The sequence below is a fragment of the Cryobacterium sp. N21 genome (genome assembly GCF_002929575.1).
GTDB lineage: Bacteria > Actinomycetota > Actinomycetes > Actinomycetales > Microbacteriaceae > Cryobacterium > Cryobacterium flavum.
This window is the reverse complement of the sequence record NZ_PJJQ01000029.1, coordinates 112,344-166,585: the sequence shown is the minus strand read 5'-3', so window position 1 is coordinate 166,585 and position 54,242 is coordinate 112,344. Positions and strand designations below refer to the sequence as shown.

Annotated in this window: 58 protein-coding genes, 3 tRNA genes, 1 pseudogene and 1 riboswitch (1 of these 63 only partly in view); of the genes and pseudogenes, 22 read left to right on the top strand and 40 right to left on the bottom strand. The window is 66.9% G+C overall.

The features are described from left to right. The first annotated feature begins 81 nt into the window (after positions 1-81). From CXY77_RS05875 to CXY77_RS05855, 5 genes are all read left to right on the top strand, one after another. On the top strand, positions 82-1,284 hold the full coding sequence (locus CXY77_RS05875) for a pyridoxal phosphate-dependent aminotransferase (RefSeq protein ID WP_092340433.1): 1,203 nt from the start codon (positions 82-84) through the stop codon (positions 1,282-1,284). A 114-nt stretch (positions 1,285-1,398) separates the two neighbouring features. After that, positions 1,399-2,322: an ABC transporter ATP-binding protein gene (locus CXY77_RS05870; RefSeq protein WP_104129801.1), complete on the top strand. Its 924-nt coding sequence runs from the start codon at positions 1,399-1,401 to the stop codon at positions 2,320-2,322. Beyond that, entirely contained in the window at positions 2,319-3,173 is an 855-nt protein-coding gene (locus tag CXY77_RS05865) for an ABC transporter permease (protein WP_104129800.1), read from the top strand. Before CXY77_RS05870 ends, CXY77_RS05865 begins: the two co-directional genes overlap by 4 nt. 37 nt (positions 3,174-3,210) lie before the next feature. Further along, the gene (locus CXY77_RS05860; RefSeq protein WP_104129799.1) at positions 3,211-4,434 is read left to right on the top strand and encodes a sensor histidine kinase; all 1,224 of its coding nucleotides are present in this window, start codon (positions 3,211-3,213) and stop codon (positions 4,432-4,434) included. Then, on the top strand, positions 4,431-5,048 hold the full coding sequence (locus tag CXY77_RS05855) for a response regulator transcription factor (RefSeq protein WP_104129798.1): 618 nt from the start codon (positions 4,431-4,433) through the stop codon (positions 5,046-5,048). Before CXY77_RS05860 ends, CXY77_RS05855 begins: the two co-directional genes overlap by 4 nt. A 19-nt stretch (positions 5,049-5,067) precedes the next feature. On the opposite strand, the gene CXY77_RS05850 is transcribed toward CXY77_RS05855, so the two are convergent. Further along, positions 5,068-5,772: a response regulator transcription factor gene (locus CXY77_RS05850; protein ID WP_104088934.1), complete on the bottom strand. Its 705-nt coding sequence runs from the start codon at positions 5,770-5,772 to the stop codon at positions 5,068-5,070. Continuing rightward, positions 5,769-7,136: an ATP-binding protein gene (locus tag CXY77_RS05845; RefSeq protein WP_104129797.1), complete on the bottom strand. Its 1,368-nt coding sequence runs from the start codon at positions 7,134-7,136 to the stop codon at positions 5,769-5,771. Before CXY77_RS05845 ends, CXY77_RS05850 begins: the two co-directional genes overlap by 4 nt. A gap of 113 nt (positions 7,137-7,249) precedes the next feature. Between CXY77_RS05845 and CXY77_RS05840 the strand changes: the two genes are divergently transcribed. Further along, a complete protein-coding gene (locus CXY77_RS05840) occupies positions 7,250-8,761 on the top strand; it encodes a PspC domain-containing protein (RefSeq protein WP_158252790.1) in 1,512 nt (503 codons plus the stop codon). Positions 8,762-8,770: 9 nt separating this feature from the next. After that, on the top strand, positions 8,771-9,217 hold the full coding sequence (locus CXY77_RS05835) for a hypothetical protein (protein WP_092340439.1): 447 nt from the start codon (positions 8,771-8,773) through the stop codon (positions 9,215-9,217). A gap of 16 nt (positions 9,218-9,233) precedes the next feature. Here the strand turns inward: CXY77_RS05835 and CXY77_RS05830 are convergent, their stop codons facing one another. The 3 genes from CXY77_RS05830 to CXY77_RS05820 are packed head-to-tail and all read right to left on the bottom strand — an operon-like array spanning position 9,234 to position 11,311. Further along, positions 9,234-10,427: a UDP-N-acetylmuramate dehydrogenase gene (locus CXY77_RS05830; RefSeq protein ID WP_104129796.1), complete on the bottom strand. Its 1,194-nt coding sequence runs from the start codon at positions 10,425-10,427 to the stop codon at positions 9,234-9,236. Positions 10,428-10,430: 3 nt separating this feature from the next. Continuing rightward, positions 10,431-10,868, bottom strand: coding sequence for a MaoC family dehydratase (locus CXY77_RS05825; RefSeq protein WP_104129795.1), 438 nt, complete (start codon positions 10,866-10,868; stop codon positions 10,431-10,433). Further along, positions 10,865-11,311 carry a MaoC family dehydratase N-terminal domain-containing protein gene (locus CXY77_RS05820; RefSeq protein WP_092340442.1) on the bottom strand — a complete coding sequence of 149 codons (447 nt, stop codon included), beginning with the start codon at positions 11,309-11,311 and terminating at the stop codon, positions 10,865-10,867. The genes CXY77_RS05825 and CXY77_RS05820 overlap by 4 nt, the downstream gene beginning before the upstream one ends. Before the next feature lie 59 nt (positions 11,312-11,370). Here CXY77_RS05820 and CXY77_RS05815 point away from each other — a divergent pair, with 59 nt between their 5' ends. Beyond that, positions 11,371-11,817, top strand: a complete 447-nt coding sequence (locus CXY77_RS05815) for a GNAT family N-acetyltransferase (protein ID WP_158252789.1) — start codon at positions 11,371-11,373, stop codon at positions 11,815-11,817. Positions 11,818-11,984: 167 nt separating this feature from the next. Continuing rightward, positions 11,985-12,608 (top strand): HEAT repeat domain-containing protein, encoded by a 624-nt coding sequence (locus CXY77_RS05810; protein WP_092340443.1) that lies wholly within the window; start codon positions 11,985-11,987, stop codon positions 12,606-12,608. Between the two features lie 18 nt (positions 12,609-12,626). On the opposite strand, the gene CXY77_RS05805 is transcribed toward CXY77_RS05810, so the two are convergent. After that, entirely contained in the window at positions 12,627-13,523 is an 897-nt protein-coding gene (locus CXY77_RS05805; RefSeq protein ID WP_104129794.1) for a PfkB family carbohydrate kinase, read from the bottom strand. A gap of 179 nt (positions 13,524-13,702) precedes the next feature. Continuing rightward, positions 13,703-13,867, bottom strand: coding sequence for a DUF2207 domain-containing protein (locus CXY77_RS20330; RefSeq protein ID WP_139165815.1), 165 nt, complete (start codon positions 13,865-13,867; stop codon positions 13,703-13,705). A gap of 220 nt (positions 13,868-14,087) precedes the next feature. Here CXY77_RS20330 and CXY77_RS05800 point away from each other — a divergent pair, with 220 nt between their 5' ends. The 4 genes from CXY77_RS05800 to CXY77_RS05785 all read left to right on the top strand — a co-directional run bounded on the left by CXY77_RS05800 (position 14,088) and on the right by CXY77_RS05785 (position 19,450). Continuing rightward, the gene (locus CXY77_RS05800) at positions 14,088-15,002 is read left to right on the top strand and encodes a LysR family transcriptional regulator (protein WP_092340445.1); all 915 of its coding nucleotides are present in this window, start codon (positions 14,088-14,090) and stop codon (positions 15,000-15,002) included. Between the two features lie 292 nt (positions 15,003-15,294). Beyond that, entirely contained in the window at positions 15,295-16,626 is a 1,332-nt protein-coding gene (locus tag CXY77_RS05795; RefSeq protein WP_233197259.1) for an MFS transporter, read from the top strand. 50 nt (positions 16,627-16,676) lie between these two features. Next, entirely contained in the window at positions 16,677-17,966 is a 1,290-nt protein-coding gene (locus CXY77_RS05790) for a M20 family metallo-hydrolase (RefSeq protein WP_104129793.1), read from the top strand. An 11-nt stretch (positions 17,967-17,977) separates the two neighbouring features. Then, on the top strand, positions 17,978-19,450 hold the full coding sequence (locus CXY77_RS05785) for an amidase (protein ID WP_233197258.1): 1,473 nt from the start codon (positions 17,978-17,980) through the stop codon (positions 19,448-19,450). Between the two features lie 83 nt (positions 19,451-19,533). On the opposite strand, the gene moeB is transcribed toward CXY77_RS05785, so the two are convergent. Genes moeB through thiO form a run of 4 tightly spaced genes read right to left on the bottom strand, consistent with a single transcriptional unit; the run spans position 19,534 to position 22,914 of the window. Beyond that, complete coding sequence (gene moeB / locus CXY77_RS05780; protein WP_104088924.1) at positions 19,534-20,673, bottom strand: molybdopterin-synthase adenylyltransferase MoeB; 1,140 nt, start codon at positions 20,671-20,673, stop codon at positions 19,534-19,536. 5 nt (positions 20,674-20,678) lie between these two features. Next, positions 20,679-21,464 carry a thiazole synthase gene (locus CXY77_RS05775; protein WP_092340448.1) on the bottom strand — a complete coding sequence of 262 codons (786 nt, stop codon included), beginning with the start codon at positions 21,462-21,464 and terminating at the stop codon, positions 20,679-20,681. Next, entirely contained in the window at positions 21,461-21,703 is a 243-nt protein-coding gene (gene thiS / locus CXY77_RS05770) for a sulfur carrier protein ThiS (protein WP_104088922.1), read from the bottom strand. Before thiS ends, CXY77_RS05775 begins: the two co-directional genes overlap by 4 nt. Continuing rightward, positions 21,700-22,914, bottom strand: a complete 1,215-nt coding sequence (gene thiO, locus CXY77_RS05765; RefSeq protein WP_104129792.1) for a glycine oxidase ThiO — start codon at positions 22,912-22,914, stop codon at positions 21,700-21,702. The genes thiS and thiO overlap by 4 nt, the downstream gene beginning before the upstream one ends. 43 nt (positions 22,915-22,957) lie before the next feature. Between thiO and thiE the strand changes: the two genes are divergently transcribed. Next, complete coding sequence (thiE, locus tag CXY77_RS05760; protein ID WP_233197257.1) at positions 22,958-23,602, top strand: thiamine phosphate synthase; 645 nt, start codon at positions 22,958-22,960, stop codon at positions 23,600-23,602. Between the two features lie 23 nt (positions 23,603-23,625). Here thiE and thiD read toward each other — a convergent pair whose 3' ends face one another. The 7 genes and pseudogenes from thiD to CXY77_RS05725 all read right to left on the bottom strand — a co-directional run bounded on the left by thiD (position 23,626) and on the right by CXY77_RS05725 (position 27,619). Further along, positions 23,626-24,501: a bifunctional hydroxymethylpyrimidine kinase/phosphomethylpyrimidine kinase gene (gene thiD, locus CXY77_RS05755; protein ID WP_092340452.1), complete on the bottom strand. Its 876-nt coding sequence runs from the start codon at positions 24,499-24,501 to the stop codon at positions 23,626-23,628. After that, a riboswitch (TPP riboswitch) is annotated at positions 24,493-24,592 on the bottom strand. (Overlaps the previous gene by 9 nt.) 75 nt (positions 24,593-24,667) lie before the next feature. Continuing rightward, complete coding sequence (locus tag CXY77_RS05750) at positions 24,668-25,057, bottom strand: ABC transporter permease (protein ID WP_233197256.1); 390 nt, start codon at positions 25,055-25,057, stop codon at positions 24,668-24,670. Positions 25,058-25,139: 82 nt separating this feature from the next. Next, positions 25,140-25,802, bottom strand: a pseudogene (locus CXY77_RS20585) (ATP-binding cassette domain-containing protein); the annotation flags it as partial. A gap of 78 nt (positions 25,803-25,880) precedes the next feature. Next, entirely contained in the window at positions 25,881-26,369 is a 489-nt protein-coding gene (locus tag CXY77_RS05740) for a histidine kinase (protein ID WP_092340454.1), read from the bottom strand. A 28-nt stretch (positions 26,370-26,397) separates the two neighbouring features. Then, positions 26,398-26,724: a transcriptional regulator gene (locus CXY77_RS05735; RefSeq protein ID WP_092340455.1), complete on the bottom strand. Its 327-nt coding sequence runs from the start codon at positions 26,722-26,724 to the stop codon at positions 26,398-26,400. Next, complete coding sequence (locus CXY77_RS05730) at positions 26,714-27,187, bottom strand: hypothetical protein (RefSeq protein WP_104088918.1); 474 nt, start codon at positions 27,185-27,187, stop codon at positions 26,714-26,716. Before CXY77_RS05730 ends, CXY77_RS05735 begins: the two co-directional genes overlap by 11 nt. Positions 27,188-27,262: 75 nt before the next feature. Continuing rightward, the gene (locus tag CXY77_RS05725; RefSeq protein ID WP_104089178.1) at positions 27,263-27,619 is read right to left on the bottom strand and encodes a DUF2834 domain-containing protein; all 357 of its coding nucleotides are present in this window, start codon (positions 27,617-27,619) and stop codon (positions 27,263-27,265) included. Between the two features lie 213 nt (positions 27,620-27,832). Between CXY77_RS05725 and CXY77_RS05720 the strand changes: the two genes are divergently transcribed. Beyond that, positions 27,833-28,471: a DUF4395 domain-containing protein gene (locus CXY77_RS05720; protein WP_104129789.1), complete on the top strand. Its 639-nt coding sequence runs from the start codon at positions 27,833-27,835 to the stop codon at positions 28,469-28,471. Here CXY77_RS05720 and CXY77_RS05715 read toward each other — a convergent pair. From CXY77_RS05715 to CXY77_RS05705, 3 genes are all read right to left on the bottom strand, one after another. Continuing rightward, positions 28,425-29,375: an alpha/beta hydrolase gene (locus CXY77_RS05715; RefSeq protein ID WP_158252787.1), complete on the bottom strand. Its 951-nt coding sequence runs from the start codon at positions 29,373-29,375 to the stop codon at positions 28,425-28,427. The two genes, CXY77_RS05720 and CXY77_RS05715, sit on opposite strands and share 47 nt — an antisense overlap. Positions 29,376-29,529: 154 nt before the next feature. Further along, positions 29,530-29,603 (bottom strand) — tRNA-Met (locus tag CXY77_RS05710). A 31-nt stretch (positions 29,604-29,634) separates the two neighbouring features. After that, positions 29,635-29,706 (bottom strand) — tRNA-Thr (locus CXY77_RS05705). 128 nt (positions 29,707-29,834) lie between these two features. Between CXY77_RS05705 and CXY77_RS05700 the strand changes: the two genes are divergently transcribed. After that, positions 29,835-31,535, top strand: a complete 1,701-nt coding sequence (locus CXY77_RS05700) for a glycoside hydrolase family 13 protein (protein WP_104129788.1) — start codon at positions 29,835-29,837, stop codon at positions 31,533-31,535. After that, positions 31,532-32,314, top strand: a complete 783-nt coding sequence (locus tag CXY77_RS05695; protein WP_167552430.1) for a GTP pyrophosphokinase family protein — start codon at positions 31,532-31,534, stop codon at positions 32,312-32,314. Before CXY77_RS05700 ends, CXY77_RS05695 begins: the two co-directional genes overlap by 4 nt. Before the next feature lie 179 nt (positions 32,315-32,493). On the opposite strand, the gene CXY77_RS20910 is transcribed toward CXY77_RS05695, so the two are convergent. The 8 genes from CXY77_RS20910 to CXY77_RS05655 all read right to left on the bottom strand — a co-directional run bounded on the left by CXY77_RS20910 (position 32,494) and on the right by CXY77_RS05655 (position 38,531). Further along, positions 32,494-33,684 (bottom strand): M23 family metallopeptidase, encoded by a 1,191-nt coding sequence (locus tag CXY77_RS20910; protein ID WP_158252786.1) that lies wholly within the window; start codon positions 33,682-33,684, stop codon positions 32,494-32,496. Positions 33,685-33,866: 182 nt separating this feature from the next. After that, positions 33,867-34,703: an inositol monophosphatase family protein gene (locus CXY77_RS05685; RefSeq protein WP_104129787.1), complete on the bottom strand. Its 837-nt coding sequence runs from the start codon at positions 34,701-34,703 to the stop codon at positions 33,867-33,869. 83 nt (positions 34,704-34,786) lie between these two features. Continuing rightward, positions 34,787-34,871 (bottom strand) — tRNA-Tyr (locus CXY77_RS05680). A gap of 114 nt (positions 34,872-34,985) precedes the next feature. Beyond that, positions 34,986-35,612, bottom strand: coding sequence for a hypothetical protein (locus CXY77_RS05675; RefSeq protein ID WP_104088906.1), 627 nt, complete (start codon positions 35,610-35,612; stop codon positions 34,986-34,988). After that, a complete protein-coding gene (locus tag CXY77_RS05670; RefSeq protein ID WP_104129786.1) occupies positions 35,605-36,429 on the bottom strand; it encodes a hypothetical protein in 825 nt (274 codons plus the stop codon). The genes CXY77_RS05675 and CXY77_RS05670 overlap by 8 nt, the downstream gene beginning before the upstream one ends. 34 nt (positions 36,430-36,463) lie before the next feature. Next, positions 36,464-36,979 (bottom strand): ABC transporter permease, encoded by a 516-nt coding sequence (locus CXY77_RS05665; protein WP_104088173.1) that lies wholly within the window; start codon positions 36,977-36,979, stop codon positions 36,464-36,466. A 6-nt stretch (positions 36,980-36,985) separates the two neighbouring features. Continuing rightward, positions 36,986-37,321: an ATP-binding cassette domain-containing protein gene (locus tag CXY77_RS05660; protein WP_104129785.1), complete on the bottom strand. Its 336-nt coding sequence runs from the start codon at positions 37,319-37,321 to the stop codon at positions 36,986-36,988. Beyond that, the gene (locus tag CXY77_RS05655) at positions 37,314-38,531 is read right to left on the bottom strand and encodes an efflux RND transporter periplasmic adaptor subunit (RefSeq protein ID WP_104129784.1); all 1,218 of its coding nucleotides are present in this window, start codon (positions 38,529-38,531) and stop codon (positions 37,314-37,316) included. The genes CXY77_RS05660 and CXY77_RS05655 overlap by 8 nt, the downstream gene beginning before the upstream one ends. Positions 38,532-38,733: 202 nt before the next feature. On the opposite strand from CXY77_RS05655, the gene CXY77_RS05650 reads away from it, so the two are divergent. Continuing rightward, positions 38,734-39,222 (top strand): YajQ family cyclic di-GMP-binding protein, encoded by a 489-nt coding sequence (locus CXY77_RS05650; protein WP_092340465.1) that lies wholly within the window; start codon positions 38,734-38,736, stop codon positions 39,220-39,222. A gap of 207 nt (positions 39,223-39,429) precedes the next feature. Here the strand turns inward: CXY77_RS05650 and CXY77_RS05645 are convergent, their stop codons facing one another. From CXY77_RS05645 to ubiE, 3 genes are read right to left on the bottom strand one after another with little or no spacing between them, the layout of a single operon-like run. Then, positions 39,430-40,812 carry an FAD-dependent oxidoreductase gene (locus tag CXY77_RS05645; RefSeq protein WP_092340466.1) on the bottom strand — a complete coding sequence of 461 codons (1,383 nt, stop codon included), beginning with the start codon at positions 40,810-40,812 and terminating at the stop codon, positions 39,430-39,432. A gap of 47 nt (positions 40,813-40,859) precedes the next feature. Further along, positions 40,860-41,930 (bottom strand): polyprenyl synthetase family protein, encoded by a 1,071-nt coding sequence (locus CXY77_RS05640; RefSeq protein WP_233197255.1) that lies wholly within the window; start codon positions 41,928-41,930, stop codon positions 40,860-40,862. Between the two features lie 29 nt (positions 41,931-41,959). Next, positions 41,960-42,670: a bifunctional demethylmenaquinone methyltransferase/2-methoxy-6-polyprenyl-1,4-benzoquinol methylase UbiE gene (gene ubiE, locus CXY77_RS05635; protein ID WP_092340468.1), complete on the bottom strand. Its 711-nt coding sequence runs from the start codon at positions 42,668-42,670 to the stop codon at positions 41,960-41,962. Positions 42,671-42,764: 94 nt separating this feature from the next. On the opposite strand from ubiE, the gene CXY77_RS05630 reads away from it, so the two are divergent. Continuing rightward, positions 42,765-43,997 carry an isochorismate synthase MenF gene (locus CXY77_RS05630; protein WP_233197254.1) on the top strand — a complete coding sequence of 411 codons (1,233 nt, stop codon included), beginning with the start codon at positions 42,765-42,767 and terminating at the stop codon, positions 43,995-43,997. Positions 43,998-44,074: 77 nt separating this feature from the next. Here the strand turns inward: CXY77_RS05630 and CXY77_RS05625 are convergent, their stop codons facing one another. The 4 genes from CXY77_RS05625 to CXY77_RS05610 form a co-directional block, all read right to left on the bottom strand. Beyond that, complete coding sequence (locus CXY77_RS05625; protein WP_104129783.1) at positions 44,075-45,592, bottom strand: 2Fe-2S iron-sulfur cluster-binding protein; 1,518 nt, start codon at positions 45,590-45,592, stop codon at positions 44,075-44,077. After that, positions 45,589-46,614, bottom strand: a complete 1,026-nt coding sequence (locus CXY77_RS05620) for an FAD:protein FMN transferase (RefSeq protein WP_140425486.1) — start codon at positions 46,612-46,614, stop codon at positions 45,589-45,591. The genes CXY77_RS05625 and CXY77_RS05620 overlap by 4 nt, the downstream gene beginning before the upstream one ends. Before the next feature lies 1 nt (position 46,615). Further along, the gene (locus CXY77_RS20320) at positions 46,616-47,020 is read right to left on the bottom strand and encodes a hypothetical protein (RefSeq protein WP_199181890.1); all 405 of its coding nucleotides are present in this window, start codon (positions 47,018-47,020) and stop codon (positions 46,616-46,618) included. Beyond that, positions 47,007-47,453, bottom strand: a complete 447-nt coding sequence (locus tag CXY77_RS05610; RefSeq protein WP_140425485.1) for a hypothetical protein — start codon at positions 47,451-47,453, stop codon at positions 47,007-47,009. Before CXY77_RS05610 ends, CXY77_RS20320 begins: the two co-directional genes overlap by 14 nt. Before the next feature lie 121 nt (positions 47,454-47,574). On the opposite strand from CXY77_RS05610, the gene CXY77_RS05605 reads away from it, so the two are divergent. Beyond that, entirely contained in the window at positions 47,575-48,270 is a 696-nt protein-coding gene (locus CXY77_RS05605) for a response regulator transcription factor (protein ID WP_104088163.1), read from the top strand. A gap of 11 nt (positions 48,271-48,281) precedes the next feature. Next, a complete protein-coding gene (locus CXY77_RS05600; RefSeq protein WP_233197253.1) occupies positions 48,282-49,724 on the top strand; it encodes a HAMP domain-containing sensor histidine kinase in 1,443 nt (480 codons plus the stop codon). Positions 49,725-49,771: 47 nt separating this feature from the next. Here CXY77_RS05600 and CXY77_RS05595 read toward each other — a convergent pair whose 3' ends face one another. The 3 genes from CXY77_RS05595 to CXY77_RS05585 form a co-directional block, all read right to left on the bottom strand. Beyond that, entirely contained in the window at positions 49,772-50,635 is an 864-nt protein-coding gene (locus tag CXY77_RS05595; RefSeq protein ID WP_104088160.1) for a DUF4190 domain-containing protein, read from the bottom strand. Positions 50,636-50,753: 118 nt separating this feature from the next. Then, positions 50,754-52,478 (bottom strand): 2-succinyl-5-enolpyruvyl-6-hydroxy-3-cyclohexene-1-carboxylic-acid synthase, encoded by a 1,725-nt coding sequence (menD, locus tag CXY77_RS05590; RefSeq protein ID WP_104088159.1) that lies wholly within the window; start codon positions 52,476-52,478, stop codon positions 50,754-50,756. Further along, on the bottom strand, positions 52,471-52,944 hold the full coding sequence (locus CXY77_RS05585; protein ID WP_092340477.1) for a PLD nuclease N-terminal domain-containing protein: 474 nt from the start codon (positions 52,942-52,944) through the stop codon (positions 52,471-52,473). Before CXY77_RS05585 ends, menD begins: the two co-directional genes overlap by 8 nt. A gap of 72 nt (positions 52,945-53,016) precedes the next feature. Here CXY77_RS05585 and CXY77_RS05580 point away from each other — a divergent pair, with 72 nt between their 5' ends. Then, positions 53,017-53,334: a DUF4229 domain-containing protein gene (locus CXY77_RS05580; protein WP_092340478.1), complete on the top strand. Its 318-nt coding sequence runs from the start codon at positions 53,017-53,019 to the stop codon at positions 53,332-53,334. Here the strand turns inward: CXY77_RS05580 and CXY77_RS05575 are convergent. Next, a protein-coding gene (locus CXY77_RS05575; RefSeq protein ID WP_369827242.1) for a 1,4-dihydroxy-2-naphthoate polyprenyltransferase crosses the window boundary here: on the bottom strand, positions 53,308-54,242 show its 3' portion. It continues 58 nt past the right edge of the window; the window shows 935 of its 993 coding nt (coding positions 59-993); its start codon lies beyond the right edge, outside the window — the gene reads right to left on this strand; the stop codon is at positions 53,308-53,310. The two genes, CXY77_RS05580 and CXY77_RS05575, sit on opposite strands and share 27 nt — an antisense overlap.

The following is a 54,242-nucleotide window of genomic DNA, read 5'->3' as shown; positions in this document are numbered from 1 at the left end:
AGACCCTCTAAACCGGCCCGCGCGCCGGCCCGACGAGTGCAGCGCTGGTTCACTCGCGGGTGCACTGGCTAAGCTCAAGCTGTGGCTCATGAACTCAAGCGAATTTCTACTCGGATCGGCTCTATCGCGGAGTCGGCGACCCTCAAGGTCGACGGAAAAGCCAAGGCCCTGCAGGCGGCCGGGCGTCCGGTGATCAGCTTCGCCGCCGGGGAACCCGACTTCCAGACACCAGAACACATCGTGGAAGCGGCCTCGGCCGCCGTGCGCGATCCGAAGAACTACCGCTATACCCCGGCAGCGGGTCTTCCCGAGCTGCGCGATGCGATTGCCGCCAAGACACTGCGCGACAGTGGACTCGTGGTTTCCCCCAGCCAGGTCGTCGTCACGAACGGCGGCAAGCAGGCCGTCTACCAGGCGTTCGCCACCCTGCTCGATCCGGGCGACGAGGTCATCGTGCCGACCCCGTACTGGACCACCTACCCCGAGGCGATCCGGCTGGCCGGTGGCGTGCAGGTCGATGTCTTCGCCGGCAGCGACCAGGGCTACCTCGTGACGGTCGAGCAGCTCGAAGCCGCGCGCACCCCGCGCAGCAAGGTGCTGCTCTTCGTCTCACCCTCGAACCCCACCGGGGCGGTCTACTCGCCTGAGCAGACGCGGGCCATCGGCCAGTGGGCCGAAGACAATGGCCTCTGGGTCATCTCCGACGAGATCTACCAGAACCTCACCTACGACGGCGTGCGAGCAGTCTCCATCGTCGAGGCCGTTCCAGCGCTGGCCGACCGCACGATCCTGGTGAACGGTGTCGCCAAGACCTACGCCATGACCGGCTGGCGCCTCGGCTGGATGGTCGGCCCCGCCGACGCCATCAAGGCGGCGGCGAACCTGCAGTCGCACCTTTCCTCGAACGTGTCAAACATCTCGCAGCGCGCCGGAATCGCCGCGCTCAACGGCCCGCAGGACGCCGCCGAGGCCATGCGGGTGGCCTTCGATCGCCGCCGCAAGCTCATCGTCGCCGAGTTGAACAAGATCCCCGGCGTCGTGACCCCCACCCCGCAGGGAGCCTTCTACGTCTACCCCGATGTGACCGGGCTGCTGGGTCGTTCGTGGGGCGGCGTCACCCCGACGACCTCACTCGAACTGGCCGACCTCATTCTCGACCAGGCCGAGGTGGCCGCCGTTCCCGGCGAGGCCTTTGGTCCTAGCGGATTCCTGCGCCTGTCGTATGCCCTCGGCGACGATTCCCTGCTCGAGGGTGTGCAGCGCCTGCAGCGCCTGTTCGCTTAGCGCCCGCGGCATTCTGGCGCCCGGGCGCTCCCCCGAGGGATCCGTCGACCGGTGGATGCCGGAATAGGTCCACTGGCGGTGGTGCCCGTGGCGCGGGAGTGGGATTCTGGTCACATGACATCCACTCCCCCGGTCGTGCAGGTACGCGACCTGCAGAAATCGTATGGCAGCGTCGAGGCGGTGCGCGGCGTGAGCTTCTCCATTGCCGCCGGTGAGACCTTCGCGCTGCTCGGTCCCAACGGTGCCGGCAAGAGCACGACCATCGAGATTCTCGAGGGGTACCGCGACCGAACCGGCGGTGAGGTGAGCGTGCTCGGCATCGACCCCCGCCGCGGCAGCCTCGACTGGAAGGCTCGCCTCGGCATCGTGCTGCAGACCAGTGCGGAAAGCGGCAATGTCACCGTCACGGAACAGCTTCGCCACTTCGCCGGGCTCTACCCGAATCCCCGCGATGTGGACGAAGTCATCGACGCGACCGGGCTGCGCGAGAAGGCGAAGACGCGCATCGGCAAGCTGTCGGGAGGTCAGCGCCGCCGAGTGGATGTCGCGCTCGGCATCATCGGCCGCCCCGAATTGCTGTTCCTCGACGAACCGACCACCGGCTTCGATCCCGAGGCACGGCACCAGTTCTGGAGCCTCATCCGTGGGCTTAAGGTGGAAGGCACCACCATCCTGCTGACGACGCACTATCTCGAAGAAGCCGCCCAACTCGGCGACCGCGCCGGCATCATTGCCGGCGGTCGACTCATCGATATCGGATCCATCGACGACCTTGGCGGAGCGGATGCCCGCATTCCACTCGTGCGCTGGCGTGACGAAAACGGGCGGGTACTCGAGGAACGCACGAACCGTCCGGCACGGGTCGTGGCCGAGCTCACCGCGCGGTTGAACGGTGCCGAGCCCGACGGCCTCGAGATCATCCGGCCCAGCCTCGAAGACGTCTATCTCGCCCTTGTAAGGGAAGACGAGGCCAAGGCTGCCGGTCGGGCCGCCATCCCTTCCGGCAGCCAACTGATCGACCAGGATGTGCGAGCATGAGCGCCACGATCATCGCTACCCGCCCGCAGACGAAGGCTCCGGGCGTGCTCGCCCTCGGCCTGGCCCGCATCGGCTACGAGACGAGGCTCTACTTTCGCTCCCCCGACACACTGCTCTTCACCTTCTTCTTTCCGTTCATCATGCTCGGCATCTTCACCGCCGCGTTCAGCTCCTCCGGCAACATCGGTACGAACCCGGACGGAACCGGCGGGGTCAGCGTGGGCGCGTATTACCTGCCCGGCATGCTCGCCGCGGGCATGCTGCTCTCCGGCGTGCAGAACCTGGCGGTCGACATTGCCGGTGAGCGAAGCGACGGCACCCTGAAACGGCTCGGCGGCACGCCGCTGTCCCCGTTGAGCTACTTCGTGGGCAAAATCGGGCAGGTCTTCGTGACCGCGATCCTGCAGGCCGCGCTGCTGATGCTGGTAGCGCGGTTCGCCTTCAACATCTCGCTGCCCAGTGAGCCCGAGAAGTGGGGCACGTTCGCCTGGGTATTCCTGTTCGGCGTGATCACGAGCGCCTTCCTCGGCATAGCGCTCTCGGCGCTTCCGCGTTCGGGACGCAGCGCTACTGCTGTGGTGACTCCGGTCGTGCTCGTGCTGCAGTTCATCTCGGGTGTCTACCTGCAGTTCAACGCGCTGCCCGACTGGATGCAGAATCTCGCGAGCATCTTTCCGCTCAAATGGATGGCCCAGGGTATGCGTTCGGTGTTCCTGCCTGACAGCTTCGCGGCCGCCGAGCAGACCGGATCCTGGGACCTGGTCTGGGTCGCAGCCGCCCTCGGGGTCTGGCTCGTGGTGGGGCTCGTGCTCAGCCGGGTGACTTTTCGGTGGATTCGCCGCGACGCGTGAGCGCCCGGCCATGCCGAACGGATGGGATGCTTGAGCCATGACGACTGCGCGCTGGTGGGACGTGGCTTTCGGCGGGGCCCTCGCCGTTATGGCGATTACGGTAACCCTGTATCCCGCCGATGGGAGCCTGGGCGGAGCGTTGGCCACCCTCGCCGCGCTCGGCTTGGCCTATCTGGGGTTCGGGCGGCGCGGCATCCGTCTTGCTGGCACCGGCCGGACGGCGTCCAGTCTGGCCTTTCTGGCGACGGTGGTCCTCGGCTGCGGGGTGGGCGCTGCGTTCACGCCGAACCTCTCAACCTTGCAAGCCATTGGGTTTCCGGTGGTCTGGGTTCTCGCCGGCTCTTACCTTCGTGCGGTCTTGGTGAGCGGCATCCTCGCTGTGTCGGTCGGTCTCGGCCTCACCGTGAGCCTTGGCGGCACCGTGGCAGCCATGGCCGAAGCCGGTGGAATCGAAGCGATCTCATTCATCTTCGCTCTCGCCCTCGGAACCTGGATGACCCGCATCATCTGCGCCAGTGACCGGCATCGCCGTCTGCTCGACGAGCTCACCCGCACGCAGGGCGAGCTCAACGCCCTGCACCGTGCGGCGGGAAGTTCCGCCGAACGGGAACGGCTGGCCCGCGAGATTCACGACACCATCGCCCAGACCCTGACCGGGCTGGTCATGCTCGCCCAACGCACCCGCGGTGAGCTCACAACAACACCGGCCCGGGTGATGGCCGCGCAGACCAGCATCGATCTGATCGAAACCAACGCCCGTGAAGCCCTCACCGAGACTCGCGCCCTGGTCGCCACCCTCTCGCCGGTGCGTGAACCCGGGATGGGTCTGGCCGACACGATTCTGCGGTTGGCCGATCGCTTCACCCAGGAAACAGGCATCCAGACGGATGCCACGGTGCAGGTCGGCGACATAGACCGCGAGGTCGAGGTGGTTCTGCTCCGCTGTGTACAGGAGGGGCTCGCAAACGTGCGGCAGCATTCGGGGGCGGAGGCGGCATCCGTTTTCATCGAACGTGTAGGGGCCGCGGTGGTGCTCACGGTCAGCGACGACGGGCGCGGTCTGGGAGTTCCGCGCGTCGATCCCAACACCGGCTTCGGCCTGGCCGGGATGCGCGACCGGGTACTGCTCGTGCACGGTGAATTGGAGCTGGGCACCCGGCCAACCGGCGGAACGCTGCTGCGGGTGACCGTGCCGTTGCCCGCTCCCCTCGCTCTGGCGGCCCCGGCAGCCCCACTCTCCCGCATCAAGGCCGACGCATGATTCGCGTGCTGGTTGCCGATGACCATCCCATCGTGCGCGGCGGTATCGTGAGTCTGCTGGCCCAGGCCGACGATATCTCCGTTGTCGGGGAGGCCGCTGACGGCACCGAGGCGGTGCGACTGGCCTTGGAACTGCGGCCCGATCTGGTGCTCATGGACCTGCGCATGCCCGGTCAGAGCGGCGCGGCGGCGACCGCGCAGATTGTGGCAGCGACTGCGGGTATCCGGGTGCTGATTCTGACGACCTATGAGAGCGACGACCAGATTCTGGGTGCCATCGAAGCCGGCGCGAGCGGCTATTTGCTCAAAGCTGCGCCCCAGGAGGAGATCATCGCCGGTGTGCGGTCGGTCGCAGCCGGCCAGACCGTGCTCGCTCCATCTATTGCGGCGACGCTCGTGCAGCGGGTTCGTGGGCAATCGGCGGCACGACTGTCGCCGCGCGAACTCGACGTGCTGAGGCTCGTCGGTGCGGGCGAGAGCAACCCTGAGATCGCACGATCGTTGTTCATCGGCGAGGCGACCGTTAAAACCCATCTGCTGCACGTTTTTGAGAAACTGGCGGTGAAGGATCGAACCCGCGCGGTGACCCGCGCCATGGAACTCGGCCTGCTGTGAGGACCTGCTGTAACGAGGGCTAGAGCAGCTTGCGCTCGAGCGCCCAGGCGGTCAGCTCGTGCCGACTCGACAGCTGAAGTTTACGCAGCACGGCCGAGACGTGCGTTTCGACGGTCTTGGCCGCGATGAACAGGGTACTGGCGACCTCCTTGTAGCTATAGCCGCGAGCAATGAGGCGCATCACCTCGGTCTCGCGGGCGGAGAGCCGGTCGAGTTCCTCGGTCGTCTCGGCCGTCTCCCCGGCGACGGCGCCGAATGCGTCGAGCACGAATCCGGCCAGGCGGGGCGAGAACACGGCGTCCCCCTCGGAGACCCGACGTGCCGCCTCGGAGACTTCAGCCCCGGAGGCGCTCTTGGTGATGTAGCCGCGGGCGCCGGCCCGAATGACGCTCACGACGTCGTCGGCGGCGTCGGAGACGCTGAGCGCCAGGAACAGTGTGTTCGGTGCGCGCGGCGCCGCCTCCCGAATGACCTCGGCGCCGCCCCCACCGTGACCACCGGGCAGATGCACATCGAGCAGCACGACCCGCGGCTGCAGGTCGATCACCCGCGCGATCGCCTCGTCAACTGTCGCCGCCTCACCCAGCACGGTGATGTCGGCCTCGAGTTCGGCGCGCAGTCCCGACCGAAAAATAGAGTGGTCGTCGACGATGAGAACCCGCAGGCCAGCGGATGCCGCGCTCGGTTCGGTGGCCGCCCGGTCGCTCGGATTCTGGTCGGTCATCGCACGCTCGTTTCGGTGTGGTGTTCATCGGTGACGGGCGCGGTCGCCGCCGGCAGGGTGAGCAGGATCTCGGTGCCGGCGCCGCCGGGCCCTGGCCGCACGGCGGCGGTTCCGCCCGCCCGACGCATGCGCCCGAGAATGGATTCGCGCACGCCGAGGCGGTCTTCGGGGATCTGGTCGAGCCGAAAGCCCGGGCCCCGGTCGGTGACGCTCAGTTCGATGCCGCGAGCCCCCGTCTCGAGGTAGACCGACACCGCGCCGCCGGCATGCCGAGCCGCGTTGAGCATGGCCTCGCGGGCGGCGGCGACGAGTGATTCCGGGGCATCCATGCTGCTGGAATCGGTGCTGGCGGCCGAGCGCACGCCGACACCCGCCCCGACCGTCACCACCTCGAAGTGCACCGCAAAGTCTGCTTCGATCTCCCCGGCGATGCGACGCAGCGCGGCGGCCAGATCGGTCGCCGGTTCGGCGCCCGCGGCGCGACTCCCGGTGAAGAGCCACTCGCGCAGTTCGCGCTCCTGCGCGCGGGCCAGCCGCGCGGCGTCGCTGTGCGGCCCGGCCTTCTGCTGAATGAGGGCGAGGGTCTGCAACACCGAATCATGCAGGTGCGCGGCGATGTCGGCCCGTTCCGCTTCACGGGCGCGCGCGGCACGCTCGTCGGCGAGGTCACTCCACAGGCGCAGCAGCCACGGCGCGGTCACCACCGCAACGCCGAGCAGAACGGATGCCGCCGCCAGAATAACCGTCCACGCGTTCGGGTTCGTGCCGGTCACGAAAAACAACAGAATCCCGACCGCGACCAACACCAGCGCCCCCAGAATGCGCACGAGCAACGCCGAGGATTGCTGTGCCGCACCGCTGCGAATGTCGGCGAACTGGCGCCAGGCGAGCGCGGTTCCGGCGAGTACGACAATGGCGGGCACCACCACGGCGAGCGGAATGTCGGCGCCAAGGCGGCTCGCTACGAGGGCGCTACCGGCAGCCAGCAGGGCCAGGCCGAGCAGAATCTCGGTGACGGGCGCGGCACGGGCGGAGTCGCCATCCGCTCGGGCGAACCCGCTCCGGCCGTTTGTGGCGTCGGAACCCGGTAGTGCCGCAGCGGCCTGAACCGGCTCAGCGGAAGCGGGGGACACGACCGGCGACCGGGCGAGGCTCGACTTGGGTAGCGGGTCGACTGCGGCCGCTCCAGAAGGAACTGTCACCCACAGCCAGGCATAGAGCAAGGCGCCGAAGCCTCCGCAGAAGCTGAGCAGCACCGTGACCAAGCGCACCGTGGAGAGGGGGACCCCGGTGTGCTCGGCGAAACCCGCACACACTCCGCCGACGAGGCGGAGCCGGGGCCGGGTCATCCGTTCGGTTCTCACGTGTTTATCCAAGCACGCCCCACCGACAGGGCGGAACCCGGCAGGAATCAATCAGGGTTCAATCAGGGTCATCCCCCATGGCAGCGGTCTCAGCGCGCTGTCAGACTCGGATCATGACCGACACACCGAGGGCGCAAACACCTCGCCCTGACCAAATCACCCGCTTCTTCGACTGGATTCGCGGCAGCGGACTACACCGTGACGGCGACCGCTGGATCGCCGGAGTCTGCGGCGGCATTGCCGCCCGCACCGGGCTCGACCCCCTGATTGTGCGCGGCATTGCCGTTGTGATCGCCATCCTCGGCGGCCCCGTCGTCTTCGCCTACGCCGTCGGCTGGGCGCTGATGCCCCGCGGCGCCGGCCGCATCTATGCTGAAGACGCCATTCGCGGGCGGTTCCAACCGGCCATGATCGCCATCGGGGCGCTGCTCCTGTTCACCGTCGTGCCCCTGTTCCGCGGTTTCTGGTGGAACGGCCCGGCCGGTTTCTGGGCCCTCCCCGACTGGCTCTCCGGCATCTTCTCGTTCGGGTGGGGGCTGGCCATCACGGCCGGTATCGTCTGGCTGATCGTGTATCTGGTGCGCCGCAGCAAGAGGTCTCCCGATTCGAGGCCCGGTTCCGGGCCGTTCGCTCCCCCGGCCGGCCCCACTGGACCAACGGGCCCGTTCGGTCCGGGCAGCGTCTACGACCCGCGACCGGATTCCGCCCCCGACGCGGTCGTGCACGCCCAAACGGATGCTCCGGCCCCGGCGCCGGATTCCGCCCCGACGAGCATGTCAGTGGCGACCGCCACCGACACAGCCGCCCCGAGCCTGGCTTTCGCGGCCACGAGCACAGCCACGGCCACCCCCTATGCCCCGACCAATCCGTACGCGGCCGATTCGGCCAGGAGCATCCGCTCGGAACAGAATCGAGCGTGGCAGGAACAGAACCGCGCCCGCCAGCAAGCCCACCGCGCCCGGGTGCGCGCCCGCCGTCCCGGTGCCGGCTACAGCGCCATTGTGCTCGGCCTGGCTTTGGCCATCGGCGCCGTGACTGCCTGGGTGAATTCGAGCGGCGTCTGGTCGCAGGACGCAGTGATTCTCGGCCTCGCCTTTGCACTCGGAGTGTTGGCCCTCGGCATCGTGATCGCCGGCATTCGCGGTCGCACCGACGGCGCCATGGGCGGTTTCGCCTTTCTGGCGGCGGCGACCCTAGTCGTGCTCGGCGTATTTCCGCAGGGCACGCAGTTCTCCGCCGTCGGCAACACCGTCTGGGTGCTCAGCGCCAATTCGGCCATGGCGAACCCCGACACGAGCTACGCCATGATCGTGGGGCAGTCCACCCTCGACCTGAGCGATTTCGACAACCCCGGTCTCGACGAGGATGCCGTCATCGACGTCTGGCTGCTCGCCGGCGCCACCGACATTCAACTGCCAGCGGATGCCCCGGTGCGCGTCGAATCGCACGCCCTGGTCGGCGGCGTGGAATATTCCGGCCGCGCTGTGGCCGCTGAAAACGGCGAGCACACGGGCGTGTTCGCCGTCGATGCGCGCACGTTCAATGCGAACAGCCGCAGTGATGGGCCGCTCGTGCGCATCTGGACCCTCGCTGGCGTCGTCACGCTCGATTCCTCCAACAACTAGGACCCCATCATGACTACTCCGCTTTCGCCCACGAGCCCCAACGCTGATCACACCGGGGCCAACACCCCCACCGAAGATTTCTCTGCAACTCCGCTGGTTGGGGGCGAATCCGGCGCCGATTACTCGGCCGAATCCGGTACCGCGACGACCGGCGCGACCCTGTCGGACAACCCGACTATCCCCTACCCGGAATCGAGCCGTGCCCCGCGGGAGAACGACTTCTTCGCCCCAAACACCGACCTGCCGACCGCTGCCACTGCCACACCCCGGCTGCGCCCCCGCTTCGGCACGATTCTCTGGGGCATCCTGCTCCTGGCCTTCGCCACCTACATGGTGGTCTTCACGCTGCTTCCGGCACCGCCGGATCCCACGCTCTGGCTGCTCGGCGGTGTGATCGCGGTCGGGCTCGGCCTGGTCGTGGCCGGCATCGCCGCCGCCGCTCGCCGCGCAGACTGACCAACACGCCTGTCGATTAGAGCGTCAGCCCCACGAGCACCGGCTCGGGCTGCAGGTTCACGCCAAACTCGGCCTGCACCCGGCCGAGCACGTACCGGGCCAGTTCGGCAACTTCCTCGGCGGTGGCCCCGCCGGTGTTCGTCAAGGCGAGGGTGTGCTTGCTCGACACCGCTGCCTTCGATCCCGGCAGACGAAAACCCCGACCGACCCCGGAATGCTCGATCAGCCAGGCCGCACTGAGCTTGACCAGGCGCACGGGTTCCTCGCCGGGAATGGGTCCGACGCCCATATATTCCTCGAGTGGAATAACTCGGTCGGCCGGCTCCGCCTCGAGCTGCCAGCGCGGCGCATCCGTCGGCAGTGAGCGCGCAAAGGTCTCGGTGACGATCGGGTTGGTGAAGAAAGACCCCGCGCTGTAGGTGTCGGGGTCGTCGAGATCGAGCACCATGCCCTTGCCGGCCCGCAGGCCGAGAACGGTGGCGCGCATGATCGACAGCGGCACCCGGTCACCGAGCTGCACGCCGAGCGCTCCGGCGAGTTGGGCATACTTCAGGGGCTGGCCGAGGGTGCTCCCCAAAACGGATGCCTCGGCTGCGGTATCGTGCAGCTCCAGTTCGATTGCGAGCACCACGCCGCGCAGGCCCTGCTTGAGCGCCGAGGTGCGGTAGCCCAGCGCCAGGTCTGCGCGTTCGAGCCGATCGACCTCACCGGTCTCGTAAGAGAGAAAGTCGATCGCGATCAGGCTGTCGGAGAGCTCCTGACCGTAGGCGCCAATGTTCTGCACCGGGGCGGCGCCGCACGATCCGGGAATGCCCGAGAGCGCCTCGATGCCGGCCCAGCCGTGATCGACGGCGTATGCCACGAGGTCGTCCCAGGGTTCGCCGGCCTGTACGCGCAGCCGTACCCGGGCGCCAACGTCGGCGCCGGCGTTAGAGACGGCCGCATCCGCGGCATCCGCTTCGCTGCTCTCAGGTGCAGCGGCGAGTACCTCGATGCCGCGGGTCACCACGCTAATCACGATGCCGTCGAAGCCCTCATCAGCGACGACGGTGTTGGAGCCGCCACCAAGCAGGAGCCAGTTTTCGTCCAGGCCCCAGACCACGAGCGTCTCAGTGATGAGGTCCTGCTCGGTGACCGGCGCCACCAGGGCGGCGGGGGGTCCGCCGACCCGAAAGGTGGTGAGTGTGCTCAGGGCAACGGGTTCGATCATGGTTCAGGCCAGGTTGACGCGTGCCTGCGCCTTGCCGAGAACGGTCGAGCCGTTGAACGTCACGGTCAGGTCGATGCGGGCCACGCCGGCTTCGAGATCGAGCGCGCCGACCTTGGCGACGACGGTGACGGTTGCGCCATCCGTTGCGTCAACGAAGACCGGGCGGGTGAATCGCACCTGGTAATCGATGACCCGGGCGGGGTCGCCGGCCCAGTCGACGACGGGTTGCACGGCCAGGCCCATGGTGAGCATGCCGTGGGCGAGCACGCCGGACAGCCCCACCGACTGCGCGATATCGTCGCGATAGTGAATGGGATTGAAATCACCGGATGCTCCGGCGTAGTGCACGAGGGAATCGCGCGTCAGGGCGAAACTCGCCTCGGCGACGACGTCGCCGACCGTGAGATCGGTCACTGATCTGATAGGTGCGGCGGGGGTCATTCGTCTCCCCTGACGACGAGGGTGGAGACCGCGGTCACGACGTGTGCGCCGCTCGCATCAACGATGGTGGACTCGGCGGTGACCATGGAGTGGCCGCCGAGGCTCTTGATGCTCGTCACCGCGAGGGTCGCCGTGAGTTCGTCACCGGCGACAATCGGGCGGGTATAGCTGAAGCGCTGGTCGCCGTGCACGACGCGGGTGAAGTCGATTCCGCCATCGGGTTCGGCCAGAAGTTGGGCCAGGGTGGCCTCCTGCACGACCACGGCGAACGTGGGCGGAGCGACGACGTCGGTGTGGCCGGCCGCGCGGGCCGCCTCGGGATCGTGGTTGATCGGGCTGGTCGCGAACACGGCGCGGGAAAATTCGCGCACCTTTTCACGGCCGACAAGATACGGTGCGACCGGCGGAAAGACCCGCCCCTGCAACTCTGGGTTCACTGACACCCGTCGAGTCTACTAAGCGCGGTCACGAGCACCCGGCAACAGGGCGCACACTATTAACCGTGAATTGTGTATCCGTGCGCCTCGGTGACCCCGAGGTAGCCCCTCTTCTGCTTGACCTGCACCGCGAATACGAAACGCGCTACGGCGACGGCGATTCCGTGCACGACGTCGACGGGGCCGAGTTCGATCCGCCCAGCGGCGGCTTTCTCGTGCTCGTCGACGGCGACGTGACCGTGGCCGGCGGTGGCCTGCGCCAGTTCAACGACACGACCGCCGAGGTCAAGCGCATGTGGACCAACCCGAACTACCGCCGCCAGGGTCACGCGAAAACGATTCTGCGCGAGCTCGAATCCCTCGCCCGAACCCTCGGCTACGAGCGGATGCGCCTGGAAACCGGCTACGCCCAGCCCGAAGCGCTCGCCCTGTACCGCAGCCTCGGTTTCACCGACATCGGCAACTACGGCATCTACGAGCGCGCCTCCGGCTTCGAACTAGACCTCAGCTGACAGGTGCAGTGGGCGCCCGGCCCGGTCGAGGCGCGGTACCCATTCACCGTAACGGCTCCAGTCTTCTGGCCACCGCGAGCCTCCGCAAATTACGGCCACGTCTATTGCACACTGTTACCCCGTTTCGCGGGTGGGAAAGGGCGCCGGGGAGGTAGCGTTAGAGGGCTATGCAAAACAAATTGACTCCGCACCCCGACCTTCCGATCGACCTTCCGACCGAGGAACGCATCCGCGCCGCCGTCGCGCACTACGGCGAGTCCGTCGTCATCGACAATTCCGTGGCACTGTTGCGCGCCAAGAATGCCGGAAAGGACTTTCTGCTCTACGCCGGCGGGCGCCACGCCCTCGGCATCCTCGAGGGCGCCCCAGCCCTGTACTGGCCCGAGCTGTGGGGCGCTCGCGCGCTGCTGCACGTGTGGGGAGAGTCGGCTGCACCGTACATCGTCGTCGGGCTGAACAACCAGGCTTGGCGGGTGCGCGAAATGTGCGCCAAGGTCGTGCTGCTGCGCGGCCTGCAGGTCGTCCCCAAGCTCGTGCGCCTCACTACCGATGAGCACCCCCGGGTGCGCGCGGCGGCCCTGCACGCCCTCGCCGACCAGGGATCCACCGCCAACATCGCCACGATCGAGGTGCGCCTGCGCGACCCCGACAAGGAGGTGCGCCGAGCCGCCCAGCAAGCGCGCGATGCAATTCGCACCCGGCTCAAGTTCACCGACGCGGTTCCCGAGACCATCGCGTCTGAAACAACAGCGCCCGAAACGAACGCGCGTGCAACGGACGCCGAGGCCTAAGCGAGCCGACCGACCTGCCTACGGCCGCCGGAGCAGCGCTCCCTCGTGCCGACAGGTCGCCGCTGCGGTCAGCATGGCGTCGGCCAGCAGCGACTGCCAGCTGGCGGCATCCTGCGGTACACCGTCGTGAACGATCGTGCAAACGGATGCTGCCAGCGTCGCATCCCCGGCACCCATCGTGTCGATGACCGGGCCATCGAGCATGGCGATGGGCACGCTGATCTGGCCTTTATCGGCGAAGGACACCGAGGCGCCGAGGCGCCCGGCTGTTGCCAGCACCGTGTGTGCGCCGCTCGCAACGAGTCGCAGTCGCAGCTGCTCGAGCGTGCTGTCGTAGAGAAGGTCAGCGTCTTCGTCGCCGACCTTCACGAGCAGGCTGCGCGCGGCGAGTGCCTCGAAGTTGCGCACGAATCGGGGGCCGTCGTGCAGCATGCCGGCCCGCGGATTGGGGTCGATGAAGAGGCGTCGTTCCGGGTCACTCACGCAGGCCGCGAATGCCTCGGTCTGCGCGGTGTCGTCGAACGGAAAGCAGCTCACGACGACCAGCTCGGCGCTCTCGAGGGCCGCGCGCTCCGCCGCACCGAACTCGATGCGGCGTGCCTTCGCTGCCGGGTTGAAGAAATAGCGCGGCTCGCCGTCGGTGCGGTCGGACATGGCCCGCGACGACCCGAGCGGGCCGGTGGTTGCGATCAGCTGCACGCCGTATTTCTCGAGAAATTCGCGAATCACCGCGCCGTCAGCATCGTCGCCGACCATCGCGATCAGGGTCGTCGGCAGGCCGAGCACCGCCAGTCCGACCGCGACGTTGAGGGCGGCTCCGCCGGCGAATTCCCGGCTCGCCTCCGAATCACGCAGCACGTCGATCAGAGCATCGCCGACGACAACGACGCGGGTTGGAGCGTTCTGTTCAGGCATGGGGTCCAATCTCTGCGAAAGGCGCGAACGATGAGCTCGGTCGGTGCACTCTAGGCTAGGCCCAGCTCACGGCACGCGCGGCCCCGACCAAGCGGTGCCCGCACAGCAGGTATGGGCACAGCAACGGCCGCCAGCAGGAGTCCAGTCTCCTGCTGCCGGCCGTCAGCGGTTATGCCGGGTTAGACGCTCTTGCGCCCCGACATCGATCGCATGAGGAACATGATGACGGCAATGACGGCGAGCACAATACCGACCCAGAGTAGAAACTGAAGCGACTCCACCAGGCCGCCAGTAATGAGCAGCACGACCGCAATAATGGCCACAATGATGAGCAGCGGATTCATGGTCCAACCTTTCATTCACGCGCGGGAAAATCCCGAGTGCCCAGATACTACCCCCCTCACGGGGCCGCAAGCAGATCCCGCGGGCGGCATCCGCTTCGTGTCGCGTGGTCCCACCACGACCAAAAGCAGCCACCCGATTACTCTCGTCGTTACCATTGAGCAATCCGCACGCTCGGGGCTGGATGCTTTCGCTCCCGGCTGCCGCCCTGTCTGGAGCCCGATGCGACACTTCACCCTCACCCAGTTGCGGTACTTCGCCGTCGTGGCCGAGCTGCAGAGCATGACCCAGGCCGCCGCCCGATTACTGGTGAGCCAGTCCGCCGTCTCTACGGCGATGGCGCAGCTGGAGCGCACCCTCGGCGCCCAACTGTTCCTGCGCAACCCGTCGATGGGGCTCAGGCTCACCCCGACCGGGCGCAAGTTCGCGCTCGACCTGAAGGGGTTCCTCGACCACGCCGATTCCCTGTTTGAATCGGCCTACGGAACGGCCGAAACGCTCATCGGCGAGCTGACCGTCGGGGTGTTCTCACCGCTGGCTTCGTTTCGGCTGCCGGCCATTCTCAAGGCGTTCGAGGCCACCCATCCCGGCGTCGACGTGACTTTTCTGGAGGCCGACCTCGCCTCGCTGCAGACGGCGCTCCGCGAGGGGCGATGCGACCTCGCATTGATGTACGGGCACGGACTCGGCGCCGGGTTTTCCAGCCAGGTGCTCGAACGTGTTCCTCCGCACGTTATTGTTCCCGCGGGCCACTGGGCCGCGAATATCCCCGGCCAGGAGGTTGCCCTGCGCGACCTTGCCGGAGAGCCGCTCATACTGCTCGACCTGCCGCACAGCCGGGAGTACTACGAGAGTCTGTTCGCCCTGGCCGGGGTGGCACCCAACGTGCGCCACCGGTTCGCCGGCTATGAAACTGTGCGGTCGTTCGTGGCCCAGGGCCACGGCTATGCCCTGCTCAACCAGCGGGTCTACAACGACGTGCCGTATTCTGGCGGTCGGGTCGTCCCCCTGCGCCTGGTTGACGAATTTCCGCCGAGCGAGGTCATGCTCGTGCGGCTGAGCACCGCGCTGCCGACCCGCCGAGCGCTGGCCTTCGAAGATACCTGCCGACGCTTGTATGGGGCGGCGCACCCCTGACCCATCACCAAAATCGATGCGCTCGGCCATGAGAATCAATTGGACACGGGTGTTTCGCAGCGCGCAAGCTTGACCAGAATCGGCCGCGCACTCCCGGCAGCGCTCGTCTTTGACCGGGATCCCGGCTGCAGTGATCAAGGAGGATCAGTGTTCGAGCAGATAATTCACGTGTCGTCCCGGTTACAGACCAACGGATGCGCCGCAATATGACCGACACACGGCTCGCCAAGAGTTCACCGGCCAGAAACGCAGCGGCGAGCGCCGGAATCATCGCGATCGTACGGTGGGTGTCGTGACCACGACCGCAGCCACCGCCCCGATCAGTCCGCCAGCCGAGACCGCTCCCCCGAAGAAGTTGACAGGCCTGCAGAAACGCGTCCTACTCGGCGGCAGCATCGGCCAATTCATCGAGTTCTACGACTTCACCCTGTACGGATTGACGGCCGTGATCTTCTCCCAGCTGTACTTTCCGAGCACGAACCCGATCCTCGCCCTGCTGGCCACCTTCGCCACCTTCGGTGTCGCGTTTGTCGTGCGCCCGCTCGGCGGCTTGTTCTTCGGCTCCCTCGGCGACAAGATCGGGCGGCGCAAGGTGCTCGCCATCACCCTGCTCGCCATCGGCACCGCGACCGCCTGCATGGGGTTGCTCCCCACTTTTCACCAGATCGGCTTCTGGGCCCCCGCGCTTCTGCTGCTCCTGCGCCTCGTGCAGGGTTTCTCGGCCGGCGGCGAATCGGTCGGCGCCCCCTCCTTCGTGTTCGAACACGCCCCGATCGGCCGCCGCGGTCTCTGGCTGAACATCACCATCGCGGCGACCGCGCTGCCGTCGGTGTTCGCCGGCACGATGATCCTCATCCTCAGCCAGAGCATGTCCGACGACTCGTTCACCGCCTGGGGTTGGCGCCTGCCGTTCCTGATCGCCCTGCCCCTGGCCCTGTTCGGCGTCTGGATTCGCAGCAAGACCAGCGAGAGCAAGTCGTTCACCGACGCCCAGGCAACAAAGACCAAGGAGTTCAGCCCGGTCAAGGAGACCTTCCGAGAGAACAAGTTGCGCATGGTGCAGGTCATCTTCGTAATGGGCCTGACCGCGATGGGTTTCTACTTTCTCTCGGCCTACTTCGTGGCATACGTACAGACCACCGGAAACCTCAGCCGCGAACAGTCCCTGCTGGCCAACGCGGCCGCCCTCGCCCTGTACGCCGTGCTGCTGCCAATCGGCGGGCGCATTGGCGACAAGGTCGGGCGTAAGCCGATGCTCATCGCCGGGTCGGCCGCGATCGCGGTGCTGGCCATCCCGAGCTTCATGCTCGTCACGAGCGGCAGCCTGCCGCTCGCTCTGCTCGGCCAGATGCTGTTCGTGATCCCCCTGTGCATCTACGGCGGCGGCTGCTACACCTTCTTCGTCGAGATCTTCACGACCAGAACCCGCTTCACGAGCGCTGCCGTGAGCTACAACCTCGGCTACGCCATCTTCGGCGGCACCGCGCCGCTCGTCGGCACCGCCCTCGTCGCCAGCTCGGGCGTTTCGTTCGCCCCGGGCTTCTACATGGCCGGCGCGGCCGCGATCGTGCTCCTGCTTGTGACCCTCACCAAGGTGCCCGAGACGCGGGGGCGTCTGGGCTGAGCGTTTGCAGCATCCGTTCACGCATTACTCGCCCAATAAAAGGAGTCCATATGTCATCTGCTGACTTTCTCACCGACTTTCACCACGTTGCCACCATCGGGGCCACGCCCCGCAACGGCGTCGACCGTCAGGCGGCCACCGCCGAAGACGCGCAGAGCCGCGCCTGGTTCGCGAATTGGGTGACCGACGCCGGCTACACCCTGCGCGTCGACGGTATCGGCAACATGTTCGGGCTGATCGAGTGGACGCCAGGCGCCCCCTACGTGCTCGTCGGTTCACACCTCGACAGCCAGCCGCTCGGCGGGCGCTTCGATGGCGCTTACGGCGTGCTCGCCGCATTGCACGCGGCCCGCAACGTCGACGAGCTGGTGCAGGCGAGCGGTACCGTGCCGCCGTTCAACCTCGCCGTCGTGAACTGGTTCAACGAAGAGGGCGGCCGTTTCGCTCCGAGCGTCATGGGCAGCAGCGTCTTTGTCGGCCTGTTCGACCAGGAGCAGATGCTGGACGTGACCGACCTGGCCGGCGTGACCGCCCGCGCCGCCCTGGCCGAAATCGGCTATCTCGGCACCGACCCGCGCCCGGTCACGGTGAGCTACGCCGAGATCCACATCGAGCAGGGTCGCATCCTCGAGCGCGAGCAGATCGCGATCGGCGTCGTCGACCGCAGCTGGTACACCCAGAAACTCGACATCGAGGTGCTCGGAGAGCAGTCCCACACCGGGGCGACCGCCATGGCCGACCGGCACGACGCCCTCGTGGCCGCCGCCAAGATCATCCTCTTGGTGCGCGAGGTCACCAGCGACTTCGCCGACGAGGCCATCGTGTCGTCCGTCGGGCAGCTAACCCTCGAACCCAACTCCCCCATCGTGGTCGCCCGCCGGGTACGCCTGGTCGCCGACCTGCGGAGCGGCGACCCACAGATCGTGCAGGCGGCCCGCGCCACCCTGCTCGAGAAGATCGCGGCGCTCGCGATCGAGCACGAGATCAAGATCAACGTGACCGACTTCGATGTTCGTCCGATCAGGTATTTTCCTGAAGGAGGCCTCCAGCTGGCCGAAGCGGCCGCCGCGCGCGCCGGGCTGTCCACCCGCCGAATCCAGACCATGGCCGGCCACGACTCGGTCGCGATGAACACCTTTGTGCCCTCGATCATGCTGTTCATTCCGAGCGTCGACGGTGTCTCGCACTGCGAACGCGAATTCACCACGGATGCCGACATGGTCGCCGGGCTCGCGCTGCTCACCGAGGTGACCACGGCTCTGGTCAGCGGGGCGCTGGTCGACGGGGCTTTGGTCGATCCGGCCGAGGCTCCCGCACTGGCCTCTACGGCCCGGGCGTAGTCGGGCCGGGCGTGATCAGCCGCACCGAACCCGCTCCCACCCAGTCGAGCGCTACCACCACCAGCATGACCGACCTGGCCTATCTGGGCGCAACCGAGGCGCTCGGCCTGTTCCGGTCGCGCGACTTGTCACCGGTGGAGCTGCTCGAGGCCGTGCTGCAGCGTATCGACGCGGTCAACCCGCGCGTCAACGCGCTCACCGAACAGCTGACCGATGAGGCCCGAATCGCGGCCCGCGACGCCGAGCGGCAGTACCGGTCCGGCGGTCAGCTCGCCCCGCTGCTCGGGCTGCCGGTCGCGGCGAAGGAGAAGCATTCCCTCGCCGGGCACGTGCTGAGCAACGGGCTCGTCGCCCAGCGTGACGTGGTTGCGAGCGCGGATCATCCGGTGATCAGCCGCATACGCTCGGCCGGCGGCATCGTGCATGCGCGCACCACGACGCCTGAATTCTGCTGCGCCACGGTGACGCACTCCCCGCTCTGGGGGGTCACGCGCAATCCGTTCAACCACGATCTCTCTCCCGGCGGCTCCTCGGGCGGATCCGGCGTCGCCCTTGCGGCGGGGTTTGCGCCGCTCGCCACCGCCTCGGACATCGCCGGATCGACCCGGCTGCCAGCGGCCTTCACCAGCACCGTCGGGTTCAAAGCACCCTACGGTCGCATTCCGGGCGTCGCGCCGCTGTCGGCCGACCACTATCGCGGCGACGGGCCGATGGCCCGCACGGTAGCGGATGCCGCCCTGCTCGCCAACGTGATGGCCGGCCAGCACCCAGGTGACCATGCCTCGCTCGCCGCCGCTGCGCCGCTGCCGAGGATGTGGCCCGCGGTCGCGGGCCTGCGCATCGCCCTATGCATTCGCCTCGGCGACTACCTGGTCGATCCCGACGTAGAGGCCAACACCCGCGCCGTGGCTGCGGCCTTGCAGAGCGCCGGCGCGATCGTCGACGAGGTCGAACTGCCCTGGACCACGGCCGAAATTCACCGAGTGTCCTTCACCCACTTCGGCCATATTCTGGGCCCAGCGATGGAGGACGAGACCCGTGGCGCCGAGAGAGCCCTCGCCGCCTACACGGTGCAGTTCATGACGGATGCCCGGGCTGCGGCCGCCGATACCCGCTTTCTTGACGGTCTCTCCGCTGAAACCCGCATGCAGGGCGAACTAGCCGCGGCGATGACCGGGTTCGACGCCCTGATCTGCCCGACCTCGGCCGTCGCCGCGCTCACGGCCGAGGGTCATTATCTTGACGGCATCACGGCCGGCGGCGAGCGCCTTGAACACTACTGGCAGGGCCACATGACGGTGCCGTTCAATATCGCGAACCGGTGCCCGGTGCTCGCGGTGCCGAGCGGCCTGGCCGACTGCGGCATCCCCACCGGGGTGCAGATCGTCGGGCATCCGTTTGATGACGGCACGGTCTTTCGCGTCGGCGCCGCCGTCGAACAGGTGCGCCCGTGGGCGCATCGCTACGCACTGATCGGCGGCTGACGCTCGTGGCACGTGTTTGAGAAGACGGCCCCGGTTCAAACCAGTGCCACGTTCTCAAACACGTGCCGCGAGGCCCGGCTCGCTCAGTAGGTCGGCAGCGCGGGCTCGATCTCCCTCACCCAGGCCAGAATGCCACCCTCGACCTGGCGCACATTCTCATAGCCGCGGCGCTGTAGCTCGGCCAGGACAGCAGCAGAACGCGGCCCGGCCTTGCAGTGCAGCACGATGTCGCGGTCGCGGTCGAGAACGGCCTCCTCCGAGAGGATGCCGCCGTGCGGAATCAGCAGCGCCCCCTCGATGTGCACGATGTCGTATTCCGCCGGTTCCCGAACATCGATGAGGTCGAAGTCGAGCTCGCTGCGCGCCCGGGCAGCGAGCAGGGTGGCTAGTTGCTGCACCGAAATCGCATCCGTGGTGGATGTTCCGCAGAACAGGTCATAGTCGATCAGCTCGGTGACCGGTGGCGTGGCCAGGTCGCGTGCGATGCTGATTTCGCGCCAGGTCGCGTCGAGGGCGTTGAAGAGCACGACCCGGCCGAGCAGCGTGCGGCCCACCCCGGTGATCAGTTTCACCGCTTCGGCGACCATCGTGGCGCCGATGATTCCGCACAGCATTCCGAATACGCCGCCCTCGCTGCAGCTCGGCACCGAGCCGGCCGGCGGGGCTTCCGGATACAGGTCGCGGTAGGTCGGGCCGTGCGTGTTCCAGAACACGCTGATCTGCCCGTCGAAGCGCAGAATGGACCCCCAGACACACGGTTTGTCGAGCAGCGCGGCGGCATCACTCACCAGGTAGCGGGTGGCGAAGGTGTCGGCGCCGTCAATGATCAGGTCGTACTGGGCGAACAGGTCGAGGGCGTTCGCCGCCGACAGCCAGACATCGTGTTGGTGCACGGTGACGAGCGGATTCAGCTCGGCGACGGCCGCGGCGGCGGACGCCAGTTTCGAGCGGCCGAGTGCCGAAGTGCCGTGGATGATCTGGCGTTGCAGGTTGCTGAGATCCACCGTGTCGTGGTCGACGATGCCGAGCGTGCCGACCCCGGCGGCCGCGAGGTAGAGCAGCACCGGCGAGCCGAGACCGCCGGCGCCGATCACGAGCACGCGCGCATTCTTCAGCCTGCGTTGGTTGAGCGGGCCAATTTCGGGCAGCAGAATGTGGCGCGAGTACCGCTCGCGCTCGGCCGCCGTGAGGGCCGCGCCGGGTTCGACGAGTGGTGCGAGCATCCGCTTCACAGGTCGGGCCGCCCGGCCATCGGTGACGACGCCAGGGCCAGCTCACGCCGCGGGATGCGGCCGGCCAAGGAGGCACGACGGCCAGCGATCACAGCGTGCCGGAAGGCGTCAGCCATGAGAACTGGGTTCTGCGCGCGCGTCACCGCGGTGGCCAGCAGCACGGCATCGCAGCCCAGCTCCATCGCGAGGGCCGCGTCAGAGGCGGTGCCGATTCCGGCGTCCAGCACCACGGGAACGCCGGCGCGGGCCACGATCAGCTCGATATTGTGCGGGTTGAGAATGCCGAGGCCTGTGCCGATCGGCGCCCCGAGCGGCATCACGGCCGCAGCGCCCAGGTGTTCGAGCCGCAGCGCGAGCACGGGGTCGTCATTCGTGTAGGCGAACACCGTGAAGCCCCGCGCGACGAGCTGTTCGGTGGCCTCGACCAGCTCGACCGCATCGGGCAGCAGGGTCTGCTCGTCGGCGATGACCTCGAGCTTGATCCAGTCGGTCGCAAGCGCCTCCCGCGCCAGCTCGGCGGTGAGCACGGCCTCGCGAGCGGTGAAACAGCCGGCCGTGTTGGGCAGCACGCGGATGGAATTCTCCATCAGCAGCTCGAACAGCGAACCGGTGGCGGCCACACTGTGGCGCCGCATCGCGACGGTGGTCAGTTCGGTTCCGGAGGAACGCAGTGCAGCCCCGAGACCATCGACGCTCGGGGCTCCCCCGGTGCCCATGATCAGGCGTGAGGTCAGCTCAACGCCGTCAATGACGAGGCTGTCCGGGGTCGTCGGCACGGTCATCCTCCCTGCACCGCGGTCACGATTTCGATCTCATCGCCCGCTGTCACCGCGGTCGACCACCAGAGGCTGCGCGAAACGACCGCGGCGTTGCGGGCCACGGCCACCCCGACGCGGCTTCCGTCGACTGCATGGCCGTCGGTCGCGATGGCCCGGCCGGTGATCTCGGCCACGAGGTCGGTCACGGTGCTGCCCGGTTGAACAGATCGTCGCTGGCCGTTCACGGCGATGGTTACGGTCACGAGTGGCCTCCTTTCAGTGAAACGGATGCGGGAGCGCGGCTCGAAAATCGGTCCGGTCGAAAGGCCCGCCACCGATCGTCGGCAATTCCCTCGATGAGCTGGAGACAGCGCTCGGCGGCGACCGGGGTGAGCAGTACGCCGTGGCGGAAGAATCCGGTGGCGACAATGAGGCCGGAAATGTCACCGTCAGCGCCCCCGACGCGACCGAGGAGCGGCGCGTTGTCGGGGGTTCCGGGCCTGGCGCGGGCGGTCGTTTCGATCAGTTCGAGTTCACTGACCGCGGGCAGCAGCACCTGGGCGTCTCGCAGCAGCTGATAGACGCCGCCGGCTGACACCACGCCCGAGCCGTCTTCGCGCTGGGTGGCTCCGATCACGAGCGTTCCGTCGGTGCGCGGAACCAGATACACCGGCACACCGTGCACCAGTCCGCGAACGGTGCAGGTGAGCAGGGGTTGCAGGTGCTCGGGCACCCGCAGCCGAAGGATGTCCCCGTAGACCGGGCGAAGCGGCAGGTTGAGGTGTTCGGGCAGCCCGCCCAGTGCTGCGGCTCCGAGCCCGTTGGCCACGACCACCTCAGTGGCTGTGACCGTTGAGCCGTCGAAAAGGGCGACGCCGGTGACGCGGGAGGAGGCATCCGCTGAATTCTCGTGCAGCAACCCGCTGGCCTGCACGCGTATGACGGCGTCCTGGCCGTGGCGCGCGAGCTCCAACTGGATGCACTCGGTGAGCCGGCGCGGGTCGACCTGATGGTCTTGCTCCACCACAAAGGCGCCAGAAATCTGGGGGCTGAGCAACGGTTCGAGCACCCGCGCTGCGCGAACGGTGATGGCCTCGACGCCCAGTCCGTTGACTACCTGCACGCCGCGCAGGTCGGCGAGCGCCTGCCGGTCGGCCGCGTCTGCGCCCACATTCAGGGTTCTCGTACGCTGGTAACCGGTCAGGTAGCTGTCGGGCGCGAGCGAGTCGATGAAGCCGGGATACAGGTTCGAGGAGGCAAGCATGAGCTCGAGCAACGCCTCCTCCTGGTAGTGCAGTTCGCTGACCGCGGCGAGCATTCCGGCCGCAGCAAAAGTGGCACCACCGGCCGGATCCGGGTCAATGACGGCCACCGTGCGGCCGGACTGCGCTACAGCCCAGGCGATGCCGAGCCCGATCACGCCGCCGCCGATGACGGCTACGTCGACCGTACGCTGTGCGCGCCGCTCACTCATGGTCTGCACCGAGGCCGGGCTGAAGCCCTTTAGGGTTGGTCGCATGGACCCGATCACCGCCCGGCTGTATCTCTGCACCGATGCCCGTACGGAGCGCGGCGATTTCGCCGACTTCGTGACGGCCGCGTTCGCCGGCGGGGTCGACATCATCCAACTGCGGGACAAGACCATCGATGCCGCCGAGGAGCTCGACTATCTTGAGATTCTGCGTTCGGTCGCCGACCGACACGCCCGGCTCTGGGCGGTCAACGACCGCGCGGATATCGCCGTTCTCGCTGGAGCGCCGGTTTTTCATGTCGGCCAGACGGACCTGCCGCTGCCCGCCGCCCGTACGCTGCTCGGCGACGCGGCCCGCATCGGCTTGTCGACCCATACCACCGGACAAGTGGATGCCGCTCTCGTCGCTGACAGTCTGGATTATTTTTGCGTCGGCCCGGTCTGGGCCACGCCCACCAAACCCGGTCGGGCAGCGGTCGGAACCGGTCTGCTGCGCTATGCGGCCGAGCAGAGCGCATCCGCTGGCAGCCTTCGCCCGTGGTTTGCGATCGGCGGGATCGACCTCGGTACCATCGACCAGGTGGTCGAAGCCGGCGCCACCCGGGTGGTCGTGGTGCGCGCGATCACCGCCGCCGATGACCCGACGGATGCCGCCGAGCGGCTTCTCGCCAGCCTCCCGCCGCTCGGCTAGTCGCGCCCACGTCGTCGCCCCGTTCATCTCATGCCCGCAATCAGGGCAGAATTCGCACGGTCGAAAAGTCGATGAAAGTGGTGGATCGGCCCGTTTCCCTGCCCGACCTCGAGCTCGTCGGCGTGGGCCAGGGCGTCGTGGAGCCAGTCTTTCACTTCGGCCAGGGACTTCGCCCAGTTACCGGTTCTGGCCTGCACCGTGGCCATCGCCGAGGAGAGTGAGCATCCGGTGCCGTGGGTGTTTGTGGTGCGGATGCGCGGCAGGGCGACCTCGACCACGCACTGGGCAAGCAGCCCGTGGGTGTTGACTAGGGCATCTGGGCAGCTCGTTTCGTTGAGATGGCCGCCCTTGACCAGTACGGTAGCACCCGTGCTGTCCGACAATCGTTTGCCCTGCGCGAGGGCCTCCGCCCAGTTGGCGGCCGGCGGCTCAGCGAGCAGAACGGCCAGCTCGGGAACGTTGGGCGTGACCAGGTCAACGTGGCAAATCAGGTCGCGCAGCGCCTGCTCGGCTGCCGGGTCGAGCAGGCGGTCGCCGCTCGTTGCCACCATCACCGGGTCGAGTACGACCAGCGGCGGACGGCACCGGAAGAGCCAGTCGCGCACCTCGGTGATCACATCGAGCTGCGCAAGCATGCCGATCTTCACGGCGTCGATGGTTACATCGTCACTCACGGCGTTCAATTGCTCGCGCAGAAAATCGATCGGCGGGATGTGAACCGAACGCACGCCGCGCGTATTCTGCGCCACCAGCGCACTCACCACAGCCATTCCGTAGCCGCCGTTGGCCGCGATGCTCTTGAGGTCGGCCTGGATGCCGGCACCGCCGGTCGGATCGGTACCCGCGATACTGAGGACTCGGGGAATCTGCCGCAGGGCAAGCCGGGTACGATCGATCATCCGTGACATTCCTTCGCTAGTACTAACTAGACAGGTTCAACGGGTATTGATCTCAGCACGCACAGTATGTGCGGCACCCCGTGTCAAGACTCCAGCCTATACGCGCGCCGGCCGTCAGTACACAAGGGGGCGGGCGGCCGCAACCGCCTGCCCTGGTAACACGGATCTAGTGCACCGATTTGCGCTCGTAGAGCGCCCGTGACCAGCCGTAACTGGCGGCCACGATCACGACGCACCACCCGATGGCGAACACGGGGTTCCAGCCGAGTGGGGTGCCGAGCAGCAGCCCGCGAATTGTCTCGATGAACGGAGTGAAGGGCTGGTACTGCGCGAACCACTGCAGCCACACCGGCATCGAGTCGGTCGGCACGAAGCCGCTGCCGAAGAGCGGCAGCACGGTGAGAACGAGGGGCATATTGCTCGCCGTCTCGACGCTCTTCGCCTGGATGCCCATGGCCACGCCCAGCCAGCTGATCGAGTAGGCGACGAGCGCGATCACGCCGGCGACGGCCATCCACTCGAGCGGTGTCGCGGTGGGGCGAAAGCCGATGGCCACGCCGACGACCAGAACGAGGGTGCGGCTTGCGGGCGGCGTCGACGAGGTCGAATTGCTCGAGCAGTTCGGCCACTCGGGTCTTCGACTGCTTCGCTCCGAGGTGGCGAAGGCGCGCCATCAACAAGAGGTTTTCCTCGCCGTTCAGGAGCTTGTCGACCGCCGAAAACTGGCCGGTGCGGCCAATCACGGCGCGCACGCCGTCCTGGTCGCGCACAACGTCGCATCCGTTCACGAACGCCATGCCACCGTCTGGCCGCAGCAGCGTGCTGAGGATGTGCACGGCCGTCGTCTTGCCGGCGCCGTTCGGGCCGAGCAGGGCGGTCACGGTGCCCGCGCTCACTGCGAGGTCGACGTCGTCGAGCTCATTGCGCACGTGACCGTCTTTGGACGACAGTTCGAGCCAGGCCGGCACGCCCGGCTTGACGCCGATGGTGACCTGGCCGAATCCGCTCTCGACCTGCACGGAACCGCGTGAAACCTCGCGGAGCTGGATGCTTCCGTACGCGGTTTTGGCCGAAACGGATGCCTGCGCTCGCGTGATTTCCAGATCGCCGTAGGACAGTTTCGCGTCGAGGTCACCGCCGACCTCGTCGATCTGCACGCTGCCGTGGGACGCCTTGAGTACGGCGTGGCCGGAGACCGTTCCGACCCGGATCTGACCGTGGTCGCTCGCGAAGATCTCGATAGCGCCGACGGGCAGGTTGATGGCCAGGTCGATCGGGGTCGGTGTGTCGTAGGTGGGCATGCTGAAGCTGCCTTTCTGGAGGCGTGTCGGTGTGGCCCTGCGGGTTCGCGGGGCCGGCTGTTGCTGCGGGTGGGCGCCTTAGCGCGCCCAGCTCGCGAAATTGTCGCCGGCGCGCAGCGTGCGCTGCGCGGAGCGGCGTTGCCGGGGTTGCACGGCGGCGGCGACCGCACGCACCAGCCAAGTGTTGACCGACAGTCCGTCGGCGGCGGCCGCGTCGTCCACCCGCGCTTTGAGGGCGTCGGGCAGGCGCAGCGTCGTGCGCGAGGTGCTCGTGTCGTCAAGATCGACGGATGCCGCGGGTCGCTCGTCGCCGTCTACCTCGATACTCGACTGGGTCACCACGAATTCGATCTCGCGCCCGCGCAGCCGCAGGTCGACCGGTCCGGGGGCGAGGTCACGGGTGATCTCGGCGGCCGCCGCCGACAGCACGTCGAGCAGCACGAGCCGCGTTGCCGCATCGAGCCCGGCAGCAAGTCGCTCGGTCGCAGCGCGCGTGTCTGCGCTGCCGTTGTCGGCGGCATCCGCTAGCTGGTGCTGCAGGTCGTTGACGTACTGTCCGAGTTCCATATCACCATGGTGATACCACGGCGGTTAGTCATAATAATGTCATGCTAGTCGGGGCTTCGGCCGACAGCTCGCGGAGCGCCGCCAGATGGCCGTCGATGGCCGCGCTGCCGCGCCGGGTGAGGGCCACGCTGGTGGTGCGGCGGGCATCCGCTCGTGCTGGCGAGGCTTGTTTCACGGTCACTACGTAGTCGAGCTCGATCAGGTTGCGGATGGTCTTCGAGAGCGTCGCCTCGGTCAGTTCCAATGTGGCGGCGATGGTGGTGAATTCCGCGGCGCCGGTCGCCCGAAGAAGCGCGCACAACCGCAGACGGGTTGGCGCGTGGATTGCGTCGTCGAATCGGGGGTCAGCAGCCACGGAGCAGTTCCCGGGCGTTCGCGAGGTCATAGAGTGCTGAGCTGACGAGGGCTACGACGAAGACGACCGCAGTGGTCAGGACAATCCAGGCGCGCTGGTCAGTGACCTCGAACACGATCGAGAGCACGAATGCTCCGAGCATGACGACGCTCAGCACAATGAGAATCATCAGGCTCAGTGGGCCGGCCGGGCCGGGAATCTTCACCAGGCGCATCTGCTTACGCACGAGATGATCAATGCCGAAAAGTGTGAGGCAAGCACCGGCCGACACCATCATCATTCCGAAGGCGACACCCGCAGCCGGCGACGCGATCAGGGCTGCGATGGCAAGGGCCTGCGCCGGAGCGGTCCACCAGGTCTGCGATTTGAGCCATCGTCCGAGCCGCCGCCGGTCCGTCGCGATGCCGGCGAGCGCGGCGCGCGCCGACGCCGCCACCGCCGTGGTTGCACTTTCAGATTCCATGTCGGTAAGTCAATCACTTGCCGTGTCGTTAAGCAAGAATCGGGCTGCGCGCTGTACCGGCCAGGGCTTGAGCGGTCAGGTCAAGGGCGGTCGCGCCGCTGGCGTACGCGCCGCCGCCAGGGTGCGCTCGCGCATCGCGAGGAACAGCGGAAAGGTGAAGGCGAAGGCCGTTAGACCCGAGAGAACGACGTAGAGCCAGCCCCGCTTCATGCCGAGGCGTCGCGCCTCAACGATGATCAGGATGCTGCCAGCCACCGCGGCGATGAGCAGGTCGACCGTGAGTGACGACACCGCCGGCCCACTGTTCACCCAGTCGCCGACGAAGTCGCGCAGCTGAATTATCGCGATCACGTTGTAGCTCCAGGTTCCGGCGAGCCCGGCGAGGCTCAGCGCCAGGTAGACGAAAGCGAGCGGGGTCCAGTGTTTGGTCATGCCGACATTATGCTCGCCGGTCATCGCATATTGTCTCCGACAGCAGCCAGCAGTGTCGCTCTAGAGACTCGCACGCTCGTGTCGATGTACGCGTCCATTAACTCCGGGGGCACGAACAATTCCCGAGCCTGGAGCCGGCGAACCGGCGATTTCGCGCCAGGGGCGCCGCAGCGCCGAGCGCGCGAAGAGTCAGTCCTGTGAGCGGCATCGCTCTTGCGTGCGCTGACAATCATTGCCCGATCGACGAACGATTCACTCGCGCAGAATTCGGTCCGCGAGTTTGTGCAGTCGTCGAGCTTCGATCATCACAGGACCAAACGCCCCGGGGTGCGGCCGTCGAGCCGCCCGCGCAGCTTCCCCAGGAGGACGTTTCGGGACGCCCTGACCGGCAACTTTGCACCGCTGCGGGCGTTCGCGTTTCTCTTCCTGGTGGACATGATGCTGCGGCTATTCGTCAGCGCACGTTACACACCGAGTCTGCTCCTGGGCGGGCTGGTGGTGCGCCGACAGCGCCCGGAATGGGTCGGTGCCGACCAGAAGAAACTCGCCTGGCAGCTCGGGCTAGGCATGGCCTTCACCTCCTGCATGGTGATGGGCTTTTTCGGCGTCAGCGGCACCGTTACGCTCATGCTCTGCGGCATTTGCCTCAGCATCCTATTTCTCGAGACAGCCTTCGGAATCTGTGTCGGCTGCTCCCTCTACCGAATCTTCGCGACGAAGAAGCCAGAACTCTGCCCGGGAGACGCCTGCAACTACGTTCCACCCACGCGGGCGGACAAGCTCCGCCAGGCGCTCACCGCCCAACTCAACCTGCCCGACGACTCAACCCCGCCTGCACAGCCCAGTCGATGATCAGGCGCATACCGTCGCTAAAACTCAACTCATACGGACGGTTGAGAAACGCGTGAAAGGTGCCGGGCAGCACGTTGTAATCCAGCGCCACCCCGGCCGCTGACAGCTCCTGGGCGAACTGATCACCGGAGGAACGCATGGAGTCGCGATCGGCGTCGACCATGAGCGTCGGCGGAAAACCCTGGAGCGGATGGCCGCCGGCAAATGCGTGTGGTTGTGCCAGCGCGGTTCTCGTGCCGGCGTAGTGGAGATTCATCAGGTTCAGCAGCATCGGCGCGTGCCCGAAGCGACGCCGACCGCGGAGGCGGCCGCGCAATTGGCGCGATCTTTTCGGCAGCGCCGCGTGAAAGAAGCCGTACGCGAAGAACGCGCCGACGAGAGCATCAGCACCGCCGTCCGCCAGCCGGAGCACTGCAGCAGCCGACAGACAGGCACCGGCGCTGGCACCGCCCAGAATGACTCCGTTGGGTGAATCGCGCTGCACCTCCCGCACCGCGGCCACGACATCGTCGACCGGCACGGGATAGTGGAGGCCCGGGGCCCACACAAGCCCGCTCGCAGACCGACGCCACGTCGAGATCCTCGCGAGCCGGTAGGCAACGGTGACGACGGTGAATCCCGCTGCGGCCAGTGTTCGCGCAACGTCATCCGACTCCGGCTGGTCGAGGCTGCCCTTGAAAAATCCTCCACCGTGAATCCACACGATCGTTGCAGATTCGACTGATGCAGTGCCGACGGGCGGCGAGTACCAGCGCACCGGTATCGAGCCGTGGGGGCCCTCGATTATTTTGTCCACAGAATCGACAGCCAGGTCGAGTGACGTCACGCTCTCGACGCCCGAACGGATGCCGCACCCAGCGACGACAGACGATTCCCCATTCGTGAACCCTAGCGCGGCCAGCATGCGGCATCCGCTCGAGTGCGTCGCTGGCGGCATCCGCGTGGCCGAATCCAGCGTTCAGGTCATTCCCCCGGGTCGGCGGGGGCAATCGGTGGAAGATAACGAAATTCGCCCCGGACTTCCGCAGAAGTCCGGGGCGAATTTAGTGAATACCGTGTAGCGGGAGCGGGAATTGAACCCGCGACACCACGATTATGAGCCGTGTGCTCTAACCAACTGAGCTACCCCGCCGCGACTTGTCGGCTGTTCGCTTCCAAGCCTGAGCCCCCTGTGGGAATCGGACCCACTACCTCTTCCTTACCAAGGAAGTGCTCTACCAATGAGCTAAGGGGGCAGAGCAACCAAAAGACAGTAGCACTGCCGCGTTTTTGGCAACCTAGAAACTTTATCACCCCGACGGCGAGGTCCAGACCACTTCCACCACGCTACAGGCGTCCAGCAGCGATGCCGTAGCATTTTAGGATGACTGGCACCGAACTGACCCATGGCACCGAATGGTGGCGCACAGCCGTTATCTATCAGATCTACCCGCGATCGTTCGCCGACGCGAACGGTGACGGAATGGGTGACCTCGCCGGCATTAGCGCACGACTGCCGCAACTGAAAGACCTCGGCATCGATGCCATCTGGCTTTCTCCTTTCTATACCTCTCCGCAACGCGACGCCGGCTACGACGTCTCTGACTATTGCGACGTCGACCCTCTGTTCGGCACCCTCGACGACTTCGAGGTACTGCAACGCACCGCGCACGATCTCGGCATCCGCGTCATCGTCGACATCGTGCCCAACCACTCATCCAACGCTCACGGTTGGTTTCAGGCCGCCCTCGCCGCTGGCCCCGGCAGCGACGAACGCGCCCGCTACACCTTCCGCGACGGAAAGGGCGAGAACGGGGAGCTACCCCCGAACAACTGGGAGTCCGTCTTCGGCGGCCTGGCCTGGACCCGAACGACCGATTCAGATGGCACCCCCGGCCAGTGGTACCTGCACTTGTTCGACAGCAGCCAGCCCGACTTCGACTGGGACAGCGAGTGGGTGCGCGAACAGTTCCGCGCCGTGCTGCGCTTCTGGCTCGACCGCGGCGTCGACGGCTTTCGAGTGGATGTTGCGCACGGCATGATCAAGGCTCCCGGCCTCCCCGATTACACGCCTCCCGCCGAGGGCGGCAGCATGGGCGGGGCGCCGGCATCCGCTTTGGAACCCGGCATCACCGCCGAGACGCCGCTGACCGCGCCGTACTGGGCGCAGGATGGCGTGCACGAGATCTATCGTGACTGGCACAAAGTGCTCGCTGCCTACCCGGGCGACCGGGTTCTCGCGGCCGAAGCCTGGGTAGACCCGCTCAGCCAGATGGCCAAGTGGGTTCGGCCAGACGAGATGCACCAGGCCTTCAACTTCGCCTATCTTGAAACCCCGTGGAACGCCGCGCAGCTCAAGAGCGTCATCGACGAGTCACTTGAAGCCTTCGGTAACGTGGGAGCTCCGAGCACCTGGGTGCTCTCCAACCACGACGTCGTGCGCCACGCCTCCCGGCTCGCCCTCACCGGCGAGAACCTGCAGGGGCATGGCATCGGCCCGAAAACGGTGGGCCTGCCCGACACGGCGCTGGGGCTTCGACGCGCGCGGGCGGCATCCGCTTTAATGCTGTCGCTGCCGGGCTCGAGCTACCTGTATCAGGGCGAGGAACTCGGCCTGCCCGAGGCCGTCGACCTGCCCGACCACGCCCGCGAAGACCCCACCTGGTTTCGCACCAACGGCGAGCGTTACGGACGAGACGGATGCCGCGTGCCGATTCCGTGGGAAGCCGCCAGCGAATCGTTCGGCTTCAGCACCGGCGCGAAGAGCTGGCTGCCGCAGCCAGCCGAGTGGGCTGGCCTGGCTCGCGACCAGCAAGATGGCGTCGCCGGATCTACACTCGAGCTGTACAAGCACGCGCTGACCCTGCGCCGGGAGCACTCCCTCGCCTCCGGCACCGTGGAGTGGATCGACGGCTTCGGGCCGGAGGTCGCGGCGTACCGCAACGGCGACGTGACGGTCGTAGCCAACACCGGCGCGGCATCCGTTCAGCTTCCCGCCGGTGACGTGCTGCTTTCGAGTGAAGAGCTGGTCGGCCGCACCCTGCCGGGCGATGCGACGGCCTGGTTGCGCTCAGTAGAGGCATGACCGACGCCGTCGACCGTTCGAGCGATGCCGGCAGCAACGCGCTGGCGTCGATCGCGGCCATGCGAGAGCTAAAGCTCGAGCTGACCCGGTTCATGATGTCGTATAAGTTCGCGAGCGACGAGATGCTGACAAAGATCAACATTCTGAAGGAGGAGTTCAGCTCGATCCACGACTACAGTCCGATCGAGCATGTCAGTTCAAGGCTGAAGTCGCCGGAGGGCATTCTCAAGAAGGCGATCCGCAAGGGGTACCCGCTCGAGCTCGACGCTATTCGCGACAACATTCAGGACATCGCGGGCATTCGCATCACCTGCAGCTTCATCTCTGACACCTATCGCATCCGCGACCTTCTGGCCGGGCAGCGGGACGTGACGGTGCTGCTGGAGAAGGACTACATTCAGGAGCCGAAGGCCAACGGCTACCAGAGCCTGCACCTCATCGTGGCGATTCCGGTGTTCATGTCAGATCGCGTGCAGCCGGTCACCGTGGAGATTCAGATTCGCACGATTGCCATGGACTTTTGGGCGAGCCTCGAGCACAAGATCTTCTACAAGTACAACGGTACCGTGCCCGATACCCTCGTCGAAGATCTCCGGCAGGCAGCGGATGCCGCCAATCGCCTCGACGTGAAGATGGAGCTGCTGCACGACCAGGTTGTGGCGCTCGAGTCCGTCGATGCCGGCGACGCAGACCTGTTCAGCTTCGACGGCCTGCCGCCGTTTCCGCTGCCGAAGGGCCTGCTCGATTCATTCATGCGCGGCCGCACGCAGCCCGAATAGTCCCTCTACGCCACGGTTCGGCCGGGTGCGGCCTGCCGTGTCGGCACGACTCCTGCAATTCGCGGGCGAACAGAGAAACTCCCGCGTCTTTTCGGGCCTTCAGCTCTCGGGCACAACAAATTGCAAGAGTTATGCTGGCCCGGCGTTCGGGACCGCGGGGCGGAGCTGCCGCGGTTGGGCTAGTTCGTGTTGGCGTAGAGCCAGGCGAGAGGGTCGACCTTGGTGCCGGTGATTCCGCCCTGGCGAATCTCGAAGTGCAGGTGCGGGCCGGTCGACATGCCGGTGCTGCCGGTCTTGCCGATGACCTGACCGACCTTGACCACATCGCCCTCCTTGAAGAGCATCGAGCCGTGAATCATGTGCGCGTACACGCTCGTCACAAGCTCGCCGTTGATCATGTGGTCGATCATCATGTGCACGCCGAGGCTGGCTTCGCCGTCTTCGGCGTAGCTCACCACACCGTCGGCAATGGTCTGGATCGGGGCGCCGAGACCGGGGTTGAAGTCCTGTCCGCCGTGGTTCACTGAGCAGCCGGCGCAGTTGCGATAGCCGATCTGGTCACCGATGTGCACGCCCACGGCGAAGGGCCACTGGATGGTGCCATTCGGGTTGTTGGTGAAGGTGTCTTCCATGCGGATACCGCTGGCGGCAGCAACTTCGGCGATGGTGCTCGACTCGTAGCCATCGCGCTCGACGGTGACGGTGTCACCACCGGCCATGTCCATGCTCTGCCCCTCATCAGCCGGCAGAACGCGCTGGGCTTCCAAAACGGATGCCTGTACGTCCTGCGACGAGAGCAGTGCCTCAGCCGGAATCGAGGTGGCCACGGCCATCAACGCCACGAAAGACATGGCAAGAATGGATGCGCCCTTGGCCGCACGCTTGCGCATGGTGCTGCCCAGCGGCCGCGCGCGGGGGGTGCGGCGCGGCAGCGCGCCAGCGGGAACGAAGTCGCGCGCGGGAGCAAACGTCTCGCCGGGCTTCTGCTCGATACGCTGGCGGCGGCGCGGCAGGTCGCCGGCGGCGGGAATCACCGTCGGAATCGACTGGGTGACGCCGGGAGCCAGCAGCTTCTCGTAGTCGGTGGGCTCGGCGTCGGCGACCGGCACTGCCGCGACGATCCGGTCCGTTTCGGTCACGACCGCCGGTTCAATGTCGGGTTCACCGAGGTCGGCGGCGACGATCAGGTCGGCGGCGGGGCTGAGACGAACGACGTCTTCGACACCTTCGTCGACCGGTGCAGCAGTCGATTCCGCGACTCGAGAGAAGGCCACTCGCTCGCGCTCACGCAGTTCGCGACGTGTCAGAGCAGCCGGTTCTGCCGGGGGAAAAACGGTGCCGTCACTCTCGCCGGACACGGAGGTGTCCATGGATGGAGTGTGACGTGACAAAGTGCAGCTTTCGGCGTAGCGGACGGGATCTCGTGCTCGTTCTGGATAACGCCACATGACGCCATGCAAATATAACGAATTGATTAAGGGTAACGCGCAACCCTGAGAATACCAGAGGAAAGTGACCAATCACACCCAAACGGGGGTAGGGGGGCGTAATGTCACCGGGCTTTTGCGCCAAACGGGAAGCGTTCGAAGAGTCCGGCGAGCACGGGTTCGAACTGATCGTAGAGGTCAGGGGCGGCTGCGATGAGCAGGTCGTGACCCTCGGCATCCGCTTGCAGAGCGCCAACTTTGGCCCCCGCCTCGCGGGCGATCAGGGCGCCGGCGGCGTGATCCCACGGGTTGAGTCCGCGTTCAAAATAGAGGTCGAGCCGCCCGCAGGCGACGGAACACAGGTCGAGTGCGGCCGAACCAATACGACGGATGTCCCGCACCTGGCCGATCAGACCGCCCACGACCTTCGCCTGCCAGACCCGCCGGCTGGCGTCGTAGCCGAATCCGGTGCCGGCCAGCGCGAGCGACAGTGGTACGTCATGGTTGACGTGCAGGCGCGCATCGCCCAGCCAGGCGCCGGAGCCGGCGGACGCTGTGAACACTTCGCCGAGCGCGGGGTTGACGACCGCGCCGGCGAGGGCGTTCCAGCTGGCCGGGTCGGGCTCGCCCTGCACGACGGCGATGCTGACGGCGTAGAACGGAACAGCGTAAAGGTAGTTGACGGTGCCGTCGATGGGATCGACGACCCAGGTGAGTCCGCTGGTACCGCCGGTCGCGTCGGATTCCTCACCGTAGAACCCGTCGTTTGGGCGGGCGTCGGCGAGTAGGCCTTGAATGAGCAGCTCGACCTCACGGTCGGCCGCGGTGACAATGTCTTCGGGCGACGACTTCGAGGCGGCGATCTCGACGCCCTCGACGCGGCGACGATGGGCCAGCGCGCCGGCGGTGAGAGCGATGGTGCGCGCGAGGTCGAGCAGCTCGGTCGGGGCAGGATGCGTCATGCCCTCACGCTACAGGCCGCGCCTCAACCAAAACAGGCAGACCCGAAGGCCTGCCTGTTTGCAGTGGTGAACTGCTCTGGTGCTGGTGGCGAGTGCGAGGTTCGAACTCACGAAGGCTACGCCGTCTGATTTACAGTCAGATCCCTTTGGCCGCTTGGGTAACTCGCCAGGCGCTCCCGACCAGGTGTAATCACTTGACCGGAGACGCGGGGTTAACACTACAAGACGAAACGCCTCACCGAGAAATCAGCGAGTGCCGACTTCCGCAGTGAGGCGCATCCGCTACCCCGCCGGCGGTCCACCCAGGCCGATCGGCGGGGTGCGCGTCACGGTCGACGTGTCGCCGCCGAGGCCGCTGAGCCCGCTGTCGGTTTGGGTATCGGTGCTGGCAATTGCCGCGTTTAGATCCGCCAGAATCACCTCGTCTCCGGCGTTGACGCCCGACGCGATCTCGGTCAACTCGGAGCCGACGGCACCGACCTTCACCACCGTGCTCGTCGATACGCCGTCCTTCAGCAGGTCGACCGTGTAGGACGAGTCGGCCACGTGCACGGCCGAGGTCGGCACCGCGAGCACCTCGTTGAGGCTCGCCACCTCAACGGTGACTGCGGCCGATGCGCCGTTTAGAAGGTTCGGGTCGGCGCCCTCGAGCGCGATCTGTACCGTGTACGACGGCGTGGATGACGTCGACACGTTGAGAATTCCGAAATCACCTTCCGGCGAGCGGGTCATGGCATAGGCCACGCCGCCGCCCGAGGCGACGAGCAGCGCGGCGACCGTTCCCACGGCCAGCAAGCGTCGGCGCTTTTGCCTGGTCGCCCGCAGGTTCTTGGCCGATGGCCCGGCGGCCGGCGCCAGCACGGCGTCGTCCGGAGCGGATGCGACTTCCTCCCCTCCGGCCTTACTCATTTGCCGCGTCTCCCATGCGGCGACCGGGGCCAGCCATGGCGCTCACGCAGCCTTCATCGCTGGCCACCGAGAGGGCCACAGCGGTGGCAGCGAACGATCCGCTGTCGTCAGCTTCGCCCTGAGCGGTCGCGCAGAGTCCCACCGCGACGGCCGACGAATCAGATGCGGATGTCTTCGTGTAGCTGGTCGCGCTGGCAACCGTCATCGATTCGCTCGTTACGACGCTGTCAGCGTCGGTCGAGTCGACCGTGATCTCGGTCGCCGTGACCGAGCCGTTTGTGCGGGAGCCGAAGCCGCCGCCATCCGCTGGCAGGTCGGTGGGCATATCGGTCAGCATTCCGGTCGAGGCGGTTCCGTCGGCGCCGGCGGGCATGTCGGTCGGCGGTGTGCCGCCGTCCATTCCGCCGCCAGCCGCTCCGCCGCCCATTCCGCCGAACCCCGAGTCGCATGCGCCATCGACGACATCGGTGATGGATACGGTGGTCGCGACGGTTGCGGCATCCGTTCCGTCGGCCGCTGCCGCGCTGGAGACGTTCACGCACTGGCCCACGGTGACGTCGGCCAGGGTCGCGGCGAGCGTCGAGGTAAAGGTCGTGGCCGTCGTGTAGGTCACCGCGGTCTGGGAGTCGGTGTCTTGCAGTTGAAAGCTGAGATCGGTCAGGGCGGCGATCTCACCGGTCACCCCGGGCGCGACCCGTGCTTGCTGGGTGGCCACGGGGGTGGCGGTGGCCACGGGCGTTGCCGTGGTGGTGGCCGCGCAGCCCGAGAGCAGCAGCACGCCGCCGAGAAAGGCGGTGCGGCGATTGAGTCTCAGCATGTCAGTGGTCTCATTTCGGTTCGTAAGTATGGATTTATTCGCCGCGCAGCGCATTAATGGGGGCGAGGCGGGCGGCCCGGGTGGCCGGATACACGCCGAAGCTCACGCCGATCACGATGGCGACACCGATCGACAGCGCGACGGCGGCCGGCGAGACGACGATCGAGCTGCCGATCACCCCCGGCAGGAGAAGTGCTGCGGCGACGCCGAGCACCGCTCCGAGCAGCCCACCACTGAGGCCGAGAATGGCCGCCTCGATCAGAAACTGCTGGCGGATGGCGCCCGGCGGCGCTCCGAGCGCCTTGCGCAGGCCGATCTCGCGGGTGCGCTCCGACACCGACACGAGCATGATGTTCATGACCCCGATGCCGCCGACCAGCAGCGACAGCGCGGCAACTCCGGTGAGCAGAATTGTGAGGGTCTCATAGACGGCCGTGGCGGTGCTGACCAGGGCGTCCTGGCTGCTGATGGTGAAGTCGGCGGCCGTGCTGTCGGTGATCGAGAGCAGGTTGAGCAGCGGCACTCCGCCGTAGATCAGCGGCAATTCCACGTTGCGTCAGGCTGGCAGCGACGACAACAGGTTGAAGCCCTGAAAGACGAAGCCGATCTGGCGGTTGCGAATCTCGGCGAGTTCCACCGCGTCGAGGTCGTTCACGTCGGTGCCGCCGAGGCGGTATTCGCCGCGGCTGAGGGTGTCGAGGCAGCCGAGCACGTTCATGATCGTGGACTCTCCCGACCCCGACGGCCCCATGATGGCGACGTATTCACCCTCGTAGATAGCGAGATCGATGCCCTTGAGCGCTTCGAATTCGATGCTGCCGGAACGGTAGGTCTTGCCGGCGTTACGCAACTCGATCACTGGGGATGCGGCATCCGTTTGTGCGTTATCCATTGTTCGCGCCTCCGGGCATCTGGCCGGCCGGAAAGTCGCCGGTGGGCATCTCTCCGCCTGGAAAACCGCCGGTGCGGTCGGTGCCGGCGTTGCCGCTGCCGGGGGTGAAGGTAGCGACAATGACCTCGTCACCCTCGGCGAGCCCCGCCGTGATCTCGGTGAGGTTGCCGACCGTCGCGCCGACGGTGACCGGAGTGGACACCTCGGTGCCATCGGTGTCTTTCACGGTCACAACGGATGCCCCATCCACGCTGGTCACGGCCGCACTCGCCACGGTGAGCACGTCGGTGCGGCGTTCGTACACGATCGCCGCGGTCACGGCGACACCGTCGAAGAGTCCCTCGGGCGTACCGGTGACGGCGACGACCACCGGGTAGGCGGCAACGCCAGTCGTGCTGGACGGCAGCAGGCCGATCTCGGAGACGGTGCCGAAGAAGGCGGTTCCGTCATCGAGGGAGAGTTCGACCTGGTCGTTCGCCGCGATGAGCGCGACATCCGCTTCGCCCACGGTGAGGTCGACCGTCCAGGCGTCGGTGCCGACGATCGTGAACGCGGTGCTGCTGGCGGTGGTCGTGCTGCCGGCTCCGGCGGCTGCTGTTCCGCCGGCTGCGGCGGCTCCGGTCGAACTGCTGCTGCTGCCCGCAGACACCACATCGCCCACGGCGACGTTCACGACGGTGACGAGCCCGGCGACCTGAGCGGTGAGGGTGACAGCGCTCTGTGCGGCCAGGGCCTCGTCGACTCCGTTCTGCGCGGTCGTGACGTTGGCCACGTTGGCCGCGATCTGGGCCAGGCCGGCCGTCGAACCATCGCTCGAATCCTGGCTGTCCGCCAGTTTAGCCGCGGCGCTCGCGAGGGTGGCGCGCGCCTGGAGCAGGTCGGCGTCGACGGTGAGGGTGTCGACGGCAGCGAGCACGTCACCGGCCGCGACGACCGTGCCGGCGACAACGTTCACTCCGGTGACGTTTCCAGAAGCTGCGAACGACACCTCTTCCTGCACGGTCGGGGTGAGGGTGCCGGTCGCCGAGACGCTCTGTTCCATGGTCTCGAGGCTCGCGGCCACGGTCTGGGTGACCGGGCTCGCCACGGCGCTCGTCGCCTGGGCTGCGATGATCCACCAGGTACCTCCGCCGGCCAGGGTGAGCACGATGACTCCGCTCAGCACCCACCAGCGGGCTCGTATGCGTCGGATTCGGCTGCGCAGTTTCATCGTTCTCCTCATATATGTTCACCGCCGCGGTATCCGTTGCGGCTAAGGCGAACCCAAGGAGCACGCCTATGCCCAAGGCCTCCACTGCCTATCAATCGCCTATGAGCCACGCGAAAGCGCACGCGTTGGCGAGGACGGGTGCCCGTTTGAGCACTCCAATCGGGCACTTTTTGCGCTCTCGCGGGTCGGATACCATGGGGGAATGGCAGATTCAACGTTCGACATCGTCAGCAAGGTCGACCCGATGGAGGTCGACAACGCCCTCAACCAGGCGCATAAGGAAGTCGCGCAGCGCTACGACTTCAAGAACGTGGGGGCCTCAATCGCGATGAGCGGCGAAAAGGTGCTCATGAAGGCGAACACCGAGGAGCGCGTCAAGGCGATCCTCGAGGTGTTCGAGGCCAAGCTGATCAAGCGCGGCATCTCGCTGCGCAGCCTCGATGCCGGCGAGCCGTTCGCCTCCGGCAAGGAGTATCGCATCGAGACGACAATGAAGGCTGGCATCGACCAGGAGAATGCGAAGAAGATCAGCAAGATCATTCGCGATGAGGGGCCCAAGGGCGTCAAGAGCCAGATTCAGGGTGACGAACTGCGCGTCAGCTCCAAGAGCCGCGACGACCTGCAGGCCGTGATGGCCCTGCTCAAGGGCAAGGACCTCGACGTGGCCCTGCAGTTCACGAACTTCCGCTAGCCGGCGCTCCGCGGGCCACCGGGCCCACCTTCGGGAACCGGGACCAAGATAGAACATGGGCCCAGTTTCCGAGCCCGGACCCGGAAAGGTAGACCCGCGGGCCCGGAAGGGTAGACCCGCGGGCCTCCGGGCCCACCTTATGGCCGTGGGCCCAGTTTATAAACTGGGCCCGTGGACGGGGCCTGGGCCCCGTCCGAGGGGGGCGGGCTACTCGGCTCGGGAGACGGCCACCATCTCGTCGCGGTCGACGACCTTGATGCGGATGCGGCCCACGGCCTCACCGAGGGCGAGCTCGTGCTGGTCCAGGTTGTGCCAGCCGTCGAGGCCCGTGTAGCGAACGCCTCGCGCATCGAGCAGCTCAACGATGCTCTCCTCCGACGGCGACTCGGGCCGCCACCAGTTGCCGAGGTCGTTGATCAGGTGCTTGATGGTTTCCATGGCGTCACTCTTGGTGTGGCCGATCAGTCCCACCGGCCCGCGCTTGATCCACCCGGTCGCGTAGACGCCGTACATCTGCTGGTTGAACAATCCGCCGGTGCCGGCTGACGGGTCGCGGCGCAGCACCTGGCCTTCACGGTTGGGAATGACGCCGCGCTTCTTGTCGAACGGCACGTCGGGCAGTTCGGATCCGAAGTAGCCGACCGCCCGGTAGACGGCCTGAACCGGGATCTCTCGAATTTCACCCGTTCCGACGACGCCGCCGGCGGCATCCGTTGTGGTGCGTTCCCACCGAAAAGCCGCGACCCGGCCGGTGCCGTCATCGACGATCTCCACGGGCTTGGCGAAGAAGTGCAGGTGCAGGCGGCGGCTGGCCGTGCCGGACTCGCGGGCCCGCCAGACGTTCAGCGTCTTGTCGATCACGAAGACCTGCTTGTTGCTCGCAACGGCGGCTTTCGCGGCCTCGTCGTAGTCGAAGTCTTCGTCGTAGACGATCATGTCGACGTCCCGAAGCTCGCCGACTTCCCGCAGTTCCAGGGGCGTGAATTTAACGGATGTCGGCCCGCGGCGCCCAAAAATGTGCACGTCGGTCACCGGTGACGCCTTGAGTCCGTCATAGACGTTCGCAGGAATCTCGGTCGGCAACAGGTCGTCGGCGTGCTTGATGAGCATGCGGGACACGTCGAGCGCCACGTTGCCATTGCCGATCACGGCGATTTCGCGCGCCTCGAGCGGCCAGGTACGCGGCACGTCGGGGTGACCGTCGAACCAGCTGACGAAGTCGGCGGCGCCAAAGGAGCCGTCAAGTGCGGCGCCCGGAATGTTCAGGTCGGCGTCTTGTACAGCGCCGGTCGCGAAGATGACCGCGTTGTAGTGCTTCTTGAGGTCGTCGAGGGTCACGTCCACCCCGAACCGCACGTTGCCGAACACTCGAATATCGCCGCTGTCCAGCACCCCGCGCAGCGCGGTGATGATGCCCTTGATGCGCGGGTGGTCGGGACTGACGCCGTAGCGCACGAGCCCGTACGGCGCCGGCAGGTGATCGAACAGGTCGATCGAGACCTCAAAATTGCGTTCGGCCTTGAGCAGAATATCGGCGGCGTAGATGCCCGCCGGTCCTGCGCCGACGATGGCCAGTCTCAATTTGGTCACGGAAGATTCCTTACTGCTCGAGCATTCGGGGCACGCCCCAACACGCTCTAGCTGGAGCGCTCGACGATGGACTCGGCGAATCGGGTGAGTGCTTTCTTGACCGAACCGTTCGGCAACGGCGTCAGGGCGGCTACCGCGTCGCGGGCCCAGCCGTGTGCTTCGGCGAGGGTCTCAGCGGTGACGGCGTGCTCGCGCAGCGCGGTGATGGCCCTATCGGCGGCCTCCGTCTGCGCCGAACCGTCGACCATGACGTCGCGTTCCAGCCGGTGCAGTAGATCAGCGGATGCCCCATCACTCACGGCGCGCTCCCGCAACCGAAGCAGGGGAAGCGTGACGACGCCAGCCCGGAGGTCCGTTCCCGGCACCTTGCCGGTCTCCTGCGGCTGCGGCGACAGGTCGAGCACGTCGTCGATGAGTTGAAAGGCCACGCCGATCTTCTCGCCGAAGTCCACGACCGGCTGCTCGTACTCGGCCGGGGCGTTGGAGAACACCACACCGCCCTGGGCGGCCGCGGCGATGAGCGAACCGGTCTTACCGGCCAGCACCTGAATGTAGTGCTCGACCGGGTCTTCACCCGGGCGCGGACCGACCGTCTCCTGAAACTGGCCGAGCACGAGGCGCTCAAAGGTGGTCGCCTGCAGTTTGATGGCCCGTTCGCCGAGGCGGGCCATCAGCTGGCTGGCGCGGGCGAACAGCAGGTCGCCGGTGAGGATGGCGACGGAATTGCCCCACACGGTTTGGGCGCTCGGCACACCGCGGCGTTTGTCGGCGTCGTCCATCACGTCATCGTGATAGAGCGAGGCGAGGTGGGTCAGTTCGATGGCCGCCGCCGCCGTGATCACATCGGGCACAACGCCATCGCCCAAGTGCGCGGTGAGCAGCGCGAGCATTGGACGCACCCGTTTGCCCCCCGCGTTCAGCAGGTAGCGACTGGTGACGGTGGCAATTTCGTTGGCGTAGACCAGCTCGTCGATGAGCGCGGCTTCGACCTTTTCGATACCGGCATCAATGTTCGCGGCCAGGCCGCGGTCGGCGGGGGAAGAGAAAATGCGATCGCCGAGGCCCGCCTGGCTGGTCACCGACGCGCTGCGTCGAATCACGGGGGCTCTGGATTTCACGTAAGTTAGCCTATCGAGTTGATCCGGGGTCAGGATGCCGCGGGCTTGGTTCCGCGGTGCAGCGCCACGATGCCGAGTGTGAGGTTGCGGTAGGCGACGGCGGAGTATCCGGCCGAGCGCAGCCATCCGCTGAGCACCGGCTGGGTCGGCCAGGCCGCGATCGACTCGCCGAGGTAGTCGTAGGCTTCGGCGTTCGACGAGGCGAGGCGCACCACCCGCGGCATGACGTGATTGAGATACGCGAAGTAGCTCTGGCGCACGAGTGAAAGCGGCGGAGTGGAGAACTCGCAGATGACAACGCGACCGCCGGGCTTGGTCACCCGGTAGAACTCGGCGAGCGCCTTCTTCGGTTCGACCACGTTGCGCAGGCCAAATGAGATGGTGACGGCGTCGAACTCGTTGTCTTTAAAGGGAAGGGCGGTGGCGTCGGCCTGCACGAACTCGATGTTCGGGTTGTGCGCGTGGCGATTCTGGCCGACCTCAATCATGCCGGCCGAGAAATCGGCGGCGACGACGTGGGCTCCGCTGTGGGCGAGGGCCGCGCTGGAGGTTCCGGTGCCGGCGGCGATGTCGAGAATGCGCTCGCCAGCCTGCGGGCTGACCGCCTTGGTCGTCGCGAGGCGCCAGAGCGACGCGTTGCCGACCGACAGCAGCGCGTTCGTGCGGTCATAGTGGGCGGCGACCTCGTCGAACATGGCAGCCACCTGCGCGGGCCGTTTGTTCAGGTCTGCTCTATTCACCCCATCATTCTAGGATGCGAACGACCAGCGAAACTGCATGGTTGCCGGGGCACGGATTCGCATAGCTGCAGTGGCGCGGGCGTAGGCTACAGAAGTGAATGTGCAGGCCTTGACGGTCGAAACCTCCCCGATAGCCGATATCCGCCAACTGATCCTGCTGCTCGATGGCCGCTCGCCCCTGCTCTGGATGCGTCGCAACCAGGGTCTGGCCGGCATCGGCTGCGCACTGAGGCTTGAATTCTCCGGCCCCACCCGCATGACGGATGCCGCCGCCGCCTGGAAACAGGTCGCCCGGTTGGCCACCGTGACCGACCCGCTCGCGCGCACCGGCACCGGGCTGCTCGCGTTCGGCGCTTTCGCGTTCGATGAGTCGTCTGTGCAAACCAGCGTGCTGATCGTGCCCGAGATCATCGTTGGCCGCGAAGATGGCCAGTGCTGGGTGACGCGCATCTGGGCGACCGGGCAGAGCGCACCGGAGAACCCGCTCGCGCTGCATCCGCTCGGCGACGAGTATCGCATCGCCTTGCTGCCCGGAGCGCTGCCCCCCGACGGTTTTCGCGCAGCGGTCAGCTCGGGCATTGAGCACATTCGGGCCCAGCAGGTCAATAAGGTTGTGCTCGCCCGCGACCTGGTCGGGCGGGTACCAGCCGAATCCGACCTGCGCCGCGCCATCACCAAACTCGCCCTCGGGTACCCGGACTGCTGGACCTACGCCGTTGACGGCCTCATCGGGTCGAGCCCGGAGACCCTCATTCGCGCCGACCACGGTTCGGTCAACGCCCGCGTGCTGGCCGGCACGATCTCCCGCGGAGCGGATGCCGAGGACGACCGTGAGGCGGCACTGGCCCTGGCCACCTCCTCGAAAGACGGCGACGAGCACGAGTTCGCCGTGCAGAGCGTGCTCAAGTCGCTGCGCCCGCACACCTCGGTGCTCGCGACGAGCGAGATTCCGTTCACCGTGAAGCTGCCGAACCTGTGGCACCTCGCGACGGATCTCGAGGGCACCCTGAGCGACGGGTCGACGTCGCTCGACCTGATCGCGGCGTTGCACCCGACCGCTGCGGTCGCCGGAACCCCCACCGACCAGGCACTGAATCTCATTCGCGAGCTCGAACCGTTCGACCGCGGCCGCTACGCCGGGCCGGTTGGCTGGGTTGGCGCCGACGGCGACGGCGAGTGGGCGATCGCCCTGCGCTGCGCCCAGGTTGCTCCCGAAGGCGGCATCACCGCCTACGCCGGCTGCGGAATCGTGCTGGACTCCGATCCGGAACGCGAGCTCGCCGAAACGAAGATGAAGTTTCGCCCCATCGTGGAGGCCTTCGGCTGACTCCAGCCCCACCCCCGCCGCGCGAGGGGTCGCGAATCGACCCAAGCGAGCGATTTGCGCCCCCCGCTTTGGCGAACCTAGATGTTCAAGACCAGCGCGGGCGTCTGCGCGCGCGAGACGCAGGGGTACATCACACCGAGGGCGTCCTTCTCGGTGTCGTCGAGTATCGAGTCCAAATGTTCGGGAATTCCCTCGACCACGCGCACCTCACAGGTGCCGCAGATTCCCTTACGGCAGGAGCCCAGGATGGGCACGCCATGGGCTTCGAGCGAGTCGAGCAGGTTCTCCTCGGCGGTCACGGTAAATTCCACGCGGCTCTTGCGGCAGGTGACCTGAATCGGCGTGGCCGGCCGGGCCGCCCGCTCGAGGGGAATAAACCGTTCGAGGTGCATCCGGTCAGCAGACACTCGCGCCGCCACGGCGTCCATGAGCGATTCCGGCCCGCAGCAGTAGACCTGAGCCGCGGCGGTGAGGGCCGGGCCGCCGAGAACAGAGTCGAGGTCGAGTCCGCCCAGATTCTCGTCACTCGCGTGCACGATCACCTGCTCGGGGTGCGATGCTTCGAGTTCGGCCACGAACGCCATGGTCTGCCGGCTGCGCCCGGCATAGATGAGCCGCCAGGCGCGCCCGGCCGGAAGCGACTCGATCATGGCCTTGATCGGCGTGATGCCGATTCCTCCGGCGATGAAGAGGTAGTCAGCGGCCGGTTCCAGCTCGAAGTGATTCATCGGCCCAGAAACCGACAAGCTCATGCCCGGGACGAGATTTTCGTGGATCCACGCGCTGCCGCCCGCTGACCTGCCAGTGCGCAAAACTGCAATGTCGTAGTGGTGGCGATTTGCGGGGTCGCCGCAGAGCGAATACTGATTCTGCAGGCCGTTCGGCAGGTGCAGGGTGACGTGCGATCCCGGCTGCCAGATGGGCAGAACACCCCAGTCCGGCAGTTCCAAGCGGATGCCGACGACACCGTCTGCGACGGCCGTCGCGCTGGCCACGACCATGGTGCGGAGGGTCGATTGCAGCGGGGCCGCGGAGGGGGCGGCATCCGTTCGCCGGGGTGTGCCGCCGCGCTTGCCGGCGACGATGCGCAGGATTACGGCGATCGCAGCGACCGAGATCAGTGCGATCGAGACAATTTTGTACCAGAGCGTGCCGACGTCGGTTCCGGTGAAACCAGCGTGAAAGGAGATGAGCAGCAGGGCTGCATAGCTGGCGTAGTGCAGGCCCTTCCAGAACTTTCGCGGCAGTCGCTTGAGCATGAGGGAGGACCCCTGCACGGCCACGAGCAGGTAGAAGGCGAGGATACCGAGGGCGACCGGCAGTGGTCTGAACGCCGTCGCGAACGGCACGAGCACCTCAGACGGGGTGAACGACAGCCAGGAATCGATCATGAGCGACACCATGTGCAGGCCGACCATGACCAGAGACGAGCCACCCAGATAACCGTGCAGGTCCTGCAGCCAGGCGGGGTTGTCTATTCGCCGCATGACGCGGGTGGACAGCAGGATGCCCCAGAGCACGGAGGCGGTCATGAGTGCCCAGGCGATCATGGCGCTCGCGCGGGAGATATACCACCAGAGGTGTGGATCGTTCATTGGTACCGGTTCCAGTTCTCGGAGGCGGTGGGGGCACCCATGTGATCGACGACAAGGCCGGCCGCGCCGACCGTGGGAAGCCAGGCCAGGTAGTCGGCGGTGGGCCTGAGAAATCCGGGCTTGGTGAGGGTTTCGGCGCGGGCGCCGGTAGCGGCGATCACCGACACTGTTTGAATGTTCGTGGCCGCACTGTCATGGGTGCGCGGGTCGAGGATATGGTGGTGCTCGCCGGCTGTCGTCGTGAAGCGTCGTTTACGCTGGCTCGATGTCGCCAGCGCGCCGGTGCCGAGGCGAATGATGGCACAGTAACCGGCGGGGTCAAAAGGGTCTTCGACTCCGAGCCGCCAGGCCTGGCCGTCTGCACCCTGTCCGGAGACCGCAATATCCCCTCCAATCTCGGCGAGTGCGCCCCAGGCGCCCTCGTTCATCGCCAGCTCGCAGACCAAGTCCGCGGCGAGCCCTTTGCCGATACCGCCGGCATCCAGTGTCGTGCCGCGCGGCATCCGCACTGTCGTTCCATTGATCTGGATACCGGCCAGGTCACCTGGCGAACGGGCCGTCAAAGGCACGTAGGTGACCCTGCTTGGATCAACGGTCGACGCTGAATAGCCGGCCTCAAGCAGGTCGGGCAACAGCGTGGAATCGTAGTCGCCGCCGGTCAGTTCAGCGCCCGATTGCATGGCACGAATGAGACGCACCGTTAGCTGGTCGACCTTGATTTGACGCCCCTCCGACCAATTCAACCGGGTGATATCGCTGTCGGGCACGAATCGACTCCAGAGCTGCTCGACGCAATCGGCGAGCTCGAAGGTCGCATCCAGCAGGGTAGCGGATGCCCCGACCAGCGTGATTCCTGCGCTCCCGCCCATAAGCGGCTGCCGACGTGACAGCGCTCCCGGCCAGGNCGTGATTCCTGCGCTCCCGCCCATAAGCGGCTGCCGACGTGACAGCGCTCCCGGCCAGGTTCCCGTTCCGGTGAAGACGGCGCGAACGGCGTCGCGGGCGATGGAGTCGGGCGCCACGTCAGCCACCTGACCCGCCAGACGAGGCCGCGACGGGGGCCGGAGCTGGGGCCGGGGCCGGTACCGACGCGGGAGGTGCCGACGCGGGAGCCGGCACGACGGGCGCTGCGGCTGCTGGCGCTGCGGCTGCCTGGATCGGTGCTGCCGGAGCCGCCGGGGCTGGCGCCGGAGCCGCCAGCTCGGGTGCCGGCACGGCCGGTGCGGCGGAAGCGGGGTCGATGGGCGCCACCGCCGGCAGGACCGTAGCCACGTCGGTCGGCGAGGTGCCCGCTGTGCTGAGCGTCGCGTCACTGGCTGCCGCGCTGATCTGAAATCCGGCGACCATGCCTACGAGCGCAAGCGCGCTCGCCGCCCCGGTGATGTTTCGAGCGTGACGGGCCGGCCGACGACGCTTAGTCATCGTCATCGCTGCCCCCATCGCTGTCGTCGTCGTACTCCGAGGAGCCGCCGGCGTCGTCCTCGTCGTCGTCGTTGTAGGTCCCGGTGGCACCCGATCCGCCCGACGTCGCGTCGACGGGTGCACTCGGCGCTGGCACTGCCGCCGGTGACGGGGTCGTTGCTTCCCCGGAGGATTCCGCGGCTGGTTCCGCCCCGGCATTCGAGCCGGCCGGTCCCGGCACCTCTGGCGACGGAGTCCCGCTGGGTTCCGCCATCGGACCCGCGGTGGGCGCAGGCAGCGGCGAAGTCGTCGGCGTGGAAACCGGTTTGAGAACGGTGGTCGCCTGGCCGACCAGCCCGACGGGCGCAAGGGTCAGGGTGTCCGAGTTGACGGCCATCGCCGCGCCGGCCGTTCCGAGTACCCCGATGACCGAGAGCACCATGATCATTTTTGATTTCATGGTTTGAGACTACGAAATCGTCGGTAAACGCCGGCCCGGCGAAGATCCAAGGTTTGTCCAAGAAATCCGACCCGGACCGGCCTCGGCGGGCCACGACCTGCGGGGCCGCCAGACTAGGGTAATGCGAGTTCTAGTGATCGAGGATGACGCCGCCGTTGCCGACGGTCTGATCGACGGACTCAACTACGCCAACTTCGAGACCTTGCGCGTCGCTACCGGCGGGGCCGGGCTAGCCGCCCTCGCCACGTTTCGCCCAGACATCGTGTTGCTCGACCTTGGCCTGCCGGATATGGACGGCACCGACGTGTGCCGCGCCATCCGCTCGAAGGAACAGACCCCGATCATCGTCGTGAGCGCCCGCGACGATGAAATGGACCGCGTGATCGCACTCGAAATCGGTGCCGACGACTATGTGGTCAAACCGTTTGGCATGCGCGAGTTGGTCGCTCGTATTCGCGCGGTGTCGAGGCGCACGGCCAGCCCCGAAACGGACGCCCCGCCCGCCACCGAGCGCCGCTTCGGCCCGCTCGTCATCGATACCCGCGCCCAGCGGGTACTCCTCGCCGACGAGCCCGTGCATCTCACGGCGAAGGAATTCGATCTGCTCGTCTACCTGTCCGATGAGCCCGGGGCCGCGCTGCGTCGGGCCGACATCCTGCATGACGTCTGGGACACCAACTGGTACGGAACGACCAAAACGCTCGACGCCCACATTGCAGCCATTCGTAAAAAACTGGGCGATCCCCGGTGGATCCAGTCCGTGCGCGGTGTCGGATTTCGTTTTGAGCAGCCGACCCTCGCCGAGCCGAACCGATGAAGTGGCGGCTCATGGCGGCCTTCATTTCCGTCACGCTCCTCATGCTGCTCGTGCAGGACGTACCGCTGAGCAACTACCTGCGCAGCGTTGAACGTGACCGCATCATCACCTCGCTCGAGCGCGACGCGTTTGTGCTCGCCGGGCGCAGCGAAGAGGCCCTGGAATCGGCAGTGACCGCCGACGACGCCGCACTGGCGACCCTTGCCCGAACCTATCGCGGAGCCGGCGGCGCCCGAGTAGTCATCGTGAACCCGGCCGGAACGGCAATCGCCACGAGCGACGATGACCAGTCCAGCATCGGCAACGACTACGCCTCACGGCCAGAAATCATGGGTGCCCTCGGCGGGCAAATCATGTCGGGCAGCCGATACTCCGACACGCTTGAACTCCAGCTGCTCTACGTCACCGTGCCCGTATTCAGCGGTGACCGGGTCTTCGGCGCGGTGCGGTTGACCTACCCGGAGCAGGTGATCAACGATGCCGTCAACGATCAGCTGCGGCTGCTCGGCATCGTTGCCCTGACGACGGTGCTCCTCGCCGGCATTGTCGGCTACATCTTCTCCAGCTCAGTCACTCGCCGGCTCAAGCTCCTGAAAGACGCTACTGGGCGGCTCTCGAACGGCGACCTCAGCGCCCGCGCCGACGAGACCAGCGGCGCCCCGGAGGTTCGGTCGCTCTCACGCTCCTTCAACGAGATGGCCGAACGGCTCGACACGCTGCTGCAGGAACAACGACGGTTCGCGGCGGATGCCTCGCACCAGCTGCGCACGCCGCTCACCGCCCTGCGCCTCAAGTTGGAACGAGCCGGCAGTCTGATGGCTACCGACCCGGCGGGGGCATCTGATCGTCTGGCCGCCGCCGAAGCAGAAGCCGACCGGCTCGGCACCATCGTCGAAGGCTTGTTGCTGCTCAGCCGTACGGAGGGTCAACCGACGACACTCGTGGCCGTCGACCTCGCGGAGATTGCTCGTGAACGGGTCGAGCAATGGCATCCGCTCGCCCAGGAATCCGGGGTCACAATTCGCTTCGACGGCCCGGCCACTGCGCTCGTGTCGGCGGTGGCCACCGCCGCGGAACAGATTCTCGACAACTACCTCGACAACGCCCTCTCGGTCAGCCCCGGCAACAGTGTGATCGTCGTCCGCGTCACTGAGAACAAGTCCGCTGCGCGGCCGGACCGCGCCGGTCGTTCGCACGCGGCGCCCCTGACGGAAACGGTGCAGCTCGAGGTGCTCGATGAGGGTCCCGGCCTGAGCATCGAGGAGTGCTCGCGCGCGTTCGACCGGTTCTGGCGGGCCCGCTCCGACAGCACCGGCAGCGGACTCGGCCTTGCCATCGTTGCGCAGCTGGCCAAAGCGAGCCATGCCACCGCAACGTTGACGCCGCGCGGTTCGGGCGGACTCACCGCCTCCGCCACCTTCATGGCCGCCCGGCCGGCGCCTGAAAGCGGGTGAACGGTTGCCTCGGAGTTCCTGAAGCAGCAGCCCACCCGCTCTCGCGGCTACTTCCAGCGCCAGGAATCGATGGCGGCGGCGATGATCTCCTCCCCGTTGTCTTCGGGAATGACGAAGGAGATCAGGAAGAACTTCACCGGCTCCCCGGCTGACTGGTATATGTCCGGGGCGAAGACGGTGAGGAACGCCTTGGTGCGGGTGTTCTCAGCGGTGCTGATCATGCGGGTGAGGTTGGCGTCGACGCCGTCGAGGGTGACGGCTTCTTTCAGGCTCGTTACCTCGCCGGCTTGGGGAAAGTAGCTCTGATTCAGAAACTCGACCATGTCGTCGAGGCTGCCGCCGGGCACCCAGTCGTCGGTGCTGGCCACCGCCACCGGCTCCACCAGTACGCTCCCGAGGATGCTGCCCACGCCGGTCTTGTGGATGACGCCGTCGGCATCGCGTTCACCCCAGAGTTCCAGGGTGGTGATACAGGCATCCGTCTTCTCAGCGGATTGGTTGCTGAGAAAGTCGCCCGGCCCGTTGAAGGAATAGCAGGGCGTGATGACGGGCTGGGCATCGGTGAGCACAGCCGTGCCGATACCCGAATTCACCAGCGCGACCACGACCACAATGGTCACGAGCACGTTGGCCAGCACGGCCAGGGAAGATCCGATCAGGCCCGCGAGCCCGAACGATCTGCCGCCCGGCCTGCGCATTGCCAGGATTCCGAGGATGATGCCAGCGACACCCAGCAACAGTCCTAGAATCGGAATCCAGCCGATGACGAAGGCGCTGATGCCCACGATGAGCGCCGCCAGAGCGAGGCCGCCACGACGTGTCGGTGGGTGTGGTGTTTGTCCGGGTGTCTGCCCGGGCGCGTACTCAGGGAGGCCGCCGGTCTGCGGAGGCCCCTGGGGCGAATCGGTCATCTGGTCCTCCCGGCATCCGTGTGTCTTCAACGGTACCAAGCGGCCGCCTGAGCATCCGCTCGCCACAAATCTGTGGATAACTCGCCCCAACCTCGCGAGAGTGGAGATAGCGGCGCCGCTAGCGAAGGAGAGGCACCTCGAGGATCGTGGGACGGGTGGGGGCACCGGTGAGGGCGCGCTCCAGGTCGGCTCTAGTCGCGGCGAACTCGTAGTCCCAGCCGTAGGCAGCGGCGAGCGACTTCAGGTCCACCTTCCGCGGGGTATACAAGACCCGCTCCATCGCCTCAGCGGGAGCCGTCGCGGCTACCTCGAGGCCGTCGAAGATGCTGCCGCCACCATCGACGCCGACGATGACCTGCAGCCGGGGCTCGGCTTCGCCCGGGGCCAGCAGCAGCGATCCGACGTCGTGCAGAAAAGTGAGGTCGCCCAGCAGAGCCCGGGTCACGCCCGCCGAGCGCGGTTCCGGTTCGGCCTGGCTGGCCAGCGCCACACCGAGCGCGGTGGCAATGGTGCCATCGATGCCAGCCAGACCCCGGTTGGCGCGCACGGTGATCTTCTTGCCTGGCACGCGCTTGTCGGCCTCGCGAATAAGCCGGGACGCTCCGAGCACGAGCCGGTCATGCGGCCAGGATGCCCGCCACACCGCGTCGACGAGCAGCGCCCGGGTGAGCGGCGCATGCAAGACGGCCAGTTCGGCACGGGTGATGCCGCGCTTGTCGATCGGCACCCGGCCTTCGCCAGCCGCCGCCTCGGCGAGGGCACGGCTGGTCCTGACCCACCGGCCGAGCCATTCGCGGCCGGCCGGTGTGCGTGCGACCGCAGTGCAGGCGGCATCCGCTCCGACCGAGCGGGTGAAGGCGCGTGCAGCGTGGCCCGGGTTGTACCATTCGAGGCCGGTCGGGGCGACGACGATGGTCTCGACGCCGTCGCGCATGATCAGGGCCGGAATCTCCCGGCTGAGGGTAGGGTGCCCGAAGACGATCACCCGTTCCACCTCGCCGCCGAGGTCGACAGCGGCGAGCAGCTCGCGGTAGTGCACGATCAGGTTCGGCCCGAATCGGGCGCCGCTCGAGACTTCGGCCAGCAGCGGCCAGCCGCCGGCGTGCGCCAGCTCTTCGGCCGCGGGCCCGGCGCCGTCGCCGGCCACGACCACGGTGCGCGGCCCCGGAGCGAGCAGCATGGCCGGCCCGTCGGGCAGCGCGTCCGGCCCGGCGGCAGGCTCAGCCGCGGCCCCAGCGGGAATCATCGGCAGTCCGACCGGCACCGCAGCCGACAGCGGCTCGCGAAAGGCCAGGTTGAGCTGGGCGGGGCCGGGAGCTGCGTTGACAACGCCGGTGGCAGCATCCATCGCCTGCCGGGCGAGCGCCACGGCGATGGTGGCCTCATCGGGTTCGCCGACCGGTGCCGGAACGTCGAGGCACAGCCGGGTGGCAACCCCGAACAGGCCAGCCTGCACGGTGGTCTGGTTTGAGCGGATGCCGCGCAGCTCGGCCGGGCGGTCGGCCGTCAGCAGAATCATCGGCACTCCGGCATGGTGGGCTTCGAGCACGGCCGGGTGCAGGTTCGCGACGGCGGTTCCCGAGGTCACCACGACGAGGGCGGGCAGACCGGTCTCGAGGGCGAGGCCGACGCTCAAAAATCCGGCGCTGCGTTCGTCGGTGCGCACGTGCAAGCGGATGCTCCCGGCCCGTTCCAGCTCAGCCGCGGCCAGGGCGAGCGCCTGCGAGCGAGCGCCGGGGCACAGCACGAGGTCACGCACGCCGAGCCGAACGAATTCGTTCAGGAGGGCGACGCTGAAATCGGTCGCCGGGCTACGGGGGTTGCGGGTGGACCGCTCAGGCATCCCGACGGCCAGGCTGTTCGCCCTCGCCCGGTTCGTTCTTCTTCTTCGTCGGGTCAACGCCGGCCGTACCAGCGGTGCCACCCTTGCCCGGCGTCGGGTCGTTCTTGTCGAGGTCCGCGAGGTCCTGCTCCATGCGACGGATGCGCTCTTGCTGGTCTTTTTCGTTGAACGGACGGTTCTCGCCGCTGTCCGTCTTCACGCTGCCGCCGTTGTTAAGACCACGCAGGAACTCTAAATCGTCATCCGGGGCAACGGAACGAAAGGACCGCGTGGTCGGGGTGGCGCGGCCGTGGCCGACGAGCAGCCAGAGCAGCGGGCCAATCAGCGGCACCAGCACGATGACGAAAATCCAGACCCAGCGCGGCAAGCCGCGAATGCGCTTGCGGTCGAACACAGCACACTCCACGAGGGTGTAGACGGTGAGGATGACCAGGGCTAGTCCTAGTCCGATCAAGAGCTTGGGCATAACTAGATTGTAAGCCGTTTGACCGTGAGAGACATGTGCGCCCACTCAGCCGCGGCATTCTAAGCTAGATCCATGAAATCCGTGGCCCCCTGGCTGTACTACTCCGTGTTGCGCGTCTTAATGTTTGCCGTTCCACTGGCGATTCTGCTGTCTCTGGGATTCTGGCCCTGGGCATCCGCTGTAATCGCCGCCTTGATCGGGCTGTGCCTGTCGTACCTGTTGCTCGGCAAATCGCGTGAGAGCGTTGCGCGCGACCTCTACAAAGCGCGGCACCCCGACAAGGAGCCGGTGAACCCGGATTCCGAGATCGAGGACTCGGCGTTGAACGCCGCTGAGCAGCAGTCCAACCCCGTGCAGGCCAACTCAGAACGCGAAAGCAAGTCCCAGTAGCAGCCCGTAGGCCAGCGCCGCGAGGCTCGTCAGTTTGAGGGCGAGGATGAGTTCCTTTGCCGACGTCGCGGTGATGGTGATGAGGCAGGCGGGCAGGGCCAGCAGCAGAACGAAGAACGTGAAGATTCCGAGCGGGTAGACCAGGCTGAACAGTCCGGAGATCACGAACGGCAGCAGCAGGAAGACGCAGAACACGACCCGGGAGGCCCTACTGCCGATGCGCACGGCAAGGGTGCGCTTGCCGGCGGCCTTGTCGGGCACGATGTCGCGCAGGTTGTTGACCATGAGCACGGCGCAGGCGATCAGCCCGATGGCGACGCCGCCGAGCACGCTCTCGGTGGTGAAGTCGCCGACCTGCACGTAGGTCGTGCCAGCGGTGGCGACGAGGCCGAAGAAGACGAACACGAATAGTTCGCCGAGGCCGAGATAGCCGTACGGCTTCTTGCCGCCGGTATAGAACCAGGCGGCGGCGAGGGCGACGACTCCCACCAGCAGCAGCCACCAGTACTGGGTCAGAATGACGAGCGTCAGGCCGGCCACGGCCGCGAGGCCGAAGCAGACCAGCGCGACGCGCAGCACGGTGCGCGGGTTGGCGACACCGCCGCCGGTGAGCCGGGATGGCCCCACGCGAAAGGCGTCGGTGCCGCGAATACCGTCGGAGTAGTCGTTGGCGTAGTTGACGCCGATCTGCAGCAGCAGGGCCACGGCGAGCGCGAGGAGCGCACGCACCGGGTGATAGACACCAGGGCCACTCGCGACGATGGCGGCGCCGGTGCCCAGCAAAACAGGAGCGATGGCGAGCGGCAGGGTGCGCAGGCGGGCACCGGAGATCCAGTCAGAGGCCGTCGCCGGCTTCACCTTCGCCGGCCCCTTGCGGGGCGGTCCGTTCTTATACGCCGGGTGGCCCG

Excerpts from the sequence above, each read along its gene's own strand:
- CXY77_RS05855 (WP_104129798.1), top strand. The coding sequence starts at position 4,431 with ATGATTCGCGTGCTGGTTGCCGATGACCATCCCATCGTGCGCGGCGGT.
- CXY77_RS05730 (WP_104088918.1), bottom strand. The coding sequence starts at position 27,187 with ATGGAATCTGAAAGTGCAACCACGGCGGTGGCGGCGTCGGCGCGCGCC.
- CXY77_RS20330 (WP_139165815.1), bottom strand. The coding sequence starts at position 13,867 with ATGAATCCGCTGCTCATCATTGTGGCCATTATTGCGGTCGTGCTGCTC.
- CXY77_RS05740 (WP_092340454.1), bottom strand. The coding sequence starts at position 26,369 with ATGGAACTCGGACAGTACGTCAACGACCTGCAGCACCAGCTAGCGGAT.
- CXY77_RS05715 (WP_158252787.1), bottom strand. The coding sequence starts at position 29,375 with ATGCTGGCCGCGCTAGGGTTCACGAATGGGGAATCGTCTGTCGTCGCT.
- CXY77_RS05605 (WP_104088163.1), top strand. The coding sequence starts at position 47,575 with ATGCGAGTTCTAGTGATCGAGGATGACGCCGCCGTTGCCGACGGTCTG.
- CXY77_RS05725 (WP_104089178.1), bottom strand. The coding sequence starts at position 27,619 with ATGACCAAACACTGGACCCCGCTCGCTTTCGTCTACCTGGCGCTGAGC.
- CXY77_RS05610 (WP_140425485.1), bottom strand. The coding sequence starts at position 47,453 with ATGAAATCAAAAATGATCATGGTGCTCTCGGTCATCGGGGTACTCGGA.
- CXY77_RS05870 (WP_104129801.1), top strand. The coding sequence starts at position 1,399 with ATGACATCCACTCCCCCGGTCGTGCAGGTACGCGACCTGCAGAAATCG.
- CXY77_RS05595 (WP_104088160.1), bottom strand. The coding sequence starts at position 50,635 with ATGACCGATTCGCCCCAGGGGCCTCCGCAGACCGGCGGCCTCCCTGAG.
- thiD (WP_092340452.1), bottom strand. The coding sequence starts at position 24,501 with ATGATCGATCGTACCCGGCTTGCCCTGCGGCAGATTCCCCGAGTCCTC.
- CXY77_RS05625 (WP_104129783.1), bottom strand. The coding sequence starts at position 45,592 with ATGAACGATCCACACCTCTGGTGGTATATCTCCCGCGCGAGCGCCATG.
- CXY77_RS05660 (WP_104129785.1), bottom strand. The coding sequence starts at position 37,321 with ATGGATAACGCACAAACGGATGCCGCATCCCCAGTGATCGAGTTGCGT.
- CXY77_RS05655 (WP_104129784.1), bottom strand. The coding sequence starts at position 38,531 with ATGAAACTGCGCAGCCGAATCCGACGCATACGAGCCCGCTGGTGGGTG.
- CXY77_RS05585 (WP_092340477.1), bottom strand. The coding sequence starts at position 52,944 with ATGCCCAAGCTCTTGATCGGACTAGGACTAGCCCTGGTCATCCTCACC.
- CXY77_RS05860 (WP_104129799.1), top strand. The coding sequence starts at position 3,211 with ATGACGACTGCGCGCTGGTGGGACGTGGCTTTCGGCGGGGCCCTCGCC.
- CXY77_RS05825 (WP_104129795.1), bottom strand. The coding sequence starts at position 10,868 with ATGACCCCCGCCGCACCTATCAGATCAGTGACCGATCTCACGGTCGGC.
- CXY77_RS05675 (WP_104088906.1), bottom strand. The coding sequence starts at position 35,612 with ATGAGTAAGGCCGGAGGGGAGGAAGTCGCATCCGCTCCGGACGACGCC.
- CXY77_RS05790 (WP_104129793.1), top strand. The coding sequence starts at position 16,677 with ATGTCATCTGCTGACTTTCTCACCGACTTTCACCACGTTGCCACCATC.
- CXY77_RS05830 (WP_104129796.1), bottom strand. The coding sequence starts at position 10,427 with ATGATCGAACCCGTTGCCCTGAGCACACTCACCACCTTTCGGGTCGGC.
- CXY77_RS05800 (WP_092340445.1), top strand. The coding sequence starts at position 14,088 with ATGCGACACTTCACCCTCACCCAGTTGCGGTACTTCGCCGTCGTGGCC.
- CXY77_RS05850 (WP_104088934.1), bottom strand. The coding sequence starts at position 5,772 with ATGACCGACCAGAATCCGAGCGACCGGGCGGCCACCGAACCGAGCGCG.
- CXY77_RS05670 (WP_104129786.1), bottom strand. The coding sequence starts at position 36,429 with ATGCTGAGACTCAATCGCCGCACCGCCTTTCTCGGCGGCGTGCTGCTG.
- CXY77_RS05600 (WP_233197253.1), top strand. The coding sequence starts at position 48,282 with ATGGCGGCCTTCATTTCCGTCACGCTCCTCATGCTGCTCGTGCAGGAC.
- CXY77_RS05810 (WP_092340443.1), top strand. The coding sequence starts at position 11,985 with ATGCAAAACAAATTGACTCCGCACCCCGACCTTCCGATCGACCTTCCG.
- moeB (WP_104088924.1), bottom strand. The coding sequence starts at position 20,673 with ATGCTCGCACCACTCGTCGAACCCGGCGCGGCCCTCACGGCGGCCGAG.
- thiE (WP_233197257.1), top strand. The coding sequence starts at position 22,958 with ATGGACCCGATCACCGCCCGGCTGTATCTCTGCACCGATGCCCGTACG.
- CXY77_RS20910 (WP_158252786.1), bottom strand. The coding sequence starts at position 33,684 with ATGGACACCTCCGTGTCCGGCGAGAGTGACGGCACCGTTTTTCCCCCG.
- CXY77_RS05775 (WP_092340448.1), bottom strand. The coding sequence starts at position 21,464 with ATGACCGTGCCGACGACCCCGGACAGCCTCGTCATTGACGGCGTTGAG.
- thiO (WP_104129792.1), bottom strand. The coding sequence starts at position 22,914 with ATGAGTGAGCGGCGCGCACAGCGTACGGTCGACGTAGCCGTCATCGGC.
- CXY77_RS05865 (WP_104129800.1), top strand. The coding sequence starts at position 2,319 with ATGAGCGCCACGATCATCGCTACCCGCCCGCAGACGAAGGCTCCGGGC.
- CXY77_RS05840 (WP_158252790.1), top strand. The coding sequence starts at position 7,250 with ATGACCGACACACCGAGGGCGCAAACACCTCGCCCTGACCAAATCACC.
- CXY77_RS05650 (WP_092340465.1), top strand. The coding sequence starts at position 38,734 with ATGGCAGATTCAACGTTCGACATCGTCAGCAAGGTCGACCCGATGGAG.
- CXY77_RS05695 (WP_167552430.1), top strand. The coding sequence starts at position 31,532 with ATGACCGACGCCGTCGACCGTTCGAGCGATGCCGGCAGCAACGCGCTG.
- CXY77_RS05580 (WP_092340478.1), top strand. The coding sequence starts at position 53,017 with ATGAAATCCGTGGCCCCCTGGCTGTACTACTCCGTGTTGCGCGTCTTA.
- CXY77_RS05805 (WP_104129794.1), bottom strand. The coding sequence starts at position 13,523 with ATGCCTGAACAGAACGCTCCAACCCGCGTCGTTGTCGTCGGCGATGCT.
- CXY77_RS05685 (WP_104129787.1), bottom strand. The coding sequence starts at position 34,703 with ATGACGCATCCTGCCCCGACCGAGCTGCTCGACCTCGCGCGCACCATC.
- menD (WP_104088159.1), bottom strand. The coding sequence starts at position 52,478 with ATGCCTGAGCGGTCCACCCGCAACCCCCGTAGCCCGGCGACCGATTTC.
- CXY77_RS05700 (WP_104129788.1), top strand. The coding sequence starts at position 29,835 with ATGACTGGCACCGAACTGACCCATGGCACCGAATGGTGGCGCACAGCC.
- CXY77_RS05835 (WP_092340439.1), top strand. The coding sequence starts at position 8,771 with ATGACTACTCCGCTTTCGCCCACGAGCCCCAACGCTGATCACACCGGG.
- CXY77_RS20320 (WP_199181890.1), bottom strand. The coding sequence starts at position 47,020 with ATGACGATGACTAAGCGTCGTCGGCCGGCCCGTCACGCTCGAAACATC.